Origin of the sequence: Cereibacter changlensis JA139, from assembly GCF_003034985.1 — a bacterium.
Lineage (GTDB): Bacteria > Pseudomonadota > Alphaproteobacteria > Rhodobacterales > Rhodobacteraceae > Cereibacter > Cereibacter changlensis.
In genome coordinates this window covers 1-54,569 of sequence record NZ_PZKG01000009.1, presented here as the reverse complement: position 1 = coordinate 54,569, position 54,569 = coordinate 1, and the positions used below count along the sequence as shown (strand labels likewise).

The 54,569-nt window shown below is 68.9% G+C and carries 59 protein-coding genes (1 of these 59 running past the window's edge); 45 read left to right on the top strand and 14 right to left on the bottom strand.

The features are described 5' to 3' along the window. The 5 genes from C5F48_RS03615 to C5F48_RS03595 form a co-directional block, all read left to right on the top strand. Window positions 1-451: the final stretch of a YcjF family protein gene (locus C5F48_RS03615; RefSeq protein ID WP_373454322.1), read on the top strand. 509 nt of this gene lie to the left of the window's left edge; only the last 451 of its 960 coding nucleotides appear in the window; its start codon lies beyond the left edge, outside the window; it ends in the stop codon at window positions 449-451. A 186-nt stretch (window positions 452-637) separates the two neighbouring features. Continuing rightward, window positions 638-3,628, top strand: coding sequence for an isoleucine--tRNA ligase (gene ileS / locus C5F48_RS03610; RefSeq protein ID WP_107662540.1), 2,991 nt, complete (start codon window positions 638-640; stop codon window positions 3,626-3,628). Beyond that, window positions 3,615-3,857, top strand: a complete 243-nt coding sequence (locus C5F48_RS03605; protein ID WP_107662539.1) for a DUF3253 domain-containing protein — start codon at window positions 3,615-3,617, stop codon at window positions 3,855-3,857. Before ileS ends, C5F48_RS03605 begins: the two co-directional genes overlap by 14 nt. Continuing rightward, a complete protein-coding gene (locus C5F48_RS03600; protein WP_107662538.1) occupies window positions 3,854-4,306 on the top strand; it encodes a methylated-DNA--[protein]-cysteine S-methyltransferase in 453 nt (150 codons plus the stop codon). Before C5F48_RS03605 ends, C5F48_RS03600 begins: the two co-directional genes overlap by 4 nt. A gap of 70 nt (window positions 4,307-4,376) precedes the next feature. Beyond that, complete coding sequence (locus tag C5F48_RS03595) at window positions 4,377-5,213, top strand: DMT family transporter (protein WP_107662537.1); 837 nt, start codon at window positions 4,377-4,379, stop codon at window positions 5,211-5,213. 205 nt (window positions 5,214-5,418) lie between these two features. On the opposite strand, the gene C5F48_RS03590 is transcribed toward C5F48_RS03595, so the two are convergent. The 5 genes from C5F48_RS03590 to fsa form a co-directional block, all read right to left on the bottom strand. Further along, a complete protein-coding gene (locus tag C5F48_RS03590) occupies window positions 5,419-6,117 on the bottom strand; it encodes a CDP-alcohol phosphatidyltransferase family protein (protein WP_107662536.1) in 699 nt (232 codons plus the stop codon). A gap of 81 nt (window positions 6,118-6,198) precedes the next feature. Continuing rightward, window positions 6,199-6,720 (bottom strand): EF-hand domain-containing protein, encoded by a 522-nt coding sequence (locus C5F48_RS03585; RefSeq protein ID WP_107662535.1) that lies wholly within the window; start codon window positions 6,718-6,720, stop codon window positions 6,199-6,201. A gap of 109 nt (window positions 6,721-6,829) precedes the next feature. Beyond that, window positions 6,830-7,750 carry a tyrosine recombinase XerC gene (locus C5F48_RS03580; RefSeq protein WP_107662534.1) on the bottom strand — a complete coding sequence of 307 codons (921 nt, stop codon included), beginning with the start codon at window positions 7,748-7,750 and terminating at the stop codon, window positions 6,830-6,832. After that, window positions 7,747-8,439: a DUF484 family protein gene (locus C5F48_RS03575; RefSeq protein ID WP_107662533.1), complete on the bottom strand. Its 693-nt coding sequence runs from the start codon at window positions 8,437-8,439 to the stop codon at window positions 7,747-7,749. Before C5F48_RS03575 ends, C5F48_RS03580 begins: the two co-directional genes overlap by 4 nt. 40 nt (window positions 8,440-8,479) lie before the next feature. Next, window positions 8,480-9,136: a fructose-6-phosphate aldolase gene (gene fsa / locus C5F48_RS03570; RefSeq protein WP_107662532.1), complete on the bottom strand. Its 657-nt coding sequence runs from the start codon at window positions 9,134-9,136 to the stop codon at window positions 8,480-8,482. 95 nt (window positions 9,137-9,231) lie between these two features. Here fsa and C5F48_RS03565 point away from each other — a divergent pair, with 95 nt between their 5' ends. The 4 genes from C5F48_RS03565 to C5F48_RS03550 all read left to right on the top strand — a co-directional run bounded on the left by C5F48_RS03565 (window position 9,232) and on the right by C5F48_RS03550 (window position 13,619). Then, window positions 9,232-11,421 (top strand): primosomal protein N', encoded by a 2,190-nt coding sequence (locus C5F48_RS03565; protein WP_107662555.1) that lies wholly within the window; start codon window positions 9,232-9,234, stop codon window positions 11,419-11,421. Window positions 11,422-11,531: 110 nt separating this feature from the next. Next, window positions 11,532-12,194 (top strand): peptide-methionine (S)-S-oxide reductase MsrA, encoded by a 663-nt coding sequence (gene msrA, locus C5F48_RS03560; protein ID WP_107662531.1) that lies wholly within the window; start codon window positions 11,532-11,534, stop codon window positions 12,192-12,194. Between the two features lie 78 nt (window positions 12,195-12,272). Further along, entirely contained in the window at window positions 12,273-13,145 is an 873-nt protein-coding gene (locus tag C5F48_RS03555; RefSeq protein ID WP_107662530.1) for a 50S ribosomal protein L11 methyltransferase, read from the top strand. 90 nt (window positions 13,146-13,235) lie between these two features. After that, window positions 13,236-13,619, top strand: a complete 384-nt coding sequence (locus C5F48_RS03550; protein ID WP_181247670.1) for a hypothetical protein — start codon at window positions 13,236-13,238, stop codon at window positions 13,617-13,619. A 52-nt stretch (window positions 13,620-13,671) separates the two neighbouring features. Here the strand turns inward: C5F48_RS03550 and C5F48_RS03545 are convergent, their stop codons facing one another. Continuing rightward, window positions 13,672-13,878, bottom strand: coding sequence for a DUF1127 domain-containing protein (locus C5F48_RS03545; protein ID WP_107662529.1), 207 nt, complete (start codon window positions 13,876-13,878; stop codon window positions 13,672-13,674). Window positions 13,879-14,201: 323 nt separating this feature from the next. Here C5F48_RS03545 and ruvC point away from each other — a divergent pair, with 323 nt between their 5' ends. From ruvC to ruvB, 4 genes are read left to right on the top strand one after another with little or no spacing between them, the layout of a single operon-like run. Further along, window positions 14,202-14,708: a crossover junction endodeoxyribonuclease RuvC gene (gene ruvC / locus C5F48_RS03540; RefSeq protein WP_107662528.1), complete on the top strand. Its 507-nt coding sequence runs from the start codon at window positions 14,202-14,204 to the stop codon at window positions 14,706-14,708. Next, complete coding sequence (gene ruvA, locus C5F48_RS03535) at window positions 14,705-15,379, top strand: Holliday junction branch migration protein RuvA (RefSeq protein WP_107662527.1); 675 nt, start codon at window positions 14,705-14,707, stop codon at window positions 15,377-15,379. The genes ruvC and ruvA overlap by 4 nt, the downstream gene beginning before the upstream one ends. A gap of 58 nt (window positions 15,380-15,437) precedes the next feature. Next, window positions 15,438-16,349, top strand: coding sequence for a zinc metalloprotease HtpX (htpX, locus tag C5F48_RS03530; RefSeq protein ID WP_107662526.1), 912 nt, complete (start codon window positions 15,438-15,440; stop codon window positions 16,347-16,349). Between the two features lie 54 nt (window positions 16,350-16,403). Then, on the top strand, window positions 16,404-17,429 hold the full coding sequence (ruvB, locus tag C5F48_RS03525; protein WP_107662525.1) for a Holliday junction branch migration DNA helicase RuvB: 1,026 nt from the start codon (window positions 16,404-16,406) through the stop codon (window positions 17,427-17,429). A gap of 155 nt (window positions 17,430-17,584) precedes the next feature. Here the strand turns inward: ruvB and C5F48_RS03520 are convergent, their stop codons facing one another. Next, window positions 17,585-17,926 carry a DMT family transporter gene (locus C5F48_RS03520; protein ID WP_107662524.1) on the bottom strand — a complete coding sequence of 114 codons (342 nt, stop codon included), beginning with the start codon at window positions 17,924-17,926 and terminating at the stop codon, window positions 17,585-17,587. A gap of 487 nt (window positions 17,927-18,413) precedes the next feature. Here C5F48_RS03520 and C5F48_RS03515 point away from each other — a divergent pair, with 487 nt between their 5' ends. Next, window positions 18,414-19,037, top strand: a complete 624-nt coding sequence (locus C5F48_RS03515; protein WP_107662523.1) for a hypothetical protein — start codon at window positions 18,414-18,416, stop codon at window positions 19,035-19,037. A gap of 8 nt (window positions 19,038-19,045) precedes the next feature. Here C5F48_RS03515 and tmk read toward each other — a convergent pair whose 3' ends face one another. From tmk to C5F48_RS03500, 3 genes are read right to left on the bottom strand one after another with little or no spacing between them, the layout of a single operon-like run. Further along, complete coding sequence (tmk, locus tag C5F48_RS03510; RefSeq protein WP_107662522.1) at window positions 19,046-19,690, bottom strand: dTMP kinase; 645 nt, start codon at window positions 19,688-19,690, stop codon at window positions 19,046-19,048. After that, window positions 19,690-20,850 carry a D-alanyl-D-alanine carboxypeptidase family protein gene (locus tag C5F48_RS03505; RefSeq protein WP_107662521.1) on the bottom strand — a complete coding sequence of 387 codons (1,161 nt, stop codon included), beginning with the start codon at window positions 20,848-20,850 and terminating at the stop codon, window positions 19,690-19,692. Before C5F48_RS03505 ends, tmk begins: the two co-directional genes overlap by 1 nt. A 14-nt stretch (window positions 20,851-20,864) precedes the next feature. Next, window positions 20,865-21,635, bottom strand: a complete 771-nt coding sequence (locus tag C5F48_RS03500) for an SPOR domain-containing protein (RefSeq protein WP_107662520.1) — start codon at window positions 21,633-21,635, stop codon at window positions 20,865-20,867. Between the two features lie 616 nt (window positions 21,636-22,251). Here C5F48_RS03500 and C5F48_RS03495 point away from each other — a divergent pair. From C5F48_RS03495 to rpoN, 27 genes are all read left to right on the top strand, one after another. Beyond that, window positions 22,252-22,644 (top strand): rhodanese-like domain-containing protein, encoded by a 393-nt coding sequence (locus C5F48_RS03495; RefSeq protein ID WP_107662519.1) that lies wholly within the window; start codon window positions 22,252-22,254, stop codon window positions 22,642-22,644. Window positions 22,645-22,893: 249 nt separating this feature from the next. After that, window positions 22,894-24,624 (top strand): nif-specific transcriptional activator NifA, encoded by a 1,731-nt coding sequence (nifA, locus tag C5F48_RS03490; RefSeq protein WP_107662518.1) that lies wholly within the window; start codon window positions 22,894-22,896, stop codon window positions 24,622-24,624. Window positions 24,625-24,754: 130 nt separating this feature from the next. Then, window positions 24,755-26,230 carry a nitrogenase cofactor biosynthesis protein NifB gene (gene nifB / locus C5F48_RS03485; RefSeq protein ID WP_107662517.1) on the top strand — a complete coding sequence of 492 codons (1,476 nt, stop codon included), beginning with the start codon at window positions 24,755-24,757 and terminating at the stop codon, window positions 26,228-26,230. Window positions 26,231-26,290: 60 nt separating this feature from the next. Next, window positions 26,291-26,485 (top strand): 4Fe-4S dicluster domain-containing protein, encoded by a 195-nt coding sequence (locus C5F48_RS03480; protein WP_107662516.1) that lies wholly within the window; start codon window positions 26,291-26,293, stop codon window positions 26,483-26,485. 3 nt (window positions 26,486-26,488) lie between these two features. Continuing rightward, the gene (locus C5F48_RS03475) at window positions 26,489-27,253 is read left to right on the top strand and encodes a 4Fe4S-binding leucine-rich repeat protein (RefSeq protein WP_107662515.1); all 765 of its coding nucleotides are present in this window, start codon (window positions 26,489-26,491) and stop codon (window positions 27,251-27,253) included. Then, the gene (locus tag C5F48_RS03470) at window positions 27,243-27,521 is read left to right on the top strand and encodes a nitrogen fixation protein NifZ (protein ID WP_107662514.1); all 279 of its coding nucleotides are present in this window, start codon (window positions 27,243-27,245) and stop codon (window positions 27,519-27,521) included. The genes C5F48_RS03475 and C5F48_RS03470 overlap by 11 nt, the downstream gene beginning before the upstream one ends. Next, window positions 27,518-27,727, top strand: a complete 210-nt coding sequence (gene nifT / locus C5F48_RS03465) for a putative nitrogen fixation protein NifT (protein ID WP_107662513.1) — start codon at window positions 27,518-27,520, stop codon at window positions 27,725-27,727. The genes C5F48_RS03470 and nifT overlap by 4 nt, the downstream gene beginning before the upstream one ends. Beyond that, entirely contained in the window at window positions 27,724-28,548 is an 825-nt protein-coding gene (locus C5F48_RS03460) for an SIR2 family NAD-dependent protein deacylase (RefSeq protein ID WP_107662512.1), read from the top strand. The genes nifT and C5F48_RS03460 overlap by 4 nt, the downstream gene beginning before the upstream one ends. 260 nt (window positions 28,549-28,808) lie before the next feature. Continuing rightward, the gene (gene nifH, locus C5F48_RS03455; protein ID WP_107662511.1) at window positions 28,809-29,684 is read left to right on the top strand and encodes a nitrogenase iron protein; all 876 of its coding nucleotides are present in this window, start codon (window positions 28,809-28,811) and stop codon (window positions 29,682-29,684) included. Between the two features lie 64 nt (window positions 29,685-29,748). Then, window positions 29,749-31,227, top strand: a complete 1,479-nt coding sequence (gene nifD / locus C5F48_RS03450; protein ID WP_107662510.1) for a nitrogenase molybdenum-iron protein alpha chain — start codon at window positions 29,749-29,751, stop codon at window positions 31,225-31,227. Between the two features lie 96 nt (window positions 31,228-31,323). Next, the gene (gene nifK / locus C5F48_RS03445) at window positions 31,324-32,862 is read left to right on the top strand and encodes a nitrogenase molybdenum-iron protein subunit beta (RefSeq protein ID WP_107662509.1); all 1,539 of its coding nucleotides are present in this window, start codon (window positions 31,324-31,326) and stop codon (window positions 32,860-32,862) included. A gap of 50 nt (window positions 32,863-32,912) precedes the next feature. Beyond that, window positions 32,913-34,376 carry a nitrogenase iron-molybdenum cofactor biosynthesis protein NifE gene (gene nifE / locus C5F48_RS03440; protein ID WP_107662508.1) on the top strand — a complete coding sequence of 488 codons (1,464 nt, stop codon included), beginning with the start codon at window positions 32,913-32,915 and terminating at the stop codon, window positions 34,374-34,376. Continuing rightward, window positions 34,376-35,752, top strand: a complete 1,377-nt coding sequence (gene nifN, locus C5F48_RS03435) for a nitrogenase iron-molybdenum cofactor biosynthesis protein NifN (RefSeq protein ID WP_107662507.1) — start codon at window positions 34,376-34,378, stop codon at window positions 35,750-35,752. Before nifE ends, nifN begins: the two co-directional genes overlap by 1 nt. A 13-nt stretch (window positions 35,753-35,765) precedes the next feature. Further along, the gene (gene nifX / locus C5F48_RS03430) at window positions 35,766-36,197 is read left to right on the top strand and encodes a nitrogen fixation protein NifX (RefSeq protein ID WP_170139714.1); all 432 of its coding nucleotides are present in this window, start codon (window positions 35,766-35,768) and stop codon (window positions 36,195-36,197) included. Further along, the gene (locus C5F48_RS03425; RefSeq protein WP_107662505.1) at window positions 36,194-36,664 is read left to right on the top strand and encodes a NifX-associated nitrogen fixation protein; all 471 of its coding nucleotides are present in this window, start codon (window positions 36,194-36,196) and stop codon (window positions 36,662-36,664) included. Before nifX ends, C5F48_RS03425 begins: the two co-directional genes overlap by 4 nt. 11 nt (window positions 36,665-36,675) lie before the next feature. Further along, window positions 36,676-36,981: a ferredoxin III, nif-specific gene (gene fdxB, locus C5F48_RS03420; protein ID WP_107662504.1), complete on the top strand. Its 306-nt coding sequence runs from the start codon at window positions 36,676-36,678 to the stop codon at window positions 36,979-36,981. Further along, entirely contained in the window at window positions 36,962-37,531 is a 570-nt protein-coding gene (locus C5F48_RS03415; protein ID WP_107662503.1) for a nitrogen fixation protein NifQ, read from the top strand. Before fdxB ends, C5F48_RS03415 begins: the two co-directional genes overlap by 20 nt. Before the next feature lie 139 nt (window positions 37,532-37,670). Further along, complete coding sequence (locus C5F48_RS03410; protein ID WP_107662502.1) at window positions 37,671-37,991, top strand: HesB/IscA family protein; 321 nt, start codon at window positions 37,671-37,673, stop codon at window positions 37,989-37,991. Between the two features lie 8 nt (window positions 37,992-37,999). Next, window positions 38,000-38,731 carry an iron-sulfur cluster assembly scaffold protein gene (locus C5F48_RS03405; RefSeq protein WP_107662501.1) on the top strand — a complete coding sequence of 244 codons (732 nt, stop codon included), beginning with the start codon at window positions 38,000-38,002 and terminating at the stop codon, window positions 38,729-38,731. Continuing rightward, window positions 38,728-39,909, top strand: a complete 1,182-nt coding sequence (nifS, locus tag C5F48_RS03400; protein WP_107662500.1) for a cysteine desulfurase NifS — start codon at window positions 38,728-38,730, stop codon at window positions 39,907-39,909. Before C5F48_RS03405 ends, nifS begins: the two co-directional genes overlap by 4 nt. Further along, a complete protein-coding gene (gene nifV / locus C5F48_RS03395) occupies window positions 39,906-41,078 on the top strand; it encodes a homocitrate synthase (protein WP_107662499.1) in 1,173 nt (390 codons plus the stop codon). Before nifS ends, nifV begins: the two co-directional genes overlap by 4 nt. Continuing rightward, window positions 41,075-41,410, top strand: coding sequence for a nitrogenase-stabilizing/protective protein NifW (gene nifW / locus C5F48_RS03390; RefSeq protein WP_107662498.1), 336 nt, complete (start codon window positions 41,075-41,077; stop codon window positions 41,408-41,410). The genes nifV and nifW overlap by 4 nt, the downstream gene beginning before the upstream one ends. 18 nt (window positions 41,411-41,428) lie before the next feature. After that, window positions 41,429-42,328, top strand: a complete 900-nt coding sequence (locus tag C5F48_RS03385; RefSeq protein WP_211314664.1) for an electron transfer flavoprotein subunit beta/FixA family protein — start codon at window positions 41,429-41,431, stop codon at window positions 42,326-42,328. A 13-nt stretch (window positions 42,329-42,341) separates the two neighbouring features. Beyond that, window positions 42,342-43,433 (top strand): electron transfer flavoprotein subunit alpha/FixB family protein, encoded by a 1,092-nt coding sequence (locus C5F48_RS03380; RefSeq protein ID WP_107662497.1) that lies wholly within the window; start codon window positions 42,342-42,344, stop codon window positions 43,431-43,433. 10 nt (window positions 43,434-43,443) lie between these two features. Beyond that, window positions 43,444-44,751: an FAD-dependent monooxygenase gene (locus C5F48_RS03375; protein WP_107662496.1), complete on the top strand. Its 1,308-nt coding sequence runs from the start codon at window positions 43,444-43,446 to the stop codon at window positions 44,749-44,751. Then, window positions 44,742-45,056, top strand: a complete 315-nt coding sequence (locus tag C5F48_RS03370; RefSeq protein ID WP_245941489.1) for a ferredoxin family protein — start codon at window positions 44,742-44,744, stop codon at window positions 45,054-45,056. Before C5F48_RS03375 ends, C5F48_RS03370 begins: the two co-directional genes overlap by 10 nt. Before the next feature lie 68 nt (window positions 45,057-45,124). Then, window positions 45,125-46,426 (top strand): RNA polymerase factor sigma-54, encoded by a 1,302-nt coding sequence (gene rpoN / locus C5F48_RS03365; protein ID WP_107662495.1) that lies wholly within the window; start codon window positions 45,125-45,127, stop codon window positions 46,424-46,426. Here rpoN and C5F48_RS03360 read toward each other — a convergent pair. Both C5F48_RS03360 and trhA read right to left on the bottom strand, forming a co-directional pair. Then, window positions 46,423-46,857: a DUF1810 domain-containing protein gene (locus tag C5F48_RS03360; protein ID WP_107662494.1), complete on the bottom strand. Its 435-nt coding sequence runs from the start codon at window positions 46,855-46,857 to the stop codon at window positions 46,423-46,425. The genes rpoN and C5F48_RS03360 overlap by 4 nt on opposite strands. A gap of 1 nt (window position 46,858) precedes the next feature. Next, window positions 46,859-47,527: a PAQR family membrane homeostasis protein TrhA gene (gene trhA, locus C5F48_RS03355; RefSeq protein ID WP_107662493.1), complete on the bottom strand. Its 669-nt coding sequence runs from the start codon at window positions 47,525-47,527 to the stop codon at window positions 46,859-46,861. 147 nt (window positions 47,528-47,674) lie between these two features. Here trhA and ku (C5F48_RS03350) point away from each other — a divergent pair, with 147 nt between their 5' ends. Next, on the top strand, window positions 47,675-48,514 hold the full coding sequence (gene ku / locus C5F48_RS03350) for a non-homologous end joining protein Ku (RefSeq protein ID WP_107662492.1): 840 nt from the start codon (window positions 47,675-47,677) through the stop codon (window positions 48,512-48,514). A 119-nt stretch (window positions 48,515-48,633) separates the two neighbouring features. On the opposite strand, the gene ku (C5F48_RS03345) is transcribed toward ku (C5F48_RS03350), so the two are convergent. Next, window positions 48,634-49,422, bottom strand: a complete 789-nt coding sequence (gene ku / locus C5F48_RS03345; protein WP_107662491.1) for a non-homologous end joining protein Ku — start codon at window positions 49,420-49,422, stop codon at window positions 48,634-48,636. Window positions 49,423-49,555: 133 nt separating this feature from the next. On the opposite strand from ku (C5F48_RS03345), the gene C5F48_RS03340 reads away from it, so the two are divergent. The 3 genes from C5F48_RS03340 to C5F48_RS03330 are packed head-to-tail and all read left to right on the top strand — an operon-like array spanning window position 49,556 to window position 52,774. Next, the gene (locus C5F48_RS03340; RefSeq protein ID WP_107662490.1) at window positions 49,556-50,014 is read left to right on the top strand and encodes a (2Fe-2S)-binding protein; all 459 of its coding nucleotides are present in this window, start codon (window positions 49,556-49,558) and stop codon (window positions 50,012-50,014) included. A gap of 3 nt (window positions 50,015-50,017) precedes the next feature. After that, window positions 50,018-52,174: a xanthine dehydrogenase family protein molybdopterin-binding subunit gene (locus C5F48_RS03335; protein ID WP_107662489.1), complete on the top strand. Its 2,157-nt coding sequence runs from the start codon at window positions 50,018-50,020 to the stop codon at window positions 52,172-52,174. A gap of 12 nt (window positions 52,175-52,186) precedes the next feature. Beyond that, complete coding sequence (locus C5F48_RS03330; protein ID WP_107662488.1) at window positions 52,187-52,774, top strand: Isoquinoline 1-oxidoreductase subunit; 588 nt, start codon at window positions 52,187-52,189, stop codon at window positions 52,772-52,774. A gap of 64 nt (window positions 52,775-52,838) precedes the next feature. Here C5F48_RS03330 and C5F48_RS03325 read toward each other — a convergent pair whose 3' ends face one another. After that, window positions 52,839-54,074 carry a lytic murein transglycosylase gene (locus C5F48_RS03325; RefSeq protein ID WP_107662487.1) on the bottom strand — a complete coding sequence of 412 codons (1,236 nt, stop codon included), beginning with the start codon at window positions 54,072-54,074 and terminating at the stop codon, window positions 52,839-52,841. Between the last annotated feature and the right edge of the window lie 495 nt (window positions 54,075-54,569).

The window sequence follows — 54,569 nt, the reverse complement described above, 5'->3', positions numbered from 1 at the left end:
GCTTCTGGTGCCGCTCGACCAGATGGCGCGGCGCGAGATCGAAGCGGCGGCGCGGCAGGTTGCCACGGTCACGGCGCTGGTGCCGCTGGCGCTCGCGGATGTGGCGACGGCGCTCTTTGCCAATCTGCGCATGGTGCGGCGGATCGCCGAGATCTATGGCGGGCGCTCGGGCAGTTTCGGCAGCTTCCGCCTGCTGCGCCGGGTGTTCTCCTATCTCGTCGCCACCGGCGCCGTCGCCATCACCGACGACCTGATCCATTCGGTTGCCGGCGGCGGCGTGCTGTCGAAGGTCTCGCGCCGCTTCGGCGAGGGCGTGGTGAACGGCGCGCTCACCGCCCGGGTCGGCGTCGCCGCGATGGAGCTCTGCCGCCCGCTGCCCTTCCACACCGCGCCGAAGCCCAAGGTGACCAACCTCATCAGCCGCGCGCTCACCGGCCTCTTCGACCGCTGAGCGCCACTGGACCGGCCCCTGCGGCTTGGCTATAAGGCCCGCATGATGCACCTTTGCGCGATCATCGCCCGAATTACCGGCCCGGCGCTCTGACATTCTCAGGCGCCGGGACCGCTGCCATGCCATGGCGCGAGAGCCCCCGAGGGCCGCGCCTTCCCTGACATTCCCGCCGAAGGACCGCATCAGATGTGCGCCGACACGACCACCGTCCCCGACTACAAGGACACCGTCTTCCTGCCCGAGACCGACTTCCCGATGCGCGGCGGCCTGCCGCAGCGCGAACCGGAGTGGCTGAAGCGCTGGGAAGAGATCGGCATCTACGACCGCCTGCGCGAGAAGGCCGGCAACCGCACCCCCTTCACGCTGCATGACGGCCCTCCCTATGCCAACGGCCATCTGCACATCGGTCATGCGCTGAACAAGGTGCTGAAGGACATGGTGGTGCGCAGCCAGCAGATGATGGGCAAGGACGCCCGCTATGTGCCGGGCTGGGACTGCCACGGCCTGCCGATCGAGTGGAAGATCGAGGAGCAGTATCGCGCGCGCGGCGAGAACAAGGACGACGTCGACAAGGTGACCTTCCGTCAGGAATGCCGCCGTTTCGCCGAGGGCTGGATCGACATCCAGCGCGAGGAGTTCAAGCGGCTGGGCGTCACTGGCAACTGGGCCGACCCCTATCTCACGATGAACTACCACGCCGAGGCGGTAATCGCCGAGGAGTTCATGAAGTTCCTGATGAACGGCTCGCTCTATCAGGGCTCGAAGCCGGTCATGTGGTCGCCGGTCGAGAAGACCGCGCTTGCCGAGGCGGAGGTGGAATACCACGACCATACCTCGCATATGATCTGGGTGCGGTTCGGGATGGTTCGCCCGTCCGGTCCTTTCGCAGCCGCAAAGCTTGCTACTGGCGTCGCCACTCCCGAGCAGGCTCATCCCATGGTTTCGGAAGTCGCTGCGGACGCGCTTGAGCTTACCGACAGCGGTGCGTCCGTCGTCATCTGGACCACGACTCCTTGGACCATCCCGCAGAACCGCGCCGTGGCCTTCAATCCGACGATCAGCTACGGCGTCTATGAGATCACCGCAGCGGCGGAAAACTCGGCGGCCAAAGTTGGCGAGCGCATCGTGCTGGCTGACACGCTGGCGGCGGGAGTGATGACGTCGGCGCGCGTCGAGGGCTTTGAGCGTCTTCGTGGCGTGCCGGCTGATGAACTTGCCCTGCTGCAGCTCTCCCACCCGTTCCGCGGCATGGCCGAGAACGGCGAGTGGGATTTCGACGTGCCGATGCTGCCGGGCGATCATGTCACCGAGGACGCGGGCACGGGCTTCGTGCACACCGCGCCGAGCCACGGCGATGACGACTATCAGCTCGGCCAGAAATTCGGCCTGCCGATGACCTACAACGTCGAGCCCGACGGCTCCTACCGCGCCGACCTGCCGCTGTTCGGCGGGCAGGTCATCATCGCGCCGGATGGCAAGGACGGCCCGGCCAATGTCGAGATCATCAAGGCCCTCGCCGGGGCCGGCAAGCTCTTCGCCAAGGGCAAGCTGAAGCACTCCTACCCGCATTCGTGGCGCTCCAAGGCCCCGCTGATCTATCGCAACACGCCGCAGTGGTTCGTCGCCATCGACAAGCCGCTCGACGACGGCATGGGCCAGTATGGCGACACGATCCGGACCCGGGCGCTGACCTCGATCGACAGCCTCGTGCAATGGACGCCGCAGACCGGGCGCAACCGGCTCTACTCGATGATCGAGGCGCGGCCCGACTGGGTGCTGTCGCGCCAGCGGGCCTGGGGCGTGCCGCTGACCTGCTTCGTCCGCAAGGGCGCCAAGCCGACCGACGCCGACTTCCTGCTGCGCGATCCGGAAGTGAACGCCCGCATCCTCGCCGAATTCGAGGAAAACGGCGCGGATGTCTGGTATGTGCAAGGATTCAAGGAAAAGGTCCTCGGCGACCTGCATGATCCGCAGGATTTCGAACAGGTCTTCGACGTGCTCGACGTCTGGTTCGATAGCGGTTCCACCCATGCCTTCGTGCTGCGCGACCGTCCCGACGGGTCGGAGGACGGGCTGGCCGATCTCTATCTCGAAGGCACCGACCAGCACCGCGGCTGGTTCCACTCCTCGATGCTGCAGGCTTGCGGCACCAAGGGCCGCGCGCCCTATCGCGGCGTGCTGACCCACGGCTTCACGCTGGACGAGAAGGGCATGAAGATGTCCAAGTCGGTCGGCAACACCGTGGCGCCCGAGCAGGTGATCAAGGAATACGGCGCCGACATCCTGCGGCTCTGGGTGGCGCAGTCGGATTACACCATCGACCTTCGCATCGGGAAGGAGATCCTGAAGGGCACCGCCGACAGCTACCGCCGCCTGCGCAACACCATGCGCTTCCTGCTGGGCGCACTGAAAGGCTTCTCCGAGGCCGAGCGGGTCGATGCCGCCGAGATGCCGGAGTTGGAGCGCTGGGTGCTGCACCGGCTGGCCGAGCTGGATGTCGAGGTGCGCAAGGGCTATGCCGCCTATGACTTCCAGGGCGTGTTCCAGAAGCTCTTCGCCTTCTGCACCACCGATCTGTCGTCGGTCTTCTTCGACATCCGCAAGGACTCGCTCTACTGCGACGCGCCCACCGCGCTGCGCCGCCGCGCCGCCCGCACCGTGCTCGATCTGGTCTTCCACCGGCTCGTCACATGGTTCGCCCCGGTACTGGTCTTCACCATGGAGGAGGTCTGGCTGCAGCGCTTCCCCGAAGGCTCGGTGCATCTGCAGGACATGCCGGAGACGCCCGCGGGCTGGCTCGACCCGCAGCTTGCGGCGAAATGGGCGGGCATCCGTCAGGTGCGCCGCGTGGTGACGGCGGCCTTGGAGGTGCAGCGCACCGCCAAGGTGATCGGCGCCAGCCTCGAGGCGGCGCCCGTGGTGCATGTGGCAGATGCCGACACGCTGGCCGCGCTGCGCTCGGTCGATTTCGCCGAGATCTGCATCACCTCCGACCTGCAGTTGACCGGCGATCCGGAACCGGCCGAAGCCTTCCGCCTGCCGGAGGCGCCGGGTGTGGGCGTGGTCTTCGAACTGGCCGAGGGGCAGAAATGCGAACGCTGCTGGCAGATCCTGCCGGATGTCGGCACGCACGCGCATCCCTGCACCTGCGCCCGCTGCAACGATGCCCTCGGATGAGGCGATCCGCGCGGTCCTGATGGACCTCGCGCACCGGCGGGGCAGAGGGAAGACCTTCTGCCCCTCCGAAGCCGCCCGCGAGATCGGCGGCGACTGGCGGGCGCTGATGCCCGACGTTCGCGCCGTGGCCGGGGCGCTGCAGGACGAAGGCGCGCTGCAGGCCTCGCAAGGCGGCAAGCCGGTCGATCCGCGTACTGCCGAAGGCCCGATCCGGCTGGCGCTGCGATGAAACAGGGGCGCTACCTCAGCCCGCTCGGCGCATTGGTGCTGACCGAAGTGGAGGGGCGTCTGACCCGGCTGCGCTGGGAGGAGGGCGAGACCGACGACAACTCGCCCCTGCTCGATGCGGCCCGCAACCAGCTCGATGCCTATTTCGCCCGCCGCCTGACCCGCTTCGACCTGCCGCTCGCCCTGGGCGAAGGCTTTCCCGCCCGCTTCCTCGCCGCGCTGCAGGCGATCCCCTTCGGCGAGACCCGGCGCTATGGCGAGCTTGCCAAGGCACTCGGCGTTTCAGCGCAGGCCATCGGCCAGGCCTGCGGCGCCAATCCGCTGCCGATCCTGATCCCCTGCCACCGGGTGCTGGGCGCCAGCGGCCTCGGCGGCTTCTCGGCGCCCGGCGGGGTGGAGACCAAGGTGGCGCTGCTCAGGCACGAGGGCGCGGCCTCGCTGCTGATCTAAGCGCCGGGGTTGCAGGAGCCGCCGCAGCCCGATAGCCACATGACAGATTCATGACAGGCGAACGGGGCGGATGAGCGTCGGTATCCTTCTGGCGGTCCTCGGCGCCGCCCTGCTCCACGCGACGTGGAACGCGATGATCAAGCTCGAGACCTCGAAGGTCGGGGCGATGGTCATCCTCTCGGTCGCCGAGATTCCCATCGGCCTTGCCATCGCGCTGAGCCGCCCGATGCCCGCGCCCGAGGTCTGGCCCTGGGTGCTGGCGGCGGGCTGCACGCATTTCTGCTACAAGTTCTTCCTGACCTACGCCTACGAGCGTGGCGACCTGAGCCGGGTCTACCCCATCGCCCGCGGTGCCGCGCCGATGTTCGTGGCCCTCGTCGGCGCGGCCTTCCTGGCCGACAGGGTGAGCGGCGCGCAATATGCAGGGATCGCGGTGCTCGGCTGCGGCATCCTGCTGATGGCGCGGGGCGTGTTCACCCAAGGAGAGGAGCGCAGGCTTCTGCCCTTCGCGCTTGGCTCGGCGGCGGCGACCTCGACCTACACGCTGATCGACGGGCTGGGGGCGCGGGTCTCGGGCGATGCGGTGGCCTATGTCGCCTGGGTCTTCGTGGTAGACGGGCTCCTGTTCAGCCTCGGCATGCTGGGGCTGCGCGGGCGCTCGGTGCTGGCGGGCGGGGCGCGGGCCTGGATGATGGGCGGTCTGGCCTGCCTGGCCTCCTACGGCGCCTATGCGATCTCGATCTGGGCGATGACCGTCGCGCCGATCGCCGTGGTGGCGGCGCTGCGCGAGACCTCGATCCTCTTCGCGGTGCTGATCGGCTGGTTGATCTTCGGCGAGCGGATGACGCGCGACAAGGCGCTGGCCGCAGGGCTGATCGTGCTGGGCGTGGTGCTGACGCGGTTGTAGCGGGTGGTGCTCCGGGGGTGGGCTGATGGCCCTGCGATGCCGCCGGTGTCGCGCCGGCCAGGAGGTCGCGATGCGGCGGCCGAGGGTCAGCGAGGCGCCCGGCCCAATCGCCGCGATGGGTCGGCGAGGAGCCGCTGATCCGCTGAACAAAGGATGGCGAGGTGCTGGTCACGCCGGGTGCCCAGCTTGGGCGCGCCCAACGCCTTCAGCGCAGGCGGCGTTCCGGGAAGATCTGTTGCGCCACGCCGGCGAAGACGAGGTAGAGCGAGGTGATCACCAGCCCCCAATGCGCCCAGCTTTGCGGGTGGAACTCCACCCAGGCGGCCCATCCGGCGAAGAACACCCAGGCGATGGCCACCGGCAGGGTGACGCTGCGCCAGCGGTCGGTGCGGACCGGGTGGACGAATTTCAGATTGGTGAACATCGCCACGGTCAGAGCGATGACGATCAGCAGGATGGTCAGATGGCTCGGCTGCACCGCGAAGAGCACCAGCACCACCATGTTCCAGCAGGCGGGGAAGCCGGCGAAGGAATAATCCTTCGTCTTCATCCGCGTATCGGCGAAATAGACCACCGAGCCGTAGACGATGACGATGATGGCGATCCAGCCGGTCCAGCCCTGCAGCATCCCCGACTTGAACAGCGCATAGGCAGGAATGAAGACATAGGTCAGGTAGTCGATGATCAGGTCCATCAACACCCCGTCATAGGTCGGCCAGTTGCTTCGTACATCGTAGCGCCGGGCCAGTGGGCCGTCGATCCCGTCAACGAAGAGCGCCACGACCAGCCAGAGGAACATCAGGCTCCACTGCTCCTCCACCGCGGCGAGCATGGCCAGCATCGACAGGACGGCCCCGGTGGCGGTCAGCAGATGGACGGAGAGGGCTTTGAGACGAGGGTGCATCGGCCTGTCATGCCGGAAAGTTGACAGGCTGGCAAGCCGCAGCGTCGGCCCTGCGACCCCGGGGCGTCCCCCGACTTAGGGTCAACCCACCTCGGCGAGCAGCGTCAGGAAGCGGCGGGCCAGCGCGGCGTCGGTCGGAGCGCCGTTGTCGGCGGCCTTCATCGCCATGGCGTTCTCCAGCGAGCCAAGCGGCGATTGTTCGGCCTCCGGCTCCGGCGGGGCGGTGGCCTGCGGCGGTGGCTCCTCGGGTCGGGCGGCGGCTTCGGAGCGCGCGGCGGCCTCCACCTCCGCCGCTGGCTCGGCCTCCGCCGTATCGGCTTGCGGGACTGCCGGCAGGCTGGCCACCGCCGGTGAGGTGACCGCGCTTTCGCTGAGCGCCGACAACTCGTCGGACGAGAGGGTGCCGTCCTTGTTGGTGTCGGCCACCATCAGCGCCTGCACCAGCGAGGCCACGTCGATATCGCTGGACGGCGGCGGCGGGGGCGGGGGCGGCGGGGGACGCCTTGCCTCGGTAAGGACATCGGCCTGCTGGGCGGCCACGGCCTTCTGGATGGCCGAGATCAGGTCTGCGGCGGTGCCTGAGTAAATCTGCGATACTGTCACGGAACACATCCTCTCTCTGATGGGACGTGGCGGAAGCTTGGCAGCAGAGACTTACCAGAAGGTTTAGGCCGGCCGGATCCTGCCGGCGAAATCGATAGAAGGCCGTCGATCAGGCGCGGGGATGCGACCGGGCGTAGACTTCCATCAGCCGGGCCGAATCCACCGCCGTATAGGCCTGGGTGGTCGACAGCGAGGCATGGCCCAGCAGCTCCTGGATCGCCCGCAGGTCGCCGCCGGCGTTCAGCAGATGCGTGGCGAAGGAATGGCGCATCGCATGCGGCGTCGCGGTGGCGGGCAGGCCGAGCGCGTTGCGCGCCCGCTCCATCACCAAGGCGATCTGCCGCGGGTTCAGCGGCCCGCCGCGGGCGCCGCGGAACAGCACGCCCGAGGTCAGGTCGAAGGGGCAGAGCGCGGCATAGCGCGCCACGGCGGCGCGGGCGGCGGGCAGCACCGGCACCAGCCGCTGCTTGTCGCCCTTGCCGGTGATGCGCAGCACCTCGGGCAGCGGCTGCGCCGCAGCGGGCAGCCCCAGCGCCTCGGAGATCCGCAGCCCGCAGCCGTAGAGTAGCGTCACCACCGCCTGATCCCGCGCGGCGATCCAGTCCTCGGTCGACTGATCGGCGACGGTGGAGATCATCGCCCGCGCGTCATCCTCGGCCAAGGGGCGCGGCAGCTTGCGGCGGAACTTCGGGCTGCGGGTGGAGAGCACGGCGGTGGCGTCCAGCCCCTCGCGCTCGGCCAGCCAGCCGGTGAAGCCCTTCACCGCCGAGAGCGACCGCGCCAGCGAGCGCGCCGCCACGCCACGGCCGCGCTCATGCGCCATCCAGGCGCGCAGATCGGCATGGGGCAGGGTGGCCAGCGCCGCCAGGCCCTCGCCGCCGCCGCGATGTCCGGCCATGAAGGCGAGGTAACCGCTGACATCGGCTGTATAGGCCTTCAGCGTGTTGGCCGCGACGCCGTCGAGCACGCGCAGGTGGTCCAGCCATTGCTCCAGCGCCGCGCGGGCGGCCGGAGAGATGGCGAGGCTCACGACAGCCAGCGGCGCATCGTGCGCTCGAAGACGGCGGCGAAGAAGGCCAAGAGGTCGGTGCCCTGGGTCGGCTTGAAGTGATGCGGGTCGGCCGAGCCCATCACCAGCATGCCCGGCAACCGCCCGGCGCCAAGATCCAGCCGCATCAGCGCCTCGGAGCGGACCACCCCGGCCTGCTCGCCATAAAGCATGTCCGAGGCGGCCAGCGTCTGCCGCAGCGTCACCGGGCGCGGCGCGACGGTCTTGCCGGCCGCGAGGTACTCGGCGATGAAGCCTGGCTCGGCGACGTAGAGCCCGTCGCCGAGCTTGCGCAGCGCCGGAGCCTCGGCGTTCTGCACCGATTCCAGCACCAGCCGCACGCAGTCGAGCCGCAGCGTCTGCGCCACGTCGCGCGACAGGCCGACGAGGAACTCCTCGAAACTGGTCGGGTCCAGCATCTGCAGGATGGCGCGGTGCACCTGGTTGGTGCCGGCGAGGTTCTCGTAGGCGGCGGCGATCACCGAGCGGTGGGTATCCTCCAGCCGGTCGAGCTTGCCCTCCAGCCGCTCCATCGCGATGCCGCGCAGGTCGACGATGTTGCCGCCCATCGCCCGCTCGTTGGCGGCGATCAGCGCCTTCATCAGGTCGCGGTCTTCGAGGATCACCTCGGGCTCCGCGAGAATGCGGTCGCGCACATCCTGTTCGATCATGCCGTCCCCCACCTGATGCCGCTCTCCGTTGTCCTGCCGGTCAGGAGAGTATCGTCTGCCCGGTCTTCGCCCAGTCCTTGGTGAACTGGTCCAGCCCCTTGTCGGTCAGCACATGGCCGGCCAGCGCCTTGATGACGGCGGGCGGCGCGGTCATCACGTCGGCGCCGATGCGGGCGCATTCGGCGACGTGATTGGCCGAGCGGATCGAGGCGGCGAGGATCTGGGTCTGGAAGTCGTAGTTGTCATAGACCTGCCGGATGTCGGCGATCAGCTCCATCCCGTCGATGTTGATGTCGTCGAGCCGGCCCACGAAGGGCGAGATGAAGGTTGCCCCGGCCTTGGCGGCGATCAGCGCCTGGTTCACCGAGAAGCAGAGCGTCACGTTCACCATATGGCCGGCATCGGTCAGCACCTTGCAGGCGCGCAGCCCGTCCCAGGTCAGCGGCACCTTCACTACGATGTTCGAGGCGATCTCGACCAGCTTGCGGCCCTCGGCGATCATGTCCTCGGCCTTCAGCGCCACCACCTCGGCCGAGACCGGCCCCGGCACCAGTTCGCAGATCTCCCTGGTCACCTCGAGGATGTTGCGCCCCGACTTCAGGATCAGCGAGGGGTTGGTGGTCACCCCGTCCACCATGCCAAGCTCGTGCAATTCGGCGATGGCTGCGACATCGGCGGTATCGACAAAGAATTTCATGATGCGCGTTCCTCGAGGTTCTGGGGGGCGGGGGTGTCGCCCCGGCGGTCAGGGGTGTAGATAGCGCAACGGAACCGATGGGGAAAGGGAGCGCCGTGACGGCACAGTTTGCAGAGGGCGATCTGGTGGGCATCCTGACCACCGAGCCTCTGGGCCGCGTGCTGGACTACCGCGCGCCGGAAGGGGGCTGCGGGCTGGGCGATTACGTCGAGGTGCCGCTGGGCCCGCGCCGGGTCTTGGGTGTGGTCTGGGGCCCGGGCGAGGGCGGCTACGATCTGGCGAAGGTCCGCCCGGTGACGCGGGTGCTCGAGGCGCTGCCGATGCGCGACGAGATGCGGGCCTTCCTCGCCCGCGCGTCGGAATACACGCTGACGCCGCTCGCCTCGATGTTGCGGCTGTCAACGCGCGCCCCGGGTCTGGGGGAGCCGCCCTCGACCCGCCGCGTCTACCGTCTCGGTGATGCCGAACCCTCCCGCGCCACCGACGCCCGCCTGCGCGTGCTCGATACGCTGCGCGCCTATGGCGGGGCGGCGGTGACGCTGGCCGAGCTGTCGGCCGAGGCCGGGGTGACAACCTCGGTGGTCAAGGGTCTGGTGAAATCCGGCGCCGTTCTGGAAGAGGACGCCCCGCGCGATCTGCCCTATCCGCCGCTCGACCCCGAGATGCAGGGCGCCCGGCTGGCCGGCGACCAGATCGCCGCGGGCGATGCCTTGGTCGCGGCGGTGGCGATGGGCGGCTATGGCACGACGCTCCTGAAGGGCGTCACCGGCTCGGGCAAGACCGAGGTCTATCTCGAGGCGGTGGCCGAATGCCTGCGGCAGGGGCGGCAGGCGCTGGTGCTCCTGCCCGAGATCGCGCTGACCTCGGAATTCCTCACGCGCGTCGAGGCCCGCTTCGGCGCCCGCCCCGCCGAATGGCATTCCGGCATCACCTCGACCGAACGGCGCAGGCTGTGGCGCATGGTGGGCGAGGGGGGCGCGCAATTCGTGGTCGGCGCGCGCTCCGCGCTGTTCCTGCCGTTCCGCGATCTGGGGCTGATCGTGGTCGATGAGGAGCACGACACCTCCTACAAGCAGGAGGAGGTCGTCTTCTACAATGCCCGCGACATGGCGGTGCTGCGCGCCTCGATCTGCGGCTGTCAGGTGGTGCTGGCCTCGGCCACGCCCTCCTTGGAAAGCTGGGCCAATGCCGATGCCGGCAAATACACGCGGCTCGACCTCGGCGCGCGCTTCGGCGTGGCCCAGATGCCCGAGATGCACGCCATCGACATGCGCGCCGAACAACTGCCCTCGAACCGCTGGATCTCGGGCACGCTGGCCCGCTCGGTCGAGGCGCGGGTGGCGCGGGGCGAGCAATCGCTCCTGTTCCTCAACCGGCGCGGCTATGCGCCGGTAACGATCTGCCGGGCCTGCGGTCATCAGATCGGCTGCGACGACTGCGACGCGCGGATGGTGGAGCACCGCTTTCTCAAGCGTCTCGTCTGCCACCAATGCGGCGCGACGAAACCGATGCCGGTGGCCTGCCCTTCCTGCAAGGTCGAGGGCAAGATGGCCCCGGTCGGCCCGGGAGTGGAGCGCATGGCCGAGGAGGTGGCCGAACGCTTCCCCGAGGCCCGGGTGGCGGTGCTGTCCTCCGACCTCTTCGGCTCGGCCCGCGCGCTGAAGGAGCAGATCGGTGTGATCGCCGCGGGCGGGGCCGACATCATCATCGGCACGCAGATTGTCGCCAAGGGCCACAACTTCCCGCTCCTGACGCTGGTGGGGGTGATCGACGCCGATCTTGGGCTGCAGGGCTCCGACCTGCGCGCGGCGGAGCGGACCTTCCAGCTGATGCGGCAGGTGGCGGGCCGGGCCGGGCGTGCCGAGAAGCGCGGCGTGGCCCTGTTGCAGAGCTACCAGCCCGAGCATCCGGTGATCCGCGCCATCCTCGGCGGCGACGAGGAGGCCTTCTGGCGCGCCGAGGCCGCCGAGCGCCGCGCGGCAGGGGTGCCGCCCTACGGGCGGATGGCGGGGATCATCCTGTCGTCGCCCGATGTGGCGCAGGTCTTCGACTTCGGCGGCGAGCTCGCCCGCCGCGACGGCCCCTTGCGCCGGATCGGCGCGCAGGTCTTCGGACCCGCGCCCGCGCCGATCGCGCGGGTCAGGGGGCGGCACCGGGTGCGGCTGCTGGTGAAGGCCGACAAGGGCGCGCCCCTGCAGGCGGCGCTGGCGGAATGGCTGGCGCAGCTGAAGCCGCCGAACAACCTGCGGCTGGCCGTCGACATCGACCCGCAGAGCTTCCTCTGAGGGCCTCGGCCCGCCGGCCACGACACTGTGTTCATCTCCGGCGCGCGGAGTGGCTGGCGAGACGCAACGCCACATCCTATATTCCGACAATCCCAACCGGAGGCTCCCCCATGTTTTCGCTGACCCGCAAGAAAACCGAGATGGTCTCGCCCGCCGACGCCCTGCCGGGCCGCGCCACGCCGCTCCCCACCGCCGAGACGCATTTCCTCTCGGGCCTGCCGCTGAAATCGCCGGTGCCCGAGGGCATGGAACAGGCCGTCTTCGGCATGGGCTGTTTCTGGGGCGTGGAGCGCAAGTTCTGGCAGGCCCCGAAGGGCGTCTGGCTGACCATGGTCGGCTACGCCGCGGGCTATACCCCGAACCCGACCTATCAGGAGGTCTGCACCGGCCTCACCGGCCATAACGAGGTGGTGCGGGTGATCTACGATCCCTCGGTGCTGTCCTACGAGGGGCTCCTGAAGCTGTTCTGGGAAAACCATGACCCGACGCAGGGCATGGCGCAGGGCAACGACCGCGGCACGCAGTATCGCTCGGGCATCTACACCTTCAACGACGCGCAGATGGCGGCGGCCAAGGCCAGCCTCGCTGCCTATCAGGGTGCGCTCAGCGCCTCGGGTCGCGGCAAGATCACCACCGAGATCCTGCCCGCGCCGGAGTTCTACTTCGCCGAGGACTATCACCAGCAGTATCTGGCGAAGAACCCCGGCGGCTATTGCGGCATCGGCGGCACCGGCGTGACCTGCCCGATCGGCACCGGCATCGCCGCGCGCTGAGCTTGACCTTCGCCGGGGGCGGGGCTATCCGGCCCCATCCCCGGCGGGCTTCGGCCCCTGAAAACGTCAGGATCTGCCATGCCCACCTATTCCGCGCTCACCACCCTTCCCGGCGAAGATCCCGCTCTGGCCCTCGCCGCAGCGATGGAGAAGATGGAGCCGGAGCCGATCGGCGTCGGCGTCTTCGAGATCGAGGATGGCTCGGGTCTCTGGGAGGTCGGGGCCTACTATCTGGAAGAGCCGCAATCGGCGCTCCTCGACATGCTGGCGATGGCCTTCGGCGCCAAGCCCTTCGCCCTCTCCGAACTGCCCGAAATCGACTGGGTCGCCAAGGTCCGCCGCGAGCTGTCGCCGGTCGAGGCCGGGCGCTTCTTCGTCTTCGGCAGCCACGACGCCGACAAGGTCCCGGAAGGCCGCATCGCCCTGCAGATCGAGGCGACCGTGGCCTTCGGCACCGGCCACCACGGCACCACCCTCGGCTGCCTGCGCGCCTTCGATCGGCTGACCGACGAAGGCTTCACCCCGGCCAAGGTCGCCGACATCGGCTGCGGCACTGCCGTCCTGGCGATGGCGGCAGTCTCGGTGCTGCCCGAGGCGCTGGTGATCGCCTCCGACATCGACGAGGTGGCGGTCGATGTGGCGCTGGCCAATGTGGCGATCAACCAGCTGGAGGGCCGGGTCGAGTGCCTCGAGGCCGCAGGCTTCGACCATCCGCGTCTGGCCGAGGCCGCGCCCTTCGATCTGGTCTTCGCCAATATCCTGAAAGGCCCGCTGATCGAGCTTGCCCCCGACATGGCGGCGCATGTCGCCCCGGGCGGCATCGCCATCCTCTCGGGCCTTCTGGTGGTGCAGGCGGAGTCGATCATCGACGCCTACATCGCGCAGGGCTTCATCCTGCACAACCGCGAGGATATAGGCGAGTGGTCCGCGCTAACCCTTAGGAAGAACTAGGTTTTTTCCGCTTCGCACAATTTTCGACAAACTCTCGCCACCTTCGGCATCTAGCCTCTCCCCACGGGGGCCGAGGTCTGGAGCGTGGCGATGTCATCCGATCCCAATCTGGCGGAGTTCCGGCAGCGCGTGGCGCGGCTCCGTCAGGAGCATGCGCAGGGCCGGGGCTTCGAGGCGAGCGGCACGCTGGGCCGCTCGCGGCATCCGGCCACTGGCCAGCGCCGCCTGACCCTGTGGAAACCGCTGCTGGTCGTCCTGCTCTGCGGCATCGGGCTGAAGGCGGTGATCCATGCCCAGGTCGGGGCGCGCAAATACGATCAGCGCGTTGCGGGCCTGTGGCAGGGCGAGCCGGTGGAGCGGCTGGGGGCGGTGCTGATGCAGGCCGATCCGGCCACCCGCTTCCTGTCGGCCCAGCTGCGCCAGCTGCTGCCCGCCGGTTTCCAGGCCTTGCCAACAGAAAGGCCGCGTCCCTGAGGGGCGCGGCCTTGAGCATGAGGCGCGGGAGGAGCCGCGCCGTTGCGTCCGATCAGCGCGAGCCGATGTCGTCGATGTCGCCGCGGCACAGGCCGATATCGTCCAGTTCGCGGTCCGACAGCTTGGCCAGCGCGTTGCGGGTCACGCGGGCGTCGTTCCAGGCGGTGATGGCGGCAAACAGGTTGCTGACCGATTGCACGGCGTGGAAGGTGGAGATGGCGCCGAAGGGCGCCGGGCGGGTCGTCTCGAAGGCGGCCATGGCGGTTATCCTTGTTTTCAAGTTGCACAAGATCGAAGCGATCCTGCGTCTGACACGGCAAATAATCCGGCGATCTGCGCAACACAATGCGACGTATAGCAACGCTGCAATGCAGAAAGCGCATGGCTCGCACACATGATTTTGTCATGTTTTACGGGGGGTTCCGGAAGGCCCGGCCAAACCGTCGCTTTTCGCGGAAGCTGCGTCGTATTCCTCCCGGAAATGACGCGCTTTGGCTCTGGTCACGGCGGAAACCGCAGATGTATCTGGCGGATGTTCCCGCTTCGTGCTAGCGCTTGCGACGGAATGCGACAGGGGGCCTTATGCGTGTCTTGGGGATCGACCCCGGTTTGCGGAACATGGGCTGGGGCGTGATCGATGTCAGTGGTGCAAGATTGACACATGTCGCGAACGGCATCTGCCATTCCGAGCCCGGCGATCTCGCCGAACGGCTGCTGTCGCTGCACCGCGACCTCACCGAGGTGCTGCGCCGATTCGCGCCCGATGCCGCCGCGGTCGAGAACACCTTCGTCAACAAGGACGCCGTGGCAACGCTGAAACTCGGTCAGGCGCGCGGCATCGCCCTGCTGGTTCCGGCTCAGGCAGGGATCAGGGTCGGGGAATATGCGCCGAACGCGGTGAAGAAGACCGTCGTCGGCGTCGGCCATGCCGCCAAGGCGCAGATCGACCACATGGTGCGCATCCATCTGCCGGGCGTCCAGATCAGCGGGCCCGACGCCGCCGACGCGCTGGCCATCGCCATCTGCCACGCGCATCATGTCCAGTCCTCCGGTCGGCTCGAGGCGGCTCTGGCGAGGGCGGCGCGATGATCGGCAAGATTGCCGGACGGCTCGATTACAAGGCCATGGACCACGTGCTGATCGACGTGCGCGGCGTGGGCTACATCGTCCATGTCTCCGACCGCACGCTGGCCAGCCTGCCCGGCCCGGGCGAGGCCGTGGCGCTCTATACCGAGCTTCTGGTGCGCGAGGATCTGCTGCAGCTCTTCGGCTTCCCGACGCTGCTGGAAAAGGAATGGCACCGGCTCTTGATGACGGTGCAGGGGGTGGGGGCCAAGGCCGCGATGGCGATCCTCGGCACGTTGGGGGCCGAGGGCGTGTCGCGCGCCATCGGTCTCGGCGATGCCCGCTCGATCCAGGCGGCGCCCGGCATCGGCCCGAAGATCGCGCAGCGCGTGGTGCTGGAGCTGAAGGCCAAGGCGCCCTCGGTCATGGCGATGGGCGTGCACCTGGGCACCGTGGCGGAAACCGACGAGGTGATCGAAGCCGCGCCTACGCCCGCGCCCCGCGCCGCGAAACCCGTAGCCAAACCGCCGAGCCGGGCCGCCTTCACCGCCGATGCGCTCTCGGCGCTGACCAATCTCGGCTATCAGCCGGGCGATGCGGCGCAGGCCGTAGCCCAGGCCGCGCAGGACGCGCCGGAGGCCGATACCGCCACCCTGATCCGCCTCGCCCTGAAGCTGCTCGCCCCGCGCAACTGATCTTGCCGCCCGGCAGCCGCGCTCCCATATCCATCCGGAGATGAAGGAGACTTCGCCAATGGGCTACATGCGCACCGCGATCCTGATGGCCGCCATGACGGCGCTGTTCCTCGGCATGGGGATGCTGCTTGGCGGCACAAATGGCGCGCTGATCGCCTTCGCCGTGGCGGCGCTGATGAACGTCTTCGCCTGGTGGAACTCCGACAAGGCGGTGCTGCGCATGCATGGCGCACGCGAGGTCGACGCCCGCTCGGCGCCCGACCTCGTGGCGATGGTGCGCGATCTGGCCGAGCGTGGCGACCTGCCGATGCCCAAGGTCTATGTGATGGAGACCGACCAGCCCAACGCCTTCGCCACCGGCCGCAACCCGGAGAACTCCGCCGTGGCGGTGACGCGCGGCCTGATGCGCGCCCTCAGCCGCGAGGAACTGGCCGGGGTGATCGCGCACGAACTGGCCCATATCAAGCACCGCGACACGCTCCTGATGACCGTGACGGCGACCTTCGCCGGCGCGATCTCGATGCTGGCCAATTTCGCGCTGTTCTTCGGCGGCAACCGCGACCGCCCGGGGGGCATGATCGGCACGCTGGCCTTGATGATCCTCGCGCCGCTGGCGGCGGGTCTGGTGCAGATGGCGATCTCGCGCTCGCGTGAATACGAGGCCGACCGGATCGGGGCGGAGATCTGCGGCCAGCCGCTCTGGCTCGCTGCGGCGCTGGCCAAGATCGAAGGCTTCGCCCAGCGGATCGACAACAACGCCGCCGAACGCAATCCGGCCACCGCGCATATGTTCATCATCAACCCGCTGCACGCCCACCGGCACGACCGGCTGTTCGCCACCCATCCCAACACCGCCAACCGCATCGCCGCGCTGCAGGCGATGGTCGCGGGCACGCCGCTGCCGACCACCGCCCGCAGCTCGGTGCCGCGGGTGCGGCCCGGCGCCGCCAAGCGCGGCCCCTGGACCTGAGCCCTTGCATACCGGCGCGCGTTCGGGGATTGTTCCCCAAACGAGCGCGGTGACATGAACGACAGCGACCCCACCCTCCGGCCCGAGCGGCTGCCCGAAGACATGGACCGCGCGCTGCGCCCGCAGACGCTGGAGGAGTTCGTCGGTCAGGCCGAGGCGCGGGCCAACCTGCGGGTCTTCATCGAAAGCGCCAAGATGCGCGGCGAGGCGATGGACCACACCCTGTTCCACGGCCCGCCCGGTCTGGGCAAGACCACGCTGGCGCAGATCATGGCGCGCGAGCTGGGGGTGGGCTTCCGCATGACCTCGGGGCCGGTGCTGGCCAAGGCGGGCGATCTGGCGGCGATCCTGACCAATCTCGAGCCGCGCGACGTGCTGTTCATCGACGAGATCCACCGCCTGTCGCCGGTGGTGGAGGAGGTGCTCTATCCGGCGCTGGAGGATTTCGCGCTGGATCTGGTGATCGGCGAGGGGCCGGCGGCGCGGACGGTGCGGATCGACCTGCAGCCCTTCACGCTGGTCGGGGCGACGACGCGGCTGGGGCTCTTGACCACGCCGCTGCGGGACCGGTTCGGGATTCCGACGCGGCTGCAATTCTATACCGAGGACGAGCTCGACCTGATCGTGACGCGCGGCTCGCGGATGATGGGGATCTCCAGCGACCCCGAGGGGACGCGGGAGATCGCGCGGCGGGCGCGGGGGACGCCGCGGATCGCGGGGCGGCTCTTGCGCCGGGTGGTGGATTTCGCGCTGGTCGAGGGCAACGGGCGGCTGACCCAGGCGATCGCGGACCGGGCGCTGACGCGGCTGGGGGTGGATCATCTGGGGCTCGATGGGGCGGACCGGCGGTATCTGATCTTGCTGGCCGAGAATTACGGCGGCGGGCCGGTGGGGATCGAGACGATTTCCGCCGCGCTGTCGGAGAGCCGGGATGCGGTGGAGGAGGTGATCGAACCCTACCTCTTGCAACAGGGGTTGATCCAGCGGACTCCGCGCGGGCGGATGCTGGCGGCGAAGGCCTGGCGGCATCTGGGGCTGGAGCCGCCGAAAGGGCCGGGGCAGGCGGATCTTTTCGGCTGAGTTTCACGCGTGAAAATCGCGGCAAGCCATTGAAATTGCCGCGTTCTGGGAATTTCGTTCATCTTTTGGCAAGTGTTTTGTCGGCTCCTGCCGGACAGGAGTGAACTGCCCTGGCGAGAGGGTCGGAACGCCCTGCGCTTGTGGCGCCGGGGCGCTCAATGGGTCAGGGATTTCGAGAACACATTCACGATCACCACCCCGGTGACGATGAAGCCGAGCCCGACCAGCGCCGCCGTGTCCAGCTTCTCGCCATACCAGAGCCAGGCGATGCCGGTGATGAAGACGATGCCCAGCCCGGACCAGATCGCATAGATCACCCCGGTTGGCATCACCCTCAGCGGGAAGGACAGGCAGTAGAAGGCCAGCGCATAGCCCGCGATGGTGACGAGGCTCGGCAGGAGCCGGGTGAAGCTTTCGGAGCGGGCCAGGGCCGTGGTGGCGATCACCTCGGCCAGAATGGCCACGAAGAGGAAGGCATAGGCGGAGGCAAGCGGCATGGGCGATCCTGTGGCGGAAGTCGGGTGATCCTGAGCGGCTGCGACAGGAAGGTCAATCGCCGTGCTAGGGCCTGCTGTCGGAGCCTCCGGCGGGGATATTTGAGCAAGGTGAGAGGCGGGGCGGAGCTTCTGACCGGACGCCTGCGGTACTGTCGGAGCCTCCGGCGGGGATATTTAAGCAAGGTGAGAGGCAGGGCGGGATTTGTGACCGGGCGCCTGCGGTGCTGTTGGAGCTTCCGGCGGGGATATTTGAGCAAGGTGAGGGGTGGGGGCCGGACTGTCGGGCCGGGCGCTGGCGGTGAGGTCGGAGCCTCCGGCGGGGATATTGGGACGAGGTGAAGGGCTAGGACCGGACTTCCGACATGGGGAGCGGCGGGGCTGTCGGAGCCGATGCGGGGGTGTTGGGCCAAGGCGGCGGGGGCGGGCGGTTGAGGGGGCGGGCGAAAACGGCTAAGGCTGCGGCGGTTTGGACCGGGAGACGCTCTGCATGACGCCATCCGCAATCGAGGCGCTTTTCACCCGCGCCGACGGGCAGTATCTTTTCGCGCGCTGGGGGCGGCCCATCGTGCCGGTGGTCTTCGGCGTTGATGAGGCCACGCTGGCGCTGGTAAAGGGCGCGGTGGAGGCGGTGGTGACGCTGGCCGGGCACCGGATGGCCGAGACCGACCCTGAGCTCGGCGCCAACCTGATGGTGTTCTTCTTCCGCGACTGGGCCGAGCTGCCGGAGGTGCCGAATCTCGACCGGCTGGTGGAGGGGCTCGGCCCGCTCTGCGCCCGGCTCGCGGCGGCGGAGGCGAACCAATACCGGATCTTCCGTTTCGACGCGGCGGGGGCGATCCGCGCCGCCTTCGTCTTCATACGGATGGATGCGCATCTGGAGGCGGTGCCCGCCGAGGCGCTGGCGCTGTCTCAGGCGGCGCAGGTCATGCTGCTCTGGTCCGACCGGGCCTTTACCGAAAGCTCGCCGCTGGCCATGGCGGGGGAGACGCTGGTGCTGCGGCCGGAGATCGGCGCGGTGATCCGCGCGGGCTACGACCCGGTGCTGCCGGCGATGGCGGATCAGCCGAGCCATGCCTATCGGCTGGCGGCGCGAATCGCGCCGGAGATCTAGGCGGGGGGCTAGGCCGAGAGACGGCCGAGCACAGCGGCGAGGGCGGCGGCCTGCACCTCTTCCGGGGTGCCGGAGGCGTCAATCAGCGCGTGACGCGCCGGCGCCTCCAGGGCCTGATCGCGGAAGGCGCTGCGGATGCTTTGGTGGAAGCCGAGGTCCAGCCCCTCGAACCGGCCCTCGTCGATGGCGTCGGTGCTGAGCCGGTGGCGGCTGCGGCCGAGGCCGGTGGCGACATCGAGATCGAGGATCAGCGTGAGGTCGGGCCAGAGATCGCCCACCGCCTGCCGGTGCAGATCGAGGATGAAGCCGGTGGAGAGGCCGCGGCCCTTGCCCTGATAGGCGAGGGTGGAGCCGACGAAACGGTCGGTCACCACGATCTGCCCCCGCGCCAGCGCCGGTTCGATCACCCGGCGCACATGCTGCACCCGGGCGGCGGTCATCAGCAGCAGTTCCGAGGCGGGCTCCCAGGTCTCGTCCTTGCCGGCGAGGACGAGGGCGCGCAGGCTCTCGCCCTCGGGGGTGCCGCCGGGTTCGCGGGTGGCCAGCACATCGGCGCCGAGGCTGCGCAGATGGGCGGCGAGGTGGCGCACCACCCCGCTCTTGCCGGAACCGTCGATGCCCTCGACCGCGATCAGCGCCGGACGCAGCCGCATCAGCTGGTCGGCGCTTCTTGCTGGAACCGGGCGATCAGCACCTGCGCCGCCGTGGTCAGCCGGGCGCGGAAGCCGCCATTGGCGACATCACCCTCGGCCACCAGCGGCACGCGATGCTCGGGCATGTCGGGGACGCGGATCACCAGCTCGCCCACCGGCTGGCCGGCGACCACCGGGGCGGTGAGCGGGCCGGTGTAGGAGACCTCGGCGGTGATGCCGTCCTGGGTCAGGGCGGGGACCAGCAGGCTCACGTCCTTCTGCGGCACGAGGCCGACCTTCACGGCGTTGCCCATCCAGACCTCGGCCTCGGCGACGCGCTGGCCGGCCTTCACCATGGTCTTCTGCACGAACTGGCGGAAGGCCCAGTTGGTGACCTGCTCGCCTTCCTGGGCGCGGTCGGCCTCGGAGGCGAGGCCGGTCAGCACGAAGACGATGCGGCGGCCGTCCTTCTGCACCGCGGAGCCGACGAGACCGTAGCCCGCCTCCTGGGTGTGGCCGGTCTTCAGCCCGTCCGCGGTCCAGTCGCCATCGGGGCCGAGCTGCAGCAGCGGGTTGCGGTTCTGGGCGTTGGAGGGGACGCGGTTCTTGTAGTCGAAGCCGGTCATGGCGAAATAGGGGTAGAACTCGGGGAATTCCTCGATCAGCCGGGTGGCGAGGATGCCGAGGTCATGCACGCTCATCTTGTGGTCGGGGTGCGGCCAGCCGGAGGAATTGGCGAAGGTGGAGTTGTTCATCCCCAGCGCCTTGGCGCGGGCGGTCATCTGCCGGGCGAAATCGGCCTCGGTGCCGCCGAGGCCTTCGGCCACCACCACGCAGGCGTCGTTGCCGGAGTTGATGATGATGCCGTGGATCAGGTCTTCCACCGTGGGGCGGTCGCGCTCCTCGACGAACATCTTGGAGCCGCCCATCTCGCGCGCCTTGGTCGAGACGGCGAAGGTGGTGTCCATGGTGACGCGGCCGTCGCGCAGCGCCTCGAACAGCATGTTCAGCGTCATCAGCTTGGACATGGAGGCCGGCGGCAGCGGCGTGTCGGCGTTCTTGTCGAGGAGCACGGTATGGGTGGTCACGTCATAGACCCAGGCGGCGGTGGCGCGGGTCTCGAAGGCCTGGGCCGGCAGCGCGGCCAGCAGGGCGAGAGCGAGGCAGAGGCGTTTGAACATGGCCGGTGCGTCCTTTAGCGGGAGAGGAAATAGGCGTCGGAGAAGCCGAGGCCCTTGACCCTGGCGAGCAGGGCGTCGCGGTCGGAAGCCGGGCCGGCAGTGACGCTCCAGATCTGCTTGTCCTGGGAGGTTTCGGGGCGGACGCTGGCCGGAACCCCGCCCTCGCCCAGCGTCTCGGCGGCGCGGCGGGCATTGGCCTCGACGCTGAAGATGCCGATCTGGATCAGGCCCTCGCCGGAGGTTGCCGCCAGTTCGGGGGCCGGTGCGGCCGGGCGTGGCGGGGCGGCGGCGGGGCGGATAGCGTCGGGGGTGGGGGTGACGATTGGGGCGGCGGTGGCGGCGGCCGGAGCATCGCTGCGGCGCAGGGCGGTGACGCTGATCTCGGCGGGCTGGCCGGCCAGCAGGCCGAGCGCAGCGGCGGCGTCGGAGGAGATCTGCAGGGTGGGGCCGGGGTTGTCGCGCTCGCGGCGGAACAGGGCGCCGATGACCGAGCGGCCATTGGCGGGGTTGCGCAGGATCACCCGCTCGGGGTCCTTCGCCGCGGGCGAGGCGACCCAGACGCCGCCGAGCGAGGGCCGGCCGTCCCAGAGGGCGGTGTCGCTGGTCTGGAACACCTCGGGGGCCTCGATGTCGCGGCCGTTGGAGGCGGGGGCGGGGGTGGAGGAGGTGGTCTCCGGTTCCGCGTCGTCGCGGACGAAGGGGTTGCCGATGCCCTCGGCGCAGCCCGACAGCAGGGCCGCCGCTGCCGCCGCCAGGATCAGCTGCCCGATCACCGCTCTTGCCATGCTCTTCCCCTCGATGCGCGGATTCTGCGCCGCGCTTGTCTTGGCGTCCCCGAAGGACGGCTGCCCGTGTCGCCCCTCGGCGCCGGCGCATCATAAGCGCGATGGGCGCAGGTGGAAAGGGCGCCGCTGGGCTGCGGAGGCGCCCCGGGCGGGAGGATGCGCAGCCCGGGCGGTAAAGGCTGCGTGAGGCGGAGCCGTCGCCGGGGGCATCGAGCCCCCGACGACGGCGCTGCCGGGGATAGCGGCGGCCGGTCGCGGTGTGGGGAGGGCGAGAGCCCTGCGGTGCGGGAGGCGGTCGCGGGACGGGGCGGCGCTGCGGCGAGGAAAGGGCAGCGCCGCCGCGAGGATGGTGAAGATGAGTATTTGGGCAAGGAGAAGCGGAAGGGCGCGCCGGAGAGGGTCATGAGGGGGAGGGGCCGCGCGGGGGAGGGCCGTGCGGCGCGGGAGGTGGGAGCGGCGCTGCGGCGGCGAAGATGGGGATGCGGGCAGGAGAAGCGGCGGGGCGTGCCGGGCGGCGGACCGCCGGGGCGAAGGTGCGGCGGCGGGCTTTGCTTGCCAGCGGGGAAGCGCCGGGCCTAGGCTGGCCCCGGCGGAAGCTGATGCGAAGGAGGACAGGATGGGACTGACGGTGAAGCAGATGCTCGACGAGGCCAATGCGGCGGTCGAGCGGGTGGATGCGGAGCGGGCGCAGGCGTTGCTGGCGGAAGGGGGGCTGCTGCTCGACATCCGCGATGCGCCGGAGCTGGAGAAGAGCGGGCGGGCCGAGGGCTCGCATCACGTCCCGCGCGGGATGCTGGAGTTCCGCGCCGATCCCGAGTCGCCCTATCACGACCCGGCGCTGCGCAAGGATCGCGCCATCGTGCTGCACTGCGCCTCGGGCGGCCGGGCGGCGCTGGCGGGCAAGCTGCTGAAGGACATGGGATTCGAGAAGGTCTACAACCTTGGCGGGTTGAAGGACTGGGCCGAGGGCGGCGGCGCCGTCGAAGTGGTGACCGATCCGGGAATGTGACATTGCGCCCGGCGCCGCGACAGGCGCCGGGCTTTGCCCCTGAAAAGCGGGTGCGTGGGCCGTCGGTAGGCTGCACAATTCAGCGGCAGAACCGCATGATTTCTGACCGCGCCGCGCGACGGCGGGCGCGGCGGGGAGCCCTTTGCGCCACAACCGGCCCGGGTGCGGCGAAAAAGCCGGGCGCGGCGGCGGCGCGCTTTGCGTAACGGTGGACAAGACCACCCGACAGCAGCGATCATCAGGAAGAAGATGGAGGGCACCCAAGTGGACGCATCCCGCATCGGCACCGACTCCGCCCCGCAACCGACCCCCCGCGCCGACGAGTATCTGACGCTCGACGCGCTCTGCGAGGTCGCCAAGCTTCTGACCGGCGTCAGCGATCCGATCGCGGCGATGCCCTCCGTGTTCGGGGTGCTGGCCTCGTTCATGGGGCTGCGGCTGGGAGCGCTGGCCCTGCTGCAGGAGGGCGGGGCGCCGCGGGCGGGGCATCCGGTGAACCCCTATGTGATCGCGGCGACGGCGACGGGCGCGCCGACCCAGCCCTCGGCCTGCCGGGCGATCCCGCAGGCGGTCGCGCGGCATGTGTTCCGCAACGGGGTGGCGCTGGTGTCGCGCGATCTGGCCGAGGAGTTCGGTCGCGAGGCGCTGCCGCCGATGGCGGGCACCGAGCGGCTGGCGGCCGTCGCCGTGCCGATCCGTGATCAGGCGCATTCGCCCTTCGTGCTGGGGTTGCTCTGCGTCTATCGCGATCTCGATGGCGGGGGGGCGCGGCATCTCGACACCGATCTGCGGGTGTTGAACATGGTGGCCTCGATCCTCGAACAGTCGATCCGCTTCCGCCGGCTGGTGGCGCGCGACCGCGACCGGATCGTGCAGGAGGCGCGCGAGGCGATCCGGGTGGCGGCGGAGGCGACGGCTGTGCCCGAGCCCGCGCCCGCCCCGGCGCTGGAGGGGATCATCGGGTCGAGCCCGGCGATCCAGCGGGTGACCAACCAGATCCGCAAGGTGGCGCCGACGCAGACCCCGGTCCTGCTGCGCGGCGAGAGCGGCACCGGCAAGGAGCTGTTCGCCCGGGCGCTGCATGCGCTCAGCGACCGCAAGGACCGGCCCTTCATCAAGGTGAACTGCGCCGCGCTGAGCCAGTCGCTGCTGGAATCGGAGTTGTTCGGCCATGAGAAGGGGTCGTTCACCGGGGCGATGGCGCAGAAGAAGGGGCGGTTCGAGCTGGCCGATGGCGGGACGCTGTTCCTCGACGAGATCGGCGAGATCAGCCCGGAGTTCCAGGCCAAGCTGCTGCGCATCCTGCAGGAGGGCGAGTTCGAGCGGGTCGGCGGGTCGAAGACGCTGAAGGTCGATGTGCGGCTGGTGACGGCGACCAACAAGGATCTGGAGCAGGCGGTGGCCAATGGCAGCTTCCGCGCCGATCTCTATTTCCGCATCTGCGTGGTGCCGATCGTGCTGCCGCCGCTGCGCGAGCGGCGCGACGACATCGCACTGCTGGCGCAGGGGCTGTTGGAGCGGTTCAACCAGCGCAACGGGATGCACAAGCGGCTCGACGCCTCGGCGCTGAAGACGCTGGCGGGGTGCAATTTCCCCGGCAACGTGCGCGAGCTGGAGAATTGCATCAGCCGGGTGGCGGCGCTGTCGCCCGATACGGTGATCGTGGCCGACGATCTGGCCTGCTATCACGACCATTGCCTGTCGGCGGATCTGTGGCGCCTGCAGAACGGCGACCGCTCGCCCATCGGCGGGCTGGCGGCGGGGCCGCTGGACCTGCCGGTGCTGCCGCGGCGGCCTGACCCCGCGCCCGAGCCTGCGCGTGCGGTGGGTGACGGGGATGCGGCGGAGCGCGAGGCGCTGATCGACGCGATGGAGCGGGCGGGCTGGGTGCAGGCCAAGGCCGCCCGGCTGCGCGGGATGACGCCGCGCCAGATCGGCTATGCGCTGAAGAAGCACGGCATCACCGTAGAGAAGTTCTGACCCGACAGACCCCTGTCGGGTTTGCGACAGGGGCCTGCGTCGCGCCGGCGAAGCCCTTGTCAACGCTTGCGGATGGACCTTGGCACGCTTCGTGCTTCTCCCCTGCCGACAGGGTTAGCGGGGATCGGGCATGGCGAACATCATCTCTCTGGGCGGGCTTCAGGTCGCCAGCCGCGAAGATCTGGGCAAGGCGCTGGCGGGCGGCGGCTGCGCCTCCAGTTCCTGCGGGTCGGCGGAGGGGCCGGCCGACATGGCGCCCGAGACCTGGGCCAAGGTGAAGGACCATCCCTGCTACTCGGAGGAGGCGCACCACTATTTCGCGCGGATGCATGTGGCGGTGGCGCCGGCCTGCAACATCCAGTGCAACTACTGCAACCGCAAGTACGATTGCGCCAACGAGAGCCGTCCCGGCGTGGTGTCGGAGCGGCTGACGCCGGAGCAGGCGGCGCGCAAGGTGATCGCGGTGGCGGCCGAGGTGCCGCAGCTGTCGGTCCTGGGCATCGCCGGGCCGGGGGATGCGGCCTATGACTGGCGCAAGACGAAGGCGACCTTCGATCTGGTGTCGCGGCGGCTTCCCGACATCAAGCTGTGCCTCTCGTCCAACGGGCTCGCCTTGCCGGACCATGTCGACGAGATCGTGGCGATGAATGTCGACCATGTCACGCTGACGATCAACACGCTGGACCCCGAGGTGGGGGCGCGGATCTACCCTTGGGTCTTCCACCGGGGCAGGCGGCATACCGGGGTGGAGGGTGCGACGATCCTGCTCGCGCGGCAGATGCAGAGCCTCGATATGCTGGTGGCGCGGGGTGTGCTGGTAAAGGTGAATTCGGTGATGATCCCGGGGATCAACGATGCCGGTCTGATCGAGCTGAACCGGGTGGTGAAGGCCAAGGGGGCCTTCCTGCACAACATCATGCCGCTGATCTCGGACCCCGCGCATGGCACGCAGTTCGGGCTGACCGGGCAGCGCGGGCCCTCGGCGGCGGAGCTGCGCGCGGTGCAGGAGGCCTGTTCGGGCGGGGCGAACCTGATGAAGCATTGCCGCCAGTGCCGCGCCGATGCGGTGGGGCTGCTGGGCGAGGACCGCGGGCAGGAGTTCACGCTGGACAAGCTGCCGGAGGTGGTGAGCGACGATCCCGAGAAACGCGCGGCCTATCGCGACTGGGTGGCGCGCGAGCGCGAGGACCGGCGCGCAGCGACGGCTGCGGCGCAGGTCGCCGCCGAGGTGGTGGAGGCGCCGCCGCTGCTGGTCGCGGTCTGCACCAAGGGCGGCGGGCGGATCAACCAGCATTTCGGCCATGCGACCGAGTTTCAGGTCTACGAGGTGGACCGGACCGGGGTGCGCTTTGTCACGCATCGGCGGGCCGACAATTATTGCGTGGGCGGGCATGGCGACGACGACACGCTGGCCGAGGTGATCCGTACGCTCGACGGCGTGCCGGTGGTGCTCTGCGCCCGCATCGGCGAGGCGCCGCGGGCGAAGATGGCCGCCGCCGGGATCGAGGTGATCGACGCCTATGCGCAGGATTATCTCGAACCCGCGATCTCGGCGCTGTTCCGGTTGCGCAATGCCCCTTCCGATACCGGCGCGCTGAGCGCCTGAGCTTTCTGCCCCCGGCGCGACCTGCGCCCGATTTCTGCCCTGAAGACAAGGAAACGACCCATGGCCTACAAGATCAAAGTCTCGCAATGCACCGTCTGCGGCGCCTGCGAGTTCGAATGCCCGAATGGCGCGATCAAGTTCAAGAACGACACCTATGTGATCGACCCGGTGAAATGCACCGAATGCGCGGGGCAGGCGGATGCGCCGCAATGCGCCGAGGTCTGCCCGGTGCCCAAGACCTGCGTGCCGGCCTGAGCCATGCCGGAGGGCCCGGAGCCGGTCGACTGGCAGGGCGCCGCCATCGACTGCGGCGCCTGCCCGCAGCGCGAGCGGATCGCCCAGGGCCTGTGCGGGCCGGGCTGGGCCTGCGTGCAGGACCGCTATTCGCGGCGGGTGGAGCGGTTCTTCCTGCTCAACCCGGAATTGGCCGATGACTGCCTGACCCTGCCCTATTTCGAGGCGCGGGCGCAGGCGGCGCGGGTGGCGACGCTGTTCCGCCTGCCGCCGCTGCTCGACGATCCCGACCCGGCGGTGCGGGCGGTGGCGATCCTGCGGCTGCCGGCGATACAGGCGCGGCGACGGGTGCACGACCCCGACCGCGCGGTGCGGGTGGCGGTGGCGCATCGCCTGCCGCCCGCCGACCTGCATCCCCTGCTGCGCGACCCCGACCCCTACGTGCGGCTGGTGGCGGCGCGGCGGATCGAGACCGGCGTGCTGCCGGTGATGGCGCATGACCCCGACCCCGAGGTGCGCTGTCTGGTGGCGGCGCGGATAGACGCGGGGTGGCTGGTGCATTTCGCGGGCGACCCGGACCCTCTGGTGCGCCGCGTCGCCGCCGAGCGGATCGCGGCGGAGCGGCTGGGGGTCTTTGCCCATGATCCCGACATCAGGGTGCGGCATGTGGTGGCCGAGCGCGCCCCGGCCGATCTGGCGCGGGTGATGACGGAAGATGCCGAGCCTCTGGTGCGCGAGACGGCGGAGGCGCGGCTGGCCGAACTGGAAAGGGACGAGGATGCGCGATGACGAGCGGCCCGAGACTTGGGGAGAGCCGGTGTTCAGCCCCGGCGACAAGGTGCAGTCGCGCTTCACGGTGAAGAACGACGGTACGATGTGGGGCGTCGAGATCGGCGAGATCGTCGTGCGCAAGGGCGACATCGGCTATGTCCGCGATATCGGCACCTACCTGCAGGAATATTACATCTATGCGGTCGATTTCATCGACCGGCGCGCCATCGTGGGGATGCGCGCGCGGGAACTGGTTGGCCTGCCCATGCCGGAGGGAACATCATGAAAGTGACGATCAGCGCGGGCCCGAAGGGGCTTCTGGCCTATGTGCCGAAGAAGGATCTGGAAGAGCCGATCGTGGAGACCGAACATGCCACGGTCTGGGGCGGCTGGGCGCGGCTGGCCAATGGCTGGGTGCTGGAGCTGCCCGCCTATGAGGTCGCGCCGCAGATGCCGGTGACGGTGGAGGCGCGCAAGCGGCCGGAGGCATGAGCGCGGCGCTGGCGCAGGCGCTGGGCGCGGTGCGGGAGGGGCGGCTTTTGCCCTATCTCGGGCCGGAGGTGGCGGGGCTCGGCGGGGCCATCGCCTCGCCCGAGGCGCTCTGCACCGAGATCGAGGCCTCGGTGCGGGTGCCGAAGCGGGCGCAGGGCAACCTGTGGTCGGCGGCGCAGTTCGTCGAGAGCCGCAGGTTCCGCGCGACGCTGGAGGTGATCATAAGGCAGGCCTTTGCCGAGCCCACGAAGCCGAACCCGGTGCATGACTGGATCGCGAGGGTGCAGCCGCCGCTGGTGGTGGATGCCTGGTATGACGCGGGGCTGCTGGAGGCCTGCCGGGCGGCCGGCGGGGCTTGGGGTCTGGTGCAGGGGGTGAGCCGCAACGGCGAATGGGCGGAGATCTGGCATCGGGCCTATGACGCCGCGGGCACGCTGGTGGGCGAGGCCGATCCGGGCTGGCCGATGCTGGTCTACAAGCCGCATGGCGTGGCGCTGCCGGGGCATTCCTTCCTGATCTCGGATTCGGATTATGTCGAGGTGCTGACCGAGATCGACATCCAGACCCCGATCCCGGAGGAGGTGCAGAACCGCCGCACGGGGCGGGGGTTCCTGTTCCTCGGCTGCCGCTTCGACGACCAGATGCTGCGGACCTATGCGCGCCAGATCGCCAAGCGGTCGGGCGGCGGGCATGTGGCGGTGATCGCGGGGGAGCTGACGCGGATGGAGCGGCTGTTCCTCGAGGAACTGGGGATCGAGCGGATCGACCTGCCGCTGGCGGCGGTGGTGGAGGCGCTGGGGGCGGAGGTCGCCGGCGTCTGAGGCGTTCGTGACGGCGGGAAGGGGGCAGGGTGCGGCGGCGCCTTGCCCCCTTCGGCATTTCCGGGGGTGAGTGTCGCGCCATTGTCGGCTTTCGCACATGACCGATGGGCGCGACAGGTGGGGCGGGTGGCTGGCTAACCACCCGAAAAGCAGTGGAAAACCACGCGAGGCGGCACTTGGCATGCTCCCTGCTTTCCCTGTGGACGAGACCGGCGACGACGCCGCTTCCAACAGAGACACCGTTGCAAAAGGAACTGAGCATGAGCAAACTCCGGCAGATCGCTTTCTACGGCAAGGGCGGTATCGGCAAGTCCACCACCTCGCAGAACACGCTGGCCGCGCTGGTCGAGCTGGGTCAGAAGATCCTGATCGTCGGCTGCGACCCCAAGGCCGACTCCACCCGGCTGATCCTCAACACCAAGATGCAGGACACCGTGCTGCATCTGGCGGCCGAGAAGGGGTCGGTCGAGGATCTCGAGCTCGAGGATGTGCTGAAGATCGGCTTCGGCGACATCAAGTGCACCGAGGCCGGCGGGCCGGAGCCGGGGGTCGGCTGCGCGGGGCGCGGCGTGATCACCGCGATCAACTTCCTCGAGGAGAACGGCGCCTATGACGACGTGGACTACGTGTCCTACGACGTGCTGGGCGACGTGGTCTGCGGCGGCTTCGCCATGCCGATCCGCGAGAACAAGGCGCAGGAGATCTACATCGTCATGTCGGGCGAGATGATGGCGCTCTATGCCGCCAACAACATCGCCAAGGGCATCCTGAAATACGCCAACTCCGGCGGCGTGCGTCTGGGCGGGCTGATCTGCAACGAGCGCCAGACCGACAAGGAGCTGGAGCTGGCCGAGGCGATGGCCGCCAAGCTCGGCTGCAAGATGATCCATTTCGTGCCGCGCGACAATATCGTGCAGCATGCCGAGCTGCGCCGCCAGACCGTCATCCAATACGCCCCGGACAGCCAGCAGGCCCAGGAGTATCGCGAGCTGGCCCGCAAGATCCACAACAACTCGGGCAAGGGCGTGATCCCGACGCCGATCACCATGGACGAGCTGGAAGAGATGCTGATGGAATTCGGCATCATGCAATCCGAGGAAGACCGTCTGGCCGCCATCGCCGCCAGCCAGGCCTGAGCCGCCTTTCCCCCGGACCGGCCCCGCGCCGGTCCGCCCCTCTCCCGCCGAAAGGAGCTTTCCCTTGGCCAAAGACATCAACTCCACCGTCGAGCAGCATGAACAGCTGATCGAAGAGGTTCTCGCCGCCTATCCCGAGAAGGCGAGGAAGAAGCGCGCCAAGCATCTTGGCGTTGCCCAGCCGGTCGCGGAAGAGCCGGGCATCCTGTCGAAATGCGACACCGTGAAGTCGAACATCAAGTCGGTGCCCGGCGTGATGACGATCCGCGGCTGTTCCTATGCCGGGTCGAAAGGCGTGGTCTGGGGGCCGGTGAAGGACATGCTGCACATCAGCCACGGCCCGGTGGGCTGCGGGCATTACAGTTGGTCGCAGCGGCGCAACTACTACACCGGCACGACCGGGGTGGACAGTTTCGTGACGATGCAGGTGACGACCGACTTCCAGGAGAACGACATCGTCTTCGGCGGCGACAAGAAGCTGGAGAAGGCGATCGACGAGCTGAACACGCTGTTCCCGCTGAACAACGGCATCTCGATCCAGTCGGAATGCCCGATCGGGCTGATCGGCGACGACATCGAGGCGGTGTCGCGCAAGAAGAAGAAGGATATCGGCAAGACCATCGTGCCGGTGCGCTGCGAGGGGTTCCGCGGCGTGTCGCAGTCGCTGGGCCACCACATCGCCAACGACACGCTGCGCGACTGGGTGATCGACCCGGCGATGCAGGCCGAGACGCGGCGCGAGGCGGGGCCCTATGACGTGAACGTCATCGGCGACTACAACATCGGCGGCGACGCCTGGTCGTCGCGCATCCTGCTGGAAGAGATCGGGCTGAACGTGATCGGCAACTGGTCGGGCGATGCGACGCTGGCCGAGATCGAGGCGGCGCCGACGGCCAAGCTGAACCTGATCCACTGCTACCGCTCGATGAGCTACATCTGCCGCCACATGGAAGAGAAGTATGGCGTCCAGTGGATGGAATACAACTTCTTCGGGCCGAGCCAGATCGCGCTGTCGCTGCGCGCCATCGCCGCGAAGTTCGACGAGACGATCCAGGCCAGGGCCGAGGCGGTGATCGCCAAGTATCAGCCGCTGGTCGATGCGGTGAACGCCAAGTATCGCCCGCGGCTCGAGGGCAAGACGGTGATGCTCTATGTCGGCGGCCTGCGCCCGCGCCACGTCGTCGATGCCTATCACGACCTGGGCATGGTGATCGCCGGGACGGGCTATGAATTCGCCCATGCCGACGATTACAAGCGCACCGGCCATTACATCAAGGAAGGCACGCTGATCTACGATGACGTCTCGGGCTACGAGCTGGAGAAGTTCATCGAGCGCATCCGGCCGGATCTGGTCGGGTCGGGCATCAAGGAGAAGTATCCGGTGCAGAAGATGGGCATCCCGTTCCGTCAGATGCACTCGTGGGACTATTCGGGCCCCTATCACGGCTATGACGGCTACGCGATCTTCGCGCGCGACATGGATCTGGCGATCAACAATCCGGTCTGGGGCCTGTTCGACGCTCCCTGGAAGAAATCGGCCTGATCCTCCGGGGGAGCGCCGCTCCCGCTCCCCCGCCTTCCTCCCCTCCACCTTGCGGCGCGTCCCGGAAAGCGGACGGCCAGCAGAAGGAATGTGACGATGCCCCAATCGGCAGACAAGGTTCTCGACCACACCGATCTGTTCCACCAACCCGAATACAAGGCGATGCTGGACAACAAGCGCGCCACCTACGAGCACGGCCATCCGCCGGAAAAGGTCGCGGAGACCGACGACTGGACGCGCAGCTGGGACTACCGCGAGAAGAACCTCGCCCGGGCCTGCATCACCATCAACCCGGCCAAGGCCTGCCAGCCGCTAGGCGCGGTGTTCGCGGCCGCCGGGTATGAGGAGACGATGAGTTTCGTGCATGGCTCGCAGGGCTGCGTCGCCTACTACCGCTCGCATCTGGCGCGGCATTTCAAGGAGCCGGCTTCGGCGGTGTCCTCCTCGATGACCGAGGATTCGGCGGTCTTCGGCGGGCTGAACAATCTGGTCGAGGGGCTGGCCAACACCCATGCGCTCTACAGCCCGAAGATGATCGCGGTTTCGACCACCTGCATGGCCGAGGTGATCGGCGACGACCTGAACTCCTTCATCATCAAGGCGCGCGAGAAGGAGAGCGTTCCGGCGGATTACCCGGTGCCCTTCGCCCATACGCCGGCCTTCGTCGGCAGCCATGTCGATGGCTATGACAACATGCAGAAGGGCATCCTGTCGAGCTTCTGGAAGGATGCGTCCCGCGAGGCGGGGGAGAGCCTCAACATCATCCCCGGCTTCGACGGCTATGCGGTCGCCAATATCCGCGAGCTGAAGCGGATGCTGGGGCTGATGGGGGTCGAGGCCACGGTGCTGTCGGATGTCTCGGAGGTCTATGACACGCCGTCGGATGGCGAATACCGGATGTATGCGGGCGGCACCACGCTGGACGAGGTGAAGGCGGCGCTGAACGCCAAGGCCACGGTGTCGCTGCAGGAGTTCTGCACCCGCAAGACGCTCGCCTATTGCGCTGAACAGGGGCAGGAGACGGCGGCCTTCCACTATCCGATGGGGGTGCAGGGGACGGACGAGTTCCTGATGAAGATCGCGGAGCTGACCGGGAAGGACATTCCGGAAAGCCTGCGGCTGGAGCGGGGGCGGCTGGTCGATGCGATGGCCGACAGCCAGTCGCATCTGCATGGCAAGACCTATGCGATCTATGGCGATCCGGACTTCGTCTATTCGATGGCGCGCTTCGTGATGGAGACCGGGGGCGAGCCGCGGCATTGCCTGGCGACCAACGGCACGAAGGACTGGGAGGAGAAGATGCAGGCGCTGCTGGCCTCTTCGCCCTTCGGCAAGGGCTGTCAGGTCTGGGCGGGCAAGGACCTGTGGCACCTGCGCTCGATCATGGTGACGGAGCCGGTGGATCTGCTGATCGGCAATTCCTACGGCAAGTATCTGGAGCGCGACACCGGCACGCCCTTGATCCGGCTGACCTTCCCGATCTTCGACCGCCACCACCACCACCGCTTCCCGACCTTCGGCTATCAGGGGGCGCTGACCGTGCTGGTGAAGCTTCTCGACAAGATCTTCGACAAGCTCGACGCCGATACCGGCACGGCGGGCGAGACGGATATCTCGTTCGACCTGACGCGCTGAGATCCTCGGCGGCCCCCTCCGGGGGCCGCCCTTGCCGGGAAGGGGATGCCATGGCCGAGCCACTGAAACAGCAGATCGCCGAGGCCTTCGTCGAGCCCGCCTGCGAGACCAACCGGGCCAAATCGGAAGCCGCCCGCAAGAAGGGCTGCGCCAAGCCGCTGATGCCGGGGGCGGCGGCGGGGGGCTGCGCCTTCGACGGGGCGATGATCGCGCTGCAGCCGATCGTGGATGTGGCGCATCTGGTGCATGCGCCCCTGGCCTGCGCCGGAAACGGCTGGGACAACCGCGGCTCGGCCTCGTCGGGGTCGCAGCTCTACCGCAAGGGGTTCACCACCGATCTGACCGAGCTCGACATCGTGATGGGGGAGGGGGAGAAGAAGCTCTACCGCGCCATCCGCGAGGTGATCGAGGCGGAGCATCCGGCGGCGGTCTTCGTCTATGCCACCTGCGTGCCCGCGCTGATCGGCGACGATATCGCCGCCGTCTGCAAGGTCGCCGCCATGCGCTTCGGCACGCCGGTGATCCCGATCAACGCGCCGGGCTATGTCGGCTCGAAGAACCTGGGCAACAAGCTGGGGGCGGCGGCGCTCATCGAGCATGTGGTGGGCACGATGGAGCCCGAGGCGCCGGGGCCGACGGACATCAACATCATCGGCGACTTCAACCTGTCGGGCGAGCTGTGGCAGGTGACGCCGCTTCTGGACCGGCTGGGCGTGCGGGTGCTGGGCAGCGTGTCGGGCGATGCGCGGTATCGCCAGATCGCCATGATGCACCGGGCGCGGGTGACGATGGTCGTCTGCTCGCATGCCTTCCTGCCGATGGCGCGCAAGCTGGAGGAGCGCTGGGGCATCCCGTATTTCGAGGGGTCGTTCTACGGCATCTCGGACACGTCGGCAGCGCTGCGCCGGCTTTGCGCGCTGCTGGTGGAGCGGGGGGCGCCGGAGGATCTGCTGGCGCGCTGCGAAGCGCTGATCGCGGAGGAGGAGGCGAAGGCCCGGGCGGCGCTGGCGCCCTACCGCGCGCGGGTCGAGGGCAAGCGGGTGCTGCTCTACACCGGGGGGCACAAGACCTGGTCGGTGGTCTCGGCGCTGCAGGAGCTGGGGATGGAGGTGGTCGGCACCTCGACGCGCAAGGCGACCGAGGAGGACAAGGGCCGGGTGGTGGAGATCATGGGCGACGAGCGCCACATGTTCGACAACATGGCCCCGCGCGAGATGTATACGCTGCTGCGCGAGGCTAGGGCCGATGTGCTGATGTCGGGCGGGCGGTCGCAGTTCGTGGCGCTGAAGGCCCGGGTGCCCTGGGTCGATGTGAATCAGGAGAAGCACGAGCCCTATGCGGGGTATGTGGGGATGGTCGATCTGGTGCGCGCCATCGACCGTTCGGTGAACAACCCGATGTGGGCGGCGCTGCGCGCCCCGGCGCCCTGGGAGGCGGGGGCGGTTGTGGCCGCTGTCGCGCCGCTGGTGCTGGCGGCCGTGCCCTCGTCGAAAACCGATTTCGAGGATTGCTGATGGCGAAGCTCATCCACCCGCGCCGCGCGCTGTCGACCAACCCGCTGAAGACCTCGGCCCCTCTGGGGGCGGCGATGGCCTATCTCGGGATCGAGGGGGCGATCCCGCTGTTTCATGGCGCGCAGGGCTGCACCGCCTTCGCCATGGTGCATCTGGTGCGGCATTTCCGCGAGGCGATCCCGCTGCAGACCACGGCGATGAACGAGATCTCGGCGATCCTCGGCGGGGGCGAGCAGATCGAGGAGGCGATCGAGACCCTCAGGAAGCGCGCCAAGCCGAAGTTCATCGGCATCGCCTCGACCGCGCTGGTCGAGACGCGGGGCGAGGATGTGGCGGGCGAGCTGCGCGAGATGCTGCTGCGGCGGAGCGATTTCGCCGGGACGGCGGTGGTCTATGCCGCGACGCCGGATTTCACGGGCGGGCTGGAGGATGGCTGGGCGCGGGCGGTGGAGGCGATCATCGCGGCACTGGTGCCGGAGGGCGGGCCGGTGCTGCCGGGGCAGGTGAACCTGCTGGCGGGCAGCCACCTGACGCCTGCCGATGTGGAGGAGGTGGCGGGGATGGTGCGGGCCTTCGGGCTGGCGCCGATCGTGCTGCCCGACATTTCGGCCTCGCTCGACGGGCATCTGTCGGAGGATTGGGCCGGGCATTCGCTGGGCGGCACGGGGCTCGCCGATATCGCCCGCATGGGGCGGAGCGTGGCGACGCTGGCCATCGGCGAGGCGATGCGGCCTGCCGCCGAGATGCTGGCGGCGAAGGGCGTGCCGGCGGAGGTCTTCGGCTCGGTGACCGGGCTTGCGGAGGTGGATCGCTTCGTCGCGGCGCTGATGCGGCTGTCCGGGCGGGAGGCGCCGGCGGTGCTAAGGCGCGACCGGGCGCGGCTGGCCGACACGATGCTCGACACGCATTTCCAGACCGGGGGCCTGCGGGTCGCGCTGGGCGCCGAGCCGGATCTGGCGGTGAGCCTCGGCGGGGCGCTGGTGGGGATGGGGGCCGAGATCGTCGCCGTCGTCACCACCTCGGGGCTTTCGCCCGCGGCGGAGCGGATTCCGGCAGCCGAGGTGATCCTGGGCGATCTGGGCGATCTGGAGCGCGGGGCGGAAGCCGCGCGGGCGCAGATCCTGCTGACGCATTCGCATGGGCGGATGATGGCGGAGAAGCTGCATCTGCCGCATGTCCGCTGCGGCTTTCCGGTCTTCGACCGGATCGGCGCGCAGGATGTTTGCCGCGCCGGCTACCGGGGCACGCGCGCCTTTCTCTACGAGGTCGCCAACGCGATGCTCGGCCAGCTGCACCGTCCGCGTCCCGAGGATTTCGGGGCCTCCCGCCCGCCGATGGAGTTCGACCATGCCCCCCCGCCGCCTGCGTCTCATTGAACCGGAGCCAACCATGACCGACCCTGCCGACACCCCGCTGAAGATCGCCATCGCCACCAACGATCTGGAAACCCTGAACGCCCATTTCGGCTCGGCCCGCAGCTTCGCGATCTGGGAGGTCTCGGCCAGCGCGGCGCGCTTCGTCGAGGCGATCGGCTTCGAGGCGACGGCGCAGAGTGGCAAGCATGACGATCTCGACGACAAGATCACGCCCAAGGTGGCGGCGCTGGAGGGTTGCGCGCTTCTGTTCGTGCTGGCCATCGGCGGGCCGGCGGCGGCCAAGGTGGTGCGGGCCGGGGTGCATCCGATCAAGCGCAAGGACCCCGAGAGCATCGCATCGGTCGTTGAGCAGGTGCAGGTCATGCTGCGCGGCAACCCGCCGCCCTTTTTGCGCAAGGCGCTGGGGCGCGGCGCGGCGAGCTTTGTCGAGGAGGATGCGATTTGAGCGATCTGGCAACGGAGGTGCGCGGCGGGATCTATCCGCAGAGCGAGTATCTGGCGCAGCTGGCCGCGGTGATCCGGGCGCAGGACAGCTATGGCACATGGGACGGCAAGACCGATGCCGATCTTCTGGCCGATTACATCGTGACGGCGGAGGAGCGGCGGGACATGCCGATCATCGCCGATCCGGAGCCGGAGGTGCTGGACCGGATCGAGAAGTTCTACGACGCCATCGGCCTGTTGCTGGAGAAGCGCAGCGGCATCATGGCGGCGCAGATGAGCAGGATCAGCCATGAGGGCTTCGGCCGGGTGGTGCTGATCGCCGGGCGGCTGGTGGTAATCTCGAAACACCTGCGCGACGTGCACCGCTTCGGTTTCACCAGCTTTGAAAAGCTGGCCGAGGCGGGCGAGAAGCTGACCGCCGAGGCGGCGGCGATGATCGCCGCCCATCCCGATGCGGCGCGGGCCTGAAAGGACAAGCCATGTATCTGACAGCCAGAACCCGGGGCGGCACGGAATACATTCCGAAGTTCCTGACCGCGATCAATGCCGCGACCTGCATCGGCTGCGGGCGCTGCTACAAGGTCTGCGCCCAGGGGGTGATGACGCTGCGAGGGGTGAACGAGGAAGGCGAGCTGGTCGAGGTGTCGGAGGATGACGACGACGACGATGACGAGATCCTGCGCAAGGTGATGGTCATGGTGGATGCCGACGCTTGCATCGGCTGCGGCGCCTGCAACCGGGTCTGCCCGAAGGACTGCCAGACCCATGAACGCGTCGAGGCCTGACCCGCTGCCCGGGGCGGTCGAGGCCGACCGGGCGGATTTCATGGCGATGCTCGACCATGCCCGGCGGGAATCCCTCGCCGGGAAGGGCGCGTTGTCCGATCTGCTAGGGCTGACCCCGGCGGAGCTTTTGCGGCTGGCGGCGAAGTGGCATCCGGAGTTTGTGTTGCCCGCCGCGCTGCCGAAACGCGGGCCTGTGCCGCAGGATCAGGAGGATCTGGCGCTGCTGTTGCTGTGGCGCGGCGGCTCGGGGCGGGAGGAGGCGCAATGGCTGGCGCAGATCCTCGCGCGACGGGCGATGGAGCCGAGCCATCTGTGGGAAGACCTCGGGTTGCCGTCGCGGGCGCATCTGGGGGCGCTGATGCAGCGGCATTTCCCGCGCCTGCATGCGGCCAACACGCGCAACATGCGCTGGAAGCGGTTCTTCTATCGCCAGATCTGCAACGACGCGGGCGGGACCATGTGCCTTGCGCCGAATTGCGACGGTTGCGCCGAGAAGGCGCTGTGCTTCGGCCCGGAGACCAGCGGCGTGGCCCGCGCGGAGACCGTGTAACAAACCCGCCAATGTCGGCTTTTCCGTATGACGACATTGCGACAGCCGCCTCGCCAAAACCTTGAGTTTCCACAAGATCGGAACTTGGCACGGCTCGTGCTTCTCCCCCGGCAGGACCACTCGCCCCGAGGAGAGACCGATGATCGAACTCACCCCAGCTGCCCGCGACGCGATCCGCGGAGCCATCGAAGGCGCCGCCCAGCCGGTGATCGGCCTGCGCGTCATGGTGCAGACCGGCGGCTGCGCGGGGATGAAATACGGCATGTCGCTGGAGCTGGCGCCCTCGGCGGACGACCGGGTGATCGAGAGCGACGGGGTGACGGTGCTGATCGACCCCGAGAGCGCCGTGCATCTGACGGGCGTCACCATCGATTTCGTGCATGGCGTCGATCAGTCCGGCTTCGTCTTCGACAACCCCAATGCGACCGGCGGCTGCGGCTGCGGCAAATCCTTCTGCTGAGGCGCGCCATGCTCGATTACACCGATCAGCTCAGGGACCATTTCTTCAACCCGCGCAACGCGGGCGTGCTGGAGGCGGCCAATGCGGTGGGCGAGGCGGGCTCGCTGGCCGAGGGCAATGCGATCCGGCTGATGCTGCGGATCGACGCCGCGACGCGGATCATCGAGGCGGCGCGGTTCCAGGCCTTCGGCGGGCCGGCCATCGCCGCCTGTTCGGTGCTGACCGAGCTGGTCGAGGGGCGCACCGTTAACGCGGCGCTGCGGCTGACCGGGGCGGATATCGATGCGGCGCTGGGGGGGCTGGGCGAGCGGCGGCACTGTGCCGATCTCGGGCAGCAGGCGTTGCAGGCGGCGCTGGCGCAGTTTCTCGGCGTCGATCCGCCGGCGCCGAAGCCGGTTGTGCCGGCAGCCGAAGTGAAGATCCTCGCGCCGAAGCATGAGTCGCGGCCGAAGGTTGCGCGGGAGGTGCCGCTGTCGCCCGCCGAGGAGGCGGAGGTGATCGCCTCGGTGATCGAGGCGGTGCGCCCGAACCTGCGGGCCGATGGCGGGGATGTGACGCTTCTGTGCGTCGAGGGCAGCATCGTGCGGGTGCATCTGACCGGCAACTGTTCGGGCTGCCAGCTGGCGGCGCTGACGCTGGGCGGGTTGCAGAAGCGGCTGGCAGATGCGCTGGGCCGCCCGATCCGGGTGGTTCCGGGGGCGGCGGCGCCTCTGGTCAGGATTGCGGGGGTGGGCCGGTGACGGGGGTCTATCTCGACAACAACGCGACGACTCGGGTTGCGCCGCAGGTGCTGGCGCGGATGCTGCCCTTCTTCACCGAGGAGTTCGGCAATCCCTCGTCGCTGCACCGCTTCGGCAAGGCCCCAGCGCTGGCAGTGGCCGAGGCGCGGCGCGCGGTGCAGGCGCTGGTGGGGGCGGTCGATCCGTCGGAGATCGTCTTCACCTCGGGCGGCACGGAAGCCAATGCCATGGCGATCCACGCAGGCCTCGCCGCCGATCCGGCGCGGCGCGAGATCGTCACCTCGGCGGTGGAGCATCCGGCAATCCTCGCGCTTTGCGCCCGACTGGTGCAGGAGGGGGGGACGGTGCATCTGATCCCGGTGGACCGCTTCGGTCGGCTGGATCTCGACGCCTATCGCGCGGCGGTGGGGCCGCAGACGGCGCTGGTGTCGCTGATGTGGGCCAACAACGAGACCGGGACGGTGTTTCCGGTGGAGGGATTGGCCGAGATCGCCCGCGCGGCGGGGGCGCTGTTCCACACCGACGCGGTGCAGGCGGCGGGCAAGCTGCCGATCTCGCTGCGCGGGACGGATATCGACATGCTGTCGCTCTCGGCGCACAAGCTGCACGGGCCGAAGGGGATCGGCGCGCTGTATGTGCGGAAGGGCGTGCCGTTCCAGCCGTTGCTGCGCGGCGGCAAGCAGGAGCGCGGGCGGCGGGCCGGGACCGAGAACACGCCGGGCATCGTCGGCTTTGGCGCGGCGGCGGAGCTGGCGCTGCGGGCCGACCTCTCCGGCATGGCGGCGCTGCGCGACGAGCTGGAGCGGGGCATCCTCGCCCGGGTGCCGAAATGCGCGGCGTTGGGCGACGTTCTGGACCGGCTGCCCAACACCTCCTGCGTCGCCTTCGACTTCATCGAGGGCGAGGCGATCCTGATGATGCTGGACCGCGCCGGGATTGCGGTGTCCTCGGGGGCGGCCTGCGCCTCGGGGGCGATCGAACCGAGCCATGTGATGCGGGCGATGAAGGTGCCCTTCACCGCGGCGCATGGGGCGATCCGCTTCTCGCTGTCGCGCGAGACCACGGCGGCGGAGATCCGGCAGGTGCTGGAGGCGCTGCCGCCCATCGTCGGGCAGCTGCGGGCGCTGTCGCCCTTCGGCGCCGATCTGGACACGCTGGTTCCGGGGAGGCTGCAATGAGCCGCCCGCAGGCCTCGACCGGGTTCGAGAGGCGGGCGCCGCTGGCGCCGGTGGTGCTGTGCGACACGACGCTGCGCGATGGCGAGCAGACGGCGGGGGTGGCCTTCACCCGGGCGGAGAAGCTGGCGATCGCGCTGGCGCTGGAAGCCTGCGGCTTGACCGAGATCGAGGTCGGCGTGCCGGCGATGGGCGAGGCGGAACGGGCTGATATTCGCGCGGTCGCCGCCCGGCTGACCACGGCGGCGCCGGTGGTCTGGTGCCGGCTGCGCGCCGAGGATCTGGCGGCGGGGCAGGCGACGGGGGTGCGGCGGCTGCACATCGGGGTGCCGGTGTCGGAGCGGCAGATCACGGCGAAGCTGGGGGTGGATGCCGACTGGGTGCGGCGGCGGGTGGCGGAGCTGGTGCGCGCGGCGACCTGGGCCGGGCATCAGGTGTCGGTCGGGGCCGAGGATGCCTCGCGCGCCGATCCATTCTTTCTGGCCGAGATCGCCCATATCGCCGCCGAGGCCGGGGCGATCCGCTTCCGGCTGGCCGACACGCTGGGCGTGCTGGACCCTTTCGCGGCGCATGATCTGGTGGCGGGGCTGGTGTTGCGCACGACGCTGCCGGTGGAGTTCCACGCGCATGACGATCTGGGGATGGCCACGGCCAACAGCGTCGCCGCGGCGCGGGCGGGGGCCACGCATCTGTCGGTGACGGTGAACGGGCTGGGCGAGCGGGCGGGCAATGCCGCGCTGGAACAGGTCGCGGCGGCGATGGAGGCGCAGGGGCGGCCGACCGGCATCGCGCTCGACCGGCTCTGCGCGCTGTCGGCGCTGGTCGCCGGAGCTTCGGGGCGGGTGCTGCCGGTGGACAAGCCGATCGTCGGCGCGGGGGTCTTCACCCACGAGTCGGGCATCCATGTCGACGGGCTGCTGAAGGACCGAGCCACCTACGAGAGCGCCGCGCTGCGCCCCGAGCGGTTCGGGCGGGCGCATCGCATCGCGCTGGGAAAACATTCGGCGGCCTCGGGGCTGGCGCGGGCGCTGGCCGAGGCGGGGCTGCCTTCGGACCGCGCGACGGCGGAGGCGCTGCTGCCTGCGCTGCGCACGTTCGCGGAAACGGCGAAACGCTCGGCGGGGCCCGAGGATCTGGCGGAATTGCTGGCACAGAGCGAGGTGACGAGATGACGGATGCGACGACGACAAGACCCAGCGTATCGGAGCGCCTGCGCGCGCTGTCCTCGGCGGAGGATATGTTCACCTATCTGCTGCTGCCCTGGCGGCAGGAGGTGCTGGATGTCTCGCGCCTGCACATCATGAAGCGGGCGGGGCAGTATCTGGCGAAGATCGACTTCGCCGCGCTGGACGAGGACGAGGGCTTCCTGCGCGCCCGGGCCGCGATGAAGCAGGCCTATCAGGATTTCCTCGAAAGCACGCCGCAGCAGGAGAAGCTGTTCAAGGTCTTCGCCCGCCCCGCCCGCAGCTTCGTGCCGCTTGCCGGCATCCGCACCGCAGACTGACAGAAAGGAGCCCGATCCATGGACGAGCCGATCATCGAGGGGCTGGACCCGCCGCCGCCCGCGCCCACGGGCCTGAACATCCTCGTCTGCATCAAGCAGGTGCCGGATTCGGCGCAGATCCGGGTGCATCCGGTGACCAACACCATCATGCGGCAGGGCGTGCCGACGATCATCAACCCCTATGACCTCTTCGCGCTGGAGGAGGCGATGCGGCTCCGGGACGAATACGGCGGGCAGGTGACCGTGCTCTGCATGGGGCCGCCGATGGCCGAGGACGCCCTGCGCCGCGCGCTGGGGCTGGGGGCGGATCGCGCGGTGCTGATCACCGACCGGCGCTTTGCCGGGTCGGACACGCTGGCCACGTCCTTCGCCCTGGCGACGGCGCTGGGCAAGATCGCGGAAGAGCGGGCGATCGACATCGTCTTCACCGGCAAGCAGACCATCGACGGCGATACCGCGCAGGTCGGCCCCGGCATCGCCCGGCGGATGGGGCTGAACCAGCTGACCTATGTCAGCGCCATCGACTCGCTCGACATGGGCCGCCGCTCCATCGTGGTGCGGCGGCGGTCGGAGGGGGGCGTGCAGGTGCTGCGCTCGGCGCTGCCGTGCCTCATCACCATGCTGGAGGACAGCAACGTTGTCCGGCGGGGCTCGATCCAGGACATGCTGCGCGCCGCCCGGGCGCCCGTCACCATCTGGTCGGCGGAGGAGGCCGGGGTGGAGGACCCGCTGAAATGCGGGCTGCGCGGCTCGCCCACCGTGGTCAAGCGCGTCTTCGCCCCCAGCCCGCGCGAGGAGAGCGCCGAGATGGTGACGGTGGAAGGCAAGGACCCCGCGCGGATCGGCGAAGCGATCATCGACCTGATCTTTGCCCGCGACCCGAAACTCGAGGTGGCGCTGACCGCCACCGCTTCCTGAAAGGAGACGCGAGATGACAGAACCCGCCAAACCCGCCGCAGCTGGCCGCGCCTCGATGAAGAAGGAACTGCCGGAGCGGTTCAAGGACTACAAGAACGTCTGGGTCGTGGTCGAGATCGAGCGCGGCCGGGTGCATCCGGTGTCCTGGGAGCTGATGGGCGAGGGGCGCAAGCTGGCCGACCGTCTGGGCGTGCAGCTCTGCGCCGTGGTGCTGGGGCCGAAGGCGGCCTCGACCAAGGCGGCGGTGAAGCAGACCTACCACTACGGCGCGGATGTCTGCTACATCTGCGAGGATGCGGCGCTGACCGATTACCGCAACGCGCCCTATACCGAGATCCTGACCGATCTGGTGAACAAGCATAAGCCGGAAATCCTGCTGCTGGGGGCAACGCCTCTGGGCCGCGACCTTGCCGGGTCGGTGGCGACGACGCTGGGCACCGGGCTGACGGCGGATTCGACCGAGCTTCGGATCGACGACGACAATTCGCTGGCCGCGACGCGCCCGACCTTCGGCGGCACGCTGCTTTGCACGATCTACACGCTGAACTTCCGCCCGCAGATGGCGACGGTGCGCCCGCGCGTCTTTGCCATGCCCGAGGCCGACACGACGCGCGCCGGGCGGATGGTCTGGGAATCGCTTCGGATGAAGGAAGAGGACATCGTGACGAAGATCCTCGAATTCGTGGCCGACAATACCTCGTCCGAAGCGAACCTCGCCTATGCCGATATCGTGGTGGCGGGCGGGATGGGGCTGCAGAACGAGGCCAACTTCCGCCATGTGAAGCGGTTGGCGCAGGTGCTGGGCGGCGATTACGGCTGCTCGCGCCCCGTGGTGCAGAAGGGCTGGCTGCCCGCCGAGCGGCAGATCGGCCAGACCGGCAACACCATCCGGCCGAGGCTCTACATCGCCGCCGGGATTTCCGGCGCGATCCAGCACCGGGTGGGGGTGGAAGGCGCGGATCTGATCGTGGCGATCAACACCGATCCCGATGCCAAGATCTTCGAGTTCGCCCATCTGGGCGTGGTGGCCGATGCGCTGACGGTTCTGCCGGCGCTTTCCGATGCCTTTGCCCGGCGGCTGCGCGCCCCGGCCCTGGCCAGCTGAGGAGGGACAGATGTCAGAGCATTTCGATGCCATCGTGGTCGGCGCCGGGCCTTCGGGCAATGCCTGCGCCTACACGATGGCCAAGGCCGGGATGAACGTGCTGCAGATCGACCGGGGGGAATATCCCGGCTCGAAGAACGTGCAGGGGGCGATCCTCTATTCCGACGCGCTTGAGCGGATCATCCCGGATTTCCGCGACTCGGCCCCGCTGGAGCGGCATGTTTCCGAACTGCGGTTTTGGATGCTGTCGGAGACCTCGAACACCTCCGCCTCGCATCGCAACGACGGGTTCGAGGATGGCAAGCCCGACCGCTACACCATCCTGCGGGCGCCCTTCGACAAGTGGTTCTCGAAGAAGGTGCGCGAGGCGGGGGCGGTGCTGATCACCGAGACGACGGTGGTCGATCTGGTGAAGAACGACAAGGGCAAGGTGATCGGCGTGCTGACCGACCGCGAGGGCGGGCCGATCTATGCCGATGTGGTGGTGCTGGCCGAGGGGGTGAACGGCGTCGTCGGGCAGCGGGCGAAGCTGCGGCCCGAGCTGAAGCCGCAGCATGTGGCGCTGGCGGTGAAGGAGACGCATTTCTTCCCCGAGGAGGTGATCCGCGAACGCTTCAACCTGCAGGGCGAGGACGACGGCGTGGTGATCGAGGTTCTGGGCTCGGTTACTTCCGGGATGGTGGGGACGGCGTTCCTCTATACGAACAAAGAGTCGATATCTATCGGTGTCGGTTGCCTGCTGGCCGATTTCGCCAAGACCAAGATCCCGCCCTACGAGCTCCTGGACCGTTTCAAGCGGCATCCGGCGGTGGTGCCGCTGCTGCGCGGCGGCGAGATGAAGGAATATGTGGCGCACCTGATCCCGGAGGGCGGCTATGACGCCATTCCGAACCTGACGGGCGACGGCTGGGTGATCGTCGGCGATGCCGGGCAGTTCGTGAACGCGGTGCATCGCGAGGGGTCGAACCTTGCCATGACCACGGGGCGGCTGGCGGGGGAGTGCCTGGCCGAGCTGAAGGCGCAGGGGCTGGCCCCGACCAACGACAACCTCAAGCTGTTCCGCGACCGGCTGGGCGAGAGCTTCGTGATGAAGGACATGAAGAAATACCGCAAGGTGCCGCATCTTCTGGAGAAGAACCGCCAGCTCTTCGCCACCTATCCGCGGGCGATCAATCAGGTGATGCAGGCCTATTTCCGCGTCGATGGCATGGACAAGCGCAGCAAGGAAGGCATCGCGCTGCGCAACGTCGCCAAGGCGCGCGGCGGCTGGTGGAGCGTGGCGACGGATCTGGTCAAGGTGGCGAGGGCATGGAGATGAGCGACAAGCAGGACGCGGCGGAAGGCGGCAGGATGGAGGAGCGGCTCTACCAGAACCGCTATCAGGTCGACGAGGGCCGCCCACATGTGAAGATCCACCCGCAGGCCGAGGATTCGCCGGAGCTGCAGGCGCTGATGGCGATCTGCCCGGCGGGCTGCTACCGGCCGACCGAGAACGGGCGGGTGGAGGTGGTGGCGGATGGCTGCATGGAGTGCGGCTCCTGCCGGATCGTCTGTCAGGAAACCGGCGAGATCGAATGGGCCTATCCGCGCGGCGGCTACGGCATCCTGTTCAAGTTCGGCTGAGCGACAGGCTTGCCCCTGCGACGTCCTGCGGAGGGCGTCGCCTCTCCGCTTCATGGTAGGATCGCGTCATGGACATGATGCACATCCAGCGTCAGACGACCGGGCTCGCCATGACCCAGCGGATGCAGGCCTCGCTGCGCATCCTGCAGATGACCAATGCCGATCTGTGCGACTATCTGGCGGCAGAGGCGCTGGGGAACCCGTGCCTCGATGTGCGGCTGCCCGAGAGCGGCTCAGCCGGGCTGGCGCCGCCGGCGCGGGCGGGGTCGGTGCAGGCGGGAGCCGACCGGGACGAGTTTGCGCGGATCGAGGCGGCGCCGGTCAGTCTGGAAGCGCATGTGCTGGCGCAGATCGACACGGGCTTCTTCGGCGACGACCGGCGCATCGCGCTGGCCTTCGCCGAGGCGCTGGAGCCGTCGGGCTGGCTGGGCGAGACGGTCGCCGAGGTCGCCGCGCGCTGCCGGGTCGAGGAGGCAGAGGCAGCGGCGGTGCTGGAGCATCTGCAGCGCTTCGATCCGCCCGGGCTCTTCGCCCGCGATCTGGCGGAGTGCCTGACGCTGCAGGCGCGCGACCGCGATCTGCTGACCTGGGAGATGCAGACGATCCTCGGCCATCTCGATCTGCTGGCGGCGGGGCGCTTTGCCGAGCTGGCCCGGCTCTGCGATGCCGAGGAGGCCGATATCCGCGCGGCGCTGGCGCTGATCCGCAGCTTCCAGCCGAAGCCGGGCGAGGGCTTCGCCAGCGACCGCCCGCCGATCCAGCCGCCTGACCTGCGGGTGATCCGCGGGCCCCTCGGCTGGGAGGTGGAGCTGAACCGCTCGCAACTGCCGCGGCTGAGGGTGAGTGCTGCGGGTGTGGCCGACCCGGCGGCGCAGGTCTGGCTCGCACGGGCGGAAAGCGCGGCGCGCTGGCTGCAGCGGGCGGTGGAGCGGCGGCAGAGCACGCTGCTGCGCACGGCGGGCTGTCTCGTCGCGCATCAGACGGCCTTTCTGGAGCAGGGCGCACGGCAGCTTTTGCCACTGTCGATGGAGGAGGTGGCGGCGGAGCTGTCGCTGCACCCTTCCACCATCAGCCGCGCCACCGCCGCCCGGCTGATCGAGACGCCGCGCGGGCTGATCCCGCTGCGCGCCTTCTTCAGCCGCTCGGTGGTGGCGGAAGGCCCTGCCGCGCCACAGTCGCAGGATGCGCTGATCGCGCTGGTGGGCGAGATCGTCGCCGCCGAGGACCGCCGCAAGCCGCTGAGCGACGACGCGATCGTCAAGCGCGCGCGCGAGGCGGGCGCGGTGCTGGCGCGGCGCACGGTGACGAAATACCGCGAGGCGCTGGGCATCCCCTCGTCCTACGAGCGCCGCCAGCCGGAGAGGGTCTAGAGCCCGAGCAGCCGCGCGGTGCCCGCATCGGGCCTGCCGTCGAACCAGCGCCCGAGCGCCATGCGGAAGGGGGTGTAGGGGCCGGGATCAGCTTGCGCGAAGAGGCTCATGCAGGAGTGGAACTTCAGGTCGTCGGGCGTGCCGAACATGTCGGTCACCGAGGCCGGATCGCGCGACAGCACCGTCTCGGTCGCGAGCTCCAGCCGCCGCCCGAGCATCGGATGGGCGATATAGGCCCGCGCCTCCTCCAGCGAGGCGAGGCCGAAGCGCTGCGCCGTCTCGGACCGGCCGAGGCCGCGCAGCTGCGGGAAGACGAACCACATCCAGTGGCCCTGCTTGCGCCCCGCCTGCAGCTCGGTCATCGCGGCCTCATAGGCGGTCCATTGCGCCTTGACGAAGCGCTGCAGGTCATGGGGGTCGTTGCCGGACATCTCAGCCGCCTTCAAGGGCCGAGGTTTCGGCCAGATGCATCATCACCGCGACATAGAAGATCACCGTCGCGATCAGGACGAAGACATGCCAGATCGTGTTGTGGAACGGAAGCCGGTCGAGCAGGAAGAACCCCGTGCCGATGGTGTAAAGCACCCCGCCTGCGGCGATCAGCCCCAGCACCGTGCCGGAATAGCCCGCGAACACCGGCCAGCCGAAGGCCGCCCCGGCCCAGCCCATCGCCAGATAGAGGCTGACCGCCAGCCAGCGGAACCGGTCGGGCGAGAGCACCCGCAGCGCCATGCCGCAGACCGCCGCCGCCCAAAGCGCGGCCATGAGGGCGAGCCCCTGACCCGAGAGCAGCACGAAGGCCGAAAAGGTGCCGGCGATCTTGGCGTAGATCGCCGAATGGTCGAGCCGCTTCCACAGCACCGACCAGCCCGGGGCGTCGACCATGTTGCACAGCGCGGAGAACAGGATCATCGCGATCAGGGTGACGCCATAGATCACCGCCGCCGTGATCGCCGCACCGTCGCCGCGCCAGATCACGGCGAGCACGACCAGCGCCGGGACCGCCAGCAGCGCCGCGGCGAGGCCGGAGACATGCACGGCCGCATCCGAAAGGCGTTCGGCCCGACTGTATCCGGCGCGGGGAGGCAGAAATCTTTGCATGAACCGAATGTAGGGTGGAATCCGGCGGCGGCACCACCTGACCTTCCGGATAATTGCAGGAACCCGTCGCATCGTGCCGCCGCCCGCGGGAACCCGGGGCGGGCCGGGCGGCTTGTGGCTTCGGGGACAAGCGATGGAGGCGCCGCGATGCCGAGAGCGATCTGGAAAGGCTATCTGAAGGTCGGCGAACTGGTCTGCCCGGTGGCGCTCTATGCGGCAGCCTCGACAGCGGAGCGCGTGAGCTTTCACACGATCAACCGCAAGACCGGGCATCGCGTGCACCGCGACTTCGTCGATTCCGAGAGCGGCAAGCCGGTGGCCAGGGAAGATCAGGCCAAGGGCTACGAGGTGGCCGCGGACGAATACATCCTGCTCACGCCCGAGGACATCGCCGGGGCGATCCCCGAGTCGGACAAGACGCTGGCGGTGCAGAGCTTCATCGGCTGCGCGGCGGTGGATGCGGTCTATTTCGACAAGCCCTATTACATCGGCCCTGCCGACCCCGAGGCCGAGGAGAGCTTCGTGCTGCTGCGCGAGGGGATGCGGGCGAAGAAGGTGGCGGCGCTGGCGCAGACCGTGCTGTTCCGCCGGCTGCGCACCCTGCTGATCCGGCCGCATGACGACGGGCTGGTGGGAACCACGCTGAACTTCGACTACGAGGTGCGCTCGGCGGAGGAGGCCTTTGCCGAGGCGCCGAAGATGAAGATCAAGGGCGAGATGCTGGATCTGGCCAAGCATATCATCCAGACCAAGGCGGGCACTTTCGATCCGACCGGCTTCGACGACCGCTATGACGCGGCGTTGGCGGAGCTGGTGCAGGCCAAGCTTGAGGGGCGCAAGCTGACGCCGAAGCCCGCGCCGAAGGCATCGGAGCCGGGCGACCTGCTGGCGGCGCTGCGCGAGAGCGCGGGGAAGAAGACGCCGGCGCGGAAGGCGGCGAAGCCGAAGGCCAAGCCGGCGGCTGCGGCGCGGCGCAAGGCGGGGTGAGGGCGACGGATCTTCTGCGAAGATCCGGGGAGGTCGCGTTTTCTGCGAAAACGCTGGCAGGGATCTTTCGCAGAAAGATCGTGGCGCAGGGCTTTCGCAGAAAGCCCGTTTCGCAAGGGTCAGGATTTTTTGTTCAGGCTCTGGCGCAGCGCGTCCATGATGTTGACCACATTGCCCGAACTTGGCGCGCCCTTGCGCGGGGCGGCGACCGTCTTCTTCGACTTGCGCTTCTTCGCGATCATCTCGAGCAGGTTGTCCTGCACCGGGTCCTCGACCAGCTTCGGATCCCATTCCGCCGTGCGCTCGTCGATCAGGGATTTCACCAGCGTCATCAGCTTCGCCTCGGGCTTGGCGCTGCCGAGCTTGCCGAAATAGGCATCTGCCTTGCGCACCTCGTCGCCGTAGCGCAGCGTCCAGAGCACGATGCCGTCGCCGCGCGGGGCGAGCATCACCGCACGTTCGCGCCCGCCCATCACCAGCCGCGAGATGCCGACCCGGCCGGTCGCCGCCATCGCCTCGCGGATCACCGCGAAGGCCTCCTCTCCCACGGCGTCGGAGGGCAGCAGGTAATGCGGCTTGTCGTAGAAGATCCAGCCGATCGTCTCGGCCTCGACGAAGGTCTCGATGTCGATGGTGCGGGTGCTGTCGAGGGCGACGCTGTCGAGGTCTTCCTCCTCGAGGATGACATGCTCGTCCTCGCCGCGCGGATAACCCTTGGTCAGGTCGTCATCGGCCACCGGCTTGCCGGTCACCGCATCGACATAGCGGCTGGCGACCGGATGGCCGGATTTCGCGTTCATCGTGCGGAAGCGGACGCGCTCGCTCTCGGTCGTGGCGGGCATCATCGTCACCGGGCAGGTGACGAGCGAGAGCTTGAGATAGCCCTTCCAGAAGCTGCGCGGCGGCATGGCGGTCTCCGATCCCCGGGCCTTGTCAATGCGGCAGGGCGCGGCGTGGTTCCGCGGCGATAGGCCGCAGGCTTGCCTTGACGGGGCCGGCTCCGCGGCTAGTTACCCGGCAAAGCGACCTCAGGAGGCAGCCATGATAAAACTCGGTGTGAACGGCAAGGAGGTCACGCTCGACCTCGATCCCGAGACCCCGCTGCTCTGGGCGCTGCGCGACGAGCTGCGCCTGACGGGCACGAAATTCGGCTGCGGCGTGGCGCAATGCGGCGCCTGCACGGTGATGCTGGACGGCATGCCGCGCCGGTCCTGCGTGACGCCGATCGGCAGCATCGACGGGTCGGAGGTGACCACCATCGAAGGGATGGAAGGGCCGGAGATCGAGGCGGTGCAGGCGGCCTGGGCGGCGCTCGACGTGCCGCAATGCGGCTGGTGCCAGTCGGGGCAGGTGATGTCGGCGACGGCGCTGCTGCAGCTGGTGTCCAACCCGACCGACGAGGACATCGACAATGCGATGAACGGCAATGTCTGCCGCTGCGCCACCTATGTCCGGATCCGGCAGGCGATCCATGACGCCGCCAAGACTCTGGAGGGCTGAGCCATGACCCATGTGTCCCCCCAACTTTCCCGGCGTGGTTTCCTCGCAGGAACCGCGGGCTTCACCCTCGCGCTGACGCTGCCGCTCGGTGGCGCGCGGGCGCAGAGCGCCGCTGCCAGCGGCAGTGCGCCCTTCGCGCCGAACGCCTTCGTCCGCATCGCCAGCGACGATACGGTGACGGTGATGATCAAGCATCTGGAGATGGGGCAGGGGCCCTATACCGGGCTTGCCACGCTGGTGGCCGAGGAACTCGACGCCGACTGGAGCCAGATGCGCGCCGAAGGGGCGCCGGGCAACGACGCGCTCTATGCGAACCTCTTGTTCGGGGCGCAGGGCACCGGCGGGTCCACCGCCATGGCCAACAGCTACATGCAGATGCGCAAGGCCGGGGCCGCGGCCCGGGCGATGCTGGTCGAGGCGGCGGCCGCCGAATGGGGCGTGCCGGCGGAGGAGATCACCGTCAGCGCCGGCAAGGTTGCGCATCCGAGCGGCAAGTCCTCGGGCTTCGGCGCTCTGGCGGCGACGGCTGCCGGGATGGCCGTGCCGGAAGATCCGCCGGTGAAGGACCCCAAGGATTTCGTGCTGATCGGCACCGACCGGCCGAAGCTAGACAGCGTGGCCAAAGCCAATGGCACCGCGGGCTTCACCATGGACGTCTACCGCGAGGGCATGCTGACCGTGGTGGTCGCGCGTGCGCCGAAGTTCGGCGCCAAGCTGCGCAGCGTGGACGATGCGGCGGCGCTGCAGGTCAAGGGCGTGGAGATGGTGCGGGAGATCTCCTCGGGGGTTGCAGTCTATGCCACCGGCACCTTCGCGGCGCTGAAGGGCCGGGATGCGCTGGTGCTGGAGTGGGACGAGAGCGGCGCCGAGACGCGCAGCTCGGCGCAGATGCTGCAGGATCTGTCCGATGCGGCCAAGGCGGGCGGCGCGATGGTCGAGGAGGCCGGCGATGCCGGGGCGATCGACGGCGCGGCCGAGGTGCTGGAGGCCGAGTTCCGCTTCCCCTATCTCGCCCATGCGCCGATGGAGCCGCTGGATGCGGTGATCGAGACCAAGGAGGGCAAGGCCGAGATGTGGTTCGGCAGCCAGTTCCCCTCCTTCGACAAGCCGACGGCGGCGGGCGTGCTGGGGATGAAGCCTGAGGATGTGCAGATCAACGTGCTTCTGGCGGGCGGCTCCTTCGGGCGGCGGGCGCAGGGCTCGGCGCATCTGGCCAAGGAAGTGGCCGAGGTCGCAAAGGCGGCGGGGCGCGACGGGGTGTTCAAGCTGGTCTGGACCCGCGAGGACGATCTGCAGGGCGGCTACTACCGCCCGGCGACGGTGCACCGGCTGCGCGCCGGGATCGATGCCGAGGGGCGGATCGTCGGCTGGGAAAACGCGGTGGCGAACCAGTCGATCATGGCGGGCACGCCGATGGAAGGCATGATGCAGAACGGGCTGGATCCGACCTCCTACGAGGGGTCGAACGACCTGCCCTATGACGTGGGGGCGCGCAGGATCACCTGGGCGCGGGTGGACAGCCCGGTGCCGGTGCTCTGGTGGCGCTCGGTCGGGCATACCCACACCGCCTATGCGGTGGAGGTCTTCCTCGACGAGGTGCTGGAGAAGGCCGGCAAGGACCCGGTGCAGGGGCGGCTCGACCTGATGCTGCCCGAGGCCACGCGGCAGCGGGCCGTGCTGGAGAAGGTGGCGGAGATCGCCAATTGGTCCGGGCGCAGGGCCGAGGGCAAGGGCTATGGCGTGGCGCTGGCCAAGAGCTTCGGCACCTATGTCGCGCAGATCCTCGAGGTCGAGGATCGCAACGGTTTCCCGCATGTGACGCAGGTCTGGTGCGCGGTGGATTGCGGCGTGGCGGTGAACCCCAACGTGATCCGGGCGCAGATGGAGGGCGGCATCGGCTATGCGCTCGGCACGGCGCTCTTCAACGAGATCACGCTGGGCGAAGGCGGCGGCGTGGAGCAGCACAACTTCGACGGCTACCGGATGCTGCGGATCAGCGAGATGCCGAAGGTGGAGGTGGCGATCCTCCAGAGCGGCGAAGACCCGACCGGGGTCGGAGAGCCGGGTGTGCCGCCTCTGGCCCCCGCGCTCGCCAATGCCTGGCGCGCGCTGACCGGGCAGACGGTTCACCAGCTTCCCTTCTCCACCCTGACCGCTTGAAGGGATAGACCCATGCGTATCATGCTTGCCGCGGCGCTTGCCGCTTTCGTGTCGCCTGCCGCCGCCCAGGTTTTGCGCGGCCCGGGTGATTTTTCCGGGATCGCCGACCAAACCGAACGCTCGGTTGCGCTGTTCGAGGAGATGGGCAAGGTGCTGACCCATCCGCGCTGCCTGAACTGCCATCCGGTGAACGGCGGGCCGACCCAAGGCGACGACATGCAGCCGCACGAGCCGCCCGTCGTACGCGGCGTGGCCGATTTCGGCGCGCCGGGGATGAACTGCGCCACCTGCCACAGCGCCGAGAACGTGGAGTTCGTCGGCTCGCCGGGCAGCATCCCGGGGCATGAGCCCTGGGCGCTGGCGCCCTTGAGCATGGGCTGGGTGGGGCTGAGCCTTGGCGAGATCTGCGCGCAGATCAAGGATCCTGAGCGCAATGGCGGCAAGGATCTGGAGGCGCTGCACGAGCACAATGCCGAGGATGGGCTGGTCGGCTGGGGCTGGGAGCCGGGCGAGGGTCGCACGCCCGCGCCGGGCTCGCAGGAGCTGTTCGGCGAACTGACCCGCGCCTGGATCGACACGGGCTCCGCCTGCCCGAGCTGAGGCAGGCTTTTCGGGCTTGACCCGCTGCCGCACCCGAGGGCGCGGCAGTTTCCGTTCAGGGGGTTCAGCGCAGCCGCGCCAGCATTTCCAGCGAGGGCTCGCCGGTCGGGGTCATGCCATTGGCGCGCTGCCAGGCGGAGATCGCCTCGCGGCTTTTCGGGCCGATGACCCCGTCGCTGCCGCCGGTGTCGAAGCCCGCGGCGGTCAGGCGGCGCTGCAGATCCTGCCGGTCAGGCTTGGTCATGCCGCGCGCATCCGGCGGGAAGGAGCCGCGGATCGCCGGGCCGCCGCGCAGCAGGTCCGACAGATGCCCGACGCCGATCACGTAATTCTCCGCGTTGTTGTAGCGGGTGATGACGGTGAAGTTGCGGAACACCATGAAGGCCGGGCCGGAGAGCCCCATCGGCGCGAGGATCGAAGCCGGGCCGTGGTTCGGCACCACCCGCCCGTCCATGTCGCGCACCCCCGCCGCCGCCCAGTCCGAGGGGCTGCGGGTTGTGCTGCGTCCGAGCGGGCCGGAGAAGCCCTGTGGCAGCCGCACCTCGACGCCCCAGGGCTGGCCATGGGTCCAGCCCGAGCGCGCGAGATAGGCGGCGGTGGAGGCCAGCGCGTCGGTCGGATCCTCCGACCAGATGTCGCGCCGGCCGTCGCCGCGGAAATCCACCGCATAGGCGAGGTAGGAGGTCGGGATGAACTGGGTATGGCCCATCGCCCCGGCCCAACTGCCGGTCATGCCCTGCGGGCTCACGTCGCCGTTCTGCAGGATCTTCAGCGCGGCGATCAGCTGGCTTTCGAAGAAGGCGCCGCGCCGGCCCTCGAAGGCCAGCGTCGACAGCGCCGAGATCACCGGCACCGTGCCGCGCCGTTCGCCATAGAAGCTCTCCAGCCCCCAGACGGCGCAGACCACCTGCGATTCCACGCCATAGCGCGCCTCGATCTCGGCCAGAACGCCGCGCTGGCGGGCATAGGCGGCGCGGCCCTTGCCGACCCGCTCGTCCGAGGCGGCGATGGCGAGGTAATCCTCCAGCGTGCGGGTGAATTCGGTCTGGTTGCGGTCGCGCTCGATCACGCCGGGCAGGAAGCCCGCGCTACGGAAGGCGCTGTCGATGGTCGAGACCGCGATGCCGCTGGCTGCCGCGCGGCCGCGGAAGCCCGCCACCCAGGCGTCATAGGCCGCATTCGGCACCGCCCGCATCGCCGGCTCGGCGGGGCGGGGCGCGAAGCCCGAGCCGCCGCCGGAACAGGCGGCGAGCGCCGTGGCCGATATGCCGAAGAGAACTGCCCGTCGCGTTGCCTGCATCTGCCTGCCCCCTTTTCTGGATGTTTGCCCCACCCTAGCGGATCGGGCCGAAACGGCAATGCACGGGCAGGCGGGGGGCGGCCGCATCGGCGGTCTTCCGACGCAGGCAGGCGATGCTGCGGATGCAACATGGCGTAACTTCTCTGTATGATCGGCCGCAACAGCAGGCCGCGACGTTGCGGATTTACTTAACCTTAGGTTGATATTGAGCTTGACCTGCCGCATGGTCTCCTCAGCAAAACCGCGAAGAATCTGGTGTTTTCATCAAGATAGTTCGCGAATTGCACGAAAAAGCGGCGAAGCCTTTTGTCAGTCAGATAATATTTGCGGTCTCGTCATAATGGCGACAATGCAATCCGGCTAGTCTGGCAAGTATCAGTATGGATGGCGAACATGTTTCTGGTTCCTGGTCTTATCGGTGTGGTGGCAAGTCTGGCAGCGGCGCTGCTGCTGGTGGCGACACAGCGTTTTCACGGTCATCTGAGCCTTGATGAT

Coding starts and splice junctions, on each gene's coding strand:
- ileS (WP_107662540.1), top strand. CDS start 638: ATGTGCGCCGACACGACCACCGTCCCCGACTACAAGGACACCGTCTTC.
- C5F48_RS03605 (WP_107662539.1), top strand. CDS start 3,615: ATGCCCTCGGATGAGGCGATCCGCGCGGTCCTGATGGACCTCGCGCAC.
- C5F48_RS03600 (WP_107662538.1), top strand. CDS start 3,854: ATGAAACAGGGGCGCTACCTCAGCCCGCTCGGCGCATTGGTGCTGACC.
- C5F48_RS03595 (WP_107662537.1), top strand. CDS start 4,377: ATGAGCGTCGGTATCCTTCTGGCGGTCCTCGGCGCCGCCCTGCTCCAC.
- C5F48_RS03590 (WP_107662536.1), bottom strand. CDS start 6,117: ATGCACCCTCGTCTCAAAGCCCTCTCCGTCCATCTGCTGACCGCCACC.
- C5F48_RS03575 (WP_107662533.1), bottom strand. CDS start 8,439: ATGATCGAACAGGATGTGCGCGACCGCATTCTCGCGGAGCCCGAGGTG.
- fsa (WP_107662532.1), bottom strand. CDS start 9,136: ATGAAATTCTTTGTCGATACCGCCGATGTCGCAGCCATCGCCGAATTG.
- msrA (WP_107662531.1), top strand. CDS start 11,532: ATGTTTTCGCTGACCCGCAAGAAAACCGAGATGGTCTCGCCCGCCGAC.
- C5F48_RS03555 (WP_107662530.1), top strand. CDS start 12,273: ATGCCCACCTATTCCGCGCTCACCACCCTTCCCGGCGAAGATCCCGCT.
- C5F48_RS03550 (WP_181247670.1), top strand. CDS start 13,236: ATGTCATCCGATCCCAATCTGGCGGAGTTCCGGCAGCGCGTGGCGCGG.
- C5F48_RS03545 (WP_107662529.1), bottom strand. CDS start 13,878: ATGGCCGCCTTCGAGACGACCCGCCCGGCGCCCTTCGGCGCCATCTCC.
- ruvC (WP_107662528.1), top strand. CDS start 14,202: ATGCGTGTCTTGGGGATCGACCCCGGTTTGCGGAACATGGGCTGGGGC.
- ruvA (WP_107662527.1), top strand. CDS start 14,705: ATGATCGGCAAGATTGCCGGACGGCTCGATTACAAGGCCATGGACCAC.
- htpX (WP_107662526.1), top strand. CDS start 15,438: ATGGGCTACATGCGCACCGCGATCCTGATGGCCGCCATGACGGCGCTG.
- ruvB (WP_107662525.1), top strand. CDS start 16,404: ATGAACGACAGCGACCCCACCCTCCGGCCCGAGCGGCTGCCCGAAGAC.
- C5F48_RS03520 (WP_107662524.1), bottom strand. CDS start 17,926: ATGCCGCTTGCCTCCGCCTATGCCTTCCTCTTCGTGGCCATTCTGGCC.
- C5F48_RS03515 (WP_107662523.1), top strand. CDS start 18,414: ATGACGCCATCCGCAATCGAGGCGCTTTTCACCCGCGCCGACGGGCAG.
- tmk (WP_107662522.1), bottom strand. CDS start 19,690: ATGCGGCTGCGTCCGGCGCTGATCGCGGTCGAGGGCATCGACGGTTCC.
- C5F48_RS03505 (WP_107662521.1), bottom strand. CDS start 20,850: ATGTTCAAACGCCTCTGCCTCGCTCTCGCCCTGCTGGCCGCGCTGCCG.
- C5F48_RS03500 (WP_107662520.1), bottom strand. CDS start 21,635: ATGGCAAGAGCGGTGATCGGGCAGCTGATCCTGGCGGCGGCAGCGGCG.
- C5F48_RS03495 (WP_107662519.1), top strand. CDS start 22,252: ATGGGACTGACGGTGAAGCAGATGCTCGACGAGGCCAATGCGGCGGTC.
- nifA (WP_107662518.1), top strand. CDS start 22,894: ATGGAGGGCACCCAAGTGGACGCATCCCGCATCGGCACCGACTCCGCC.
- nifB (WP_107662517.1), top strand. CDS start 24,755: ATGGCGAACATCATCTCTCTGGGCGGGCTTCAGGTCGCCAGCCGCGAA.
- C5F48_RS03480 (WP_107662516.1), top strand. CDS start 26,291: ATGGCCTACAAGATCAAAGTCTCGCAATGCACCGTCTGCGGCGCCTGC.
- C5F48_RS03475 (WP_107662515.1), top strand. CDS start 26,489: ATGCCGGAGGGCCCGGAGCCGGTCGACTGGCAGGGCGCCGCCATCGAC.
- C5F48_RS03470 (WP_107662514.1), top strand. CDS start 27,243: ATGCGCGATGACGAGCGGCCCGAGACTTGGGGAGAGCCGGTGTTCAGC.
- nifT (WP_107662513.1), top strand. CDS start 27,518: ATGAAAGTGACGATCAGCGCGGGCCCGAAGGGGCTTCTGGCCTATGTG.
- C5F48_RS03460 (WP_107662512.1), top strand. CDS start 27,724: ATGAGCGCGGCGCTGGCGCAGGCGCTGGGCGCGGTGCGGGAGGGGCGG.
- nifH (WP_107662511.1), top strand. CDS start 28,809: ATGAGCAAACTCCGGCAGATCGCTTTCTACGGCAAGGGCGGTATCGGC.
- nifK (WP_107662509.1), top strand. CDS start 31,324: ATGCCCCAATCGGCAGACAAGGTTCTCGACCACACCGATCTGTTCCAC.
- nifE (WP_107662508.1), top strand. CDS start 32,913: ATGGCCGAGCCACTGAAACAGCAGATCGCCGAGGCCTTCGTCGAGCCC.
- nifN (WP_107662507.1), top strand. CDS start 34,376: ATGGCGAAGCTCATCCACCCGCGCCGCGCGCTGTCGACCAACCCGCTG.
- nifX (WP_170139714.1), top strand. CDS start 35,766: ATGACCGACCCTGCCGACACCCCGCTGAAGATCGCCATCGCCACCAAC.
- fdxB (WP_107662504.1), top strand. CDS start 36,676: ATGTATCTGACAGCCAGAACCCGGGGCGGCACGGAATACATTCCGAAG.
- C5F48_RS03415 (WP_107662503.1), top strand. CDS start 36,962: ATGAACGCGTCGAGGCCTGACCCGCTGCCCGGGGCGGTCGAGGCCGAC.
- C5F48_RS03410 (WP_107662502.1), top strand. CDS start 37,671: ATGATCGAACTCACCCCAGCTGCCCGCGACGCGATCCGCGGAGCCATC.
- C5F48_RS03405 (WP_107662501.1), top strand. CDS start 38,000: ATGCTCGATTACACCGATCAGCTCAGGGACCATTTCTTCAACCCGCGC.
- nifV (WP_107662499.1), top strand. CDS start 39,906: ATGAGCCGCCCGCAGGCCTCGACCGGGTTCGAGAGGCGGGCGCCGCTG.
- nifW (WP_107662498.1), top strand. CDS start 41,075: ATGACGGATGCGACGACGACAAGACCCAGCGTATCGGAGCGCCTGCGC.
- C5F48_RS03385 (WP_211314664.1), top strand. CDS start 41,429: ATGGACGAGCCGATCATCGAGGGGCTGGACCCGCCGCCGCCCGCGCCC.
- C5F48_RS03380 (WP_107662497.1), top strand. CDS start 42,342: ATGACAGAACCCGCCAAACCCGCCGCAGCTGGCCGCGCCTCGATGAAG.
- C5F48_RS03375 (WP_107662496.1), top strand. CDS start 43,444: ATGTCAGAGCATTTCGATGCCATCGTGGTCGGCGCCGGGCCTTCGGGC.
- C5F48_RS03370 (WP_245941489.1), top strand. CDS start 44,742: ATGGAGATGAGCGACAAGCAGGACGCGGCGGAAGGCGGCAGGATGGAG.
- rpoN (WP_107662495.1), top strand. CDS start 45,125: ATGGACATGATGCACATCCAGCGTCAGACGACCGGGCTCGCCATGACC.
- C5F48_RS03360 (WP_107662494.1), bottom strand. CDS start 46,857: ATGTCCGGCAACGACCCCCATGACCTGCAGCGCTTCGTCAAGGCGCAA.
- trhA (WP_107662493.1), bottom strand. CDS start 47,527: ATGCAAAGATTTCTGCCTCCCCGCGCCGGATACAGTCGGGCCGAACGC.
- ku (WP_107662492.1), top strand. CDS start 47,675: ATGCCGAGAGCGATCTGGAAAGGCTATCTGAAGGTCGGCGAACTGGTC.
- ku (WP_107662491.1), bottom strand. CDS start 49,422: ATGCCGCCGCGCAGCTTCTGGAAGGGCTATCTCAAGCTCTCGCTCGTC.
- C5F48_RS03340 (WP_107662490.1), top strand. CDS start 49,556: ATGATAAAACTCGGTGTGAACGGCAAGGAGGTCACGCTCGACCTCGAT.
- C5F48_RS03335 (WP_107662489.1), top strand. CDS start 50,018: ATGACCCATGTGTCCCCCCAACTTTCCCGGCGTGGTTTCCTCGCAGGA.
- C5F48_RS03330 (WP_107662488.1), top strand. CDS start 52,187: ATGCGTATCATGCTTGCCGCGGCGCTTGCCGCTTTCGTGTCGCCTGCC.
- C5F48_RS03325 (WP_107662487.1), bottom strand. CDS start 54,074: ATGCAGGCAACGCGACGGGCAGTTCTCTTCGGCATATCGGCCACGGCG.